44 protein-coding genes and 3 pseudogenes (1 of these 47 running past the window's edge) are annotated in these 57,671 nt (G+C 58.8%); 20 read left to right on the top strand and 27 right to left on the bottom strand.

Annotated elements, in window-relative coordinates; genetic code table 11:
* Positions 1–152 precede the first annotated feature (152 nt).
* Positions 153–506 (top strand): annotated as a pseudogene (locus ACV1FX_RS30515) (transposase); the annotation flags it as partial.
* 203 nt (positions 507–709) lie between these two features.
* Here ACV1FX_RS30515 and ACV1FX_RS30520 read toward each other — a convergent pair.
* Together ACV1FX_RS30520 and ACV1FX_RS30525 are read right to left on the bottom strand one after the other, a co-directional pair.
* A complete protein-coding gene (locus ACV1FX_RS30520; RefSeq protein ID WP_473121258.1) occupies positions 710–1,696 on the bottom strand; it encodes a PDR/VanB family oxidoreductase in 987 nt (328 codons plus the stop codon).
* A 31-nt stretch (positions 1,697–1,727) separates the two neighbouring features.
* Positions 1,728–2,801, bottom strand: coding sequence for an aromatic ring-hydroxylating dioxygenase subunit alpha (locus ACV1FX_RS30525; protein WP_473121259.1), 1,074 nt, complete (start codon positions 2,799–2,801; stop codon positions 1,728–1,730).
* Between the two features lie 168 nt (positions 2,802–2,969).
* Here ACV1FX_RS30525 and ACV1FX_RS30530 point away from each other — a divergent pair, with 168 nt between their 5' ends.
* Together ACV1FX_RS30530 and ACV1FX_RS30535 are read left to right on the top strand one after the other, a co-directional pair.
* Positions 2,970–3,935: a LysR family transcriptional regulator gene (locus ACV1FX_RS30530; RefSeq protein WP_473121260.1), complete on the top strand. Its 966-nt coding sequence runs from the start codon at positions 2,970–2,972 to the stop codon at positions 3,933–3,935.
* 577 nt (positions 3,936–4,512) lie between these two features.
* Positions 4,513–4,989, top strand: coding sequence for an Mpo1-like protein (locus ACV1FX_RS30535; protein ID WP_473121261.1), 477 nt, complete (start codon positions 4,513–4,515; stop codon positions 4,987–4,989).
* A gap of 401 nt (positions 4,990–5,390) precedes the next feature.
* On the opposite strand, the gene ACV1FX_RS30540 is transcribed toward ACV1FX_RS30535, so the two are convergent.
* The 4 genes from ACV1FX_RS30540 to ACV1FX_RS30555 form a co-directional block, all read right to left on the bottom strand.
* Complete coding sequence (locus ACV1FX_RS30540) at positions 5,391–6,209, bottom strand: calcium-binding protein (protein ID WP_473121262.1); 819 nt, start codon at positions 6,207–6,209, stop codon at positions 5,391–5,393.
* Between the two features lie 703 nt (positions 6,210–6,912).
* The gene (locus ACV1FX_RS30545; protein WP_254103129.1) at positions 6,913–7,233 is read right to left on the bottom strand and encodes a DUF736 domain-containing protein; all 321 of its coding nucleotides are present in this window, start codon (positions 7,231–7,233) and stop codon (positions 6,913–6,915) included.
* A 557-nt stretch (positions 7,234–7,790) separates the two neighbouring features.
* Positions 7,791–8,216 (bottom strand): hypothetical protein, encoded by a 426-nt coding sequence (locus ACV1FX_RS30550; protein ID WP_473121263.1) that lies wholly within the window; start codon positions 8,214–8,216, stop codon positions 7,791–7,793.
* An 816-nt stretch (positions 8,217–9,032) separates the two neighbouring features.
* Positions 9,033–9,278 carry a hypothetical protein gene (locus ACV1FX_RS30555; RefSeq protein WP_473121264.1) on the bottom strand — a complete coding sequence of 82 codons (246 nt, stop codon included), beginning with the start codon at positions 9,276–9,278 and terminating at the stop codon, positions 9,033–9,035.
* Positions 9,279–10,613: 1,335 nt separating this feature from the next.
* Here ACV1FX_RS30555 and ACV1FX_RS30560 point away from each other — a divergent pair.
* Positions 10,614–10,946, top strand: a complete 333-nt coding sequence (locus ACV1FX_RS30560) for a hypothetical protein (protein WP_473121265.1) — start codon at positions 10,614–10,616, stop codon at positions 10,944–10,946.
* Positions 10,947–11,222: 276 nt separating this feature from the next.
* On the opposite strand, the gene ACV1FX_RS30565 is transcribed toward ACV1FX_RS30560, so the two are convergent.
* Positions 11,223–12,161 carry a DUF2493 domain-containing protein gene (locus tag ACV1FX_RS30565; RefSeq protein WP_473121266.1) on the bottom strand — a complete coding sequence of 313 codons (939 nt, stop codon included), beginning with the start codon at positions 12,159–12,161 and terminating at the stop codon, positions 11,223–11,225.
* Positions 12,162–12,723: 562 nt separating this feature from the next.
* Between ACV1FX_RS30565 and ACV1FX_RS30570 the strand changes: the two genes are divergently transcribed.
* Positions 12,724–14,586, top strand: a complete 1,863-nt coding sequence (locus ACV1FX_RS30570) for an alpha,alpha-trehalose-phosphate synthase (UDP-forming) (protein WP_473121267.1) — start codon at positions 12,724–12,726, stop codon at positions 14,584–14,586.
* 807 nt (positions 14,587–15,393) lie between these two features.
* Here ACV1FX_RS30570 and ACV1FX_RS30575 read toward each other — a convergent pair.
* Positions 15,394–15,987, bottom strand: a complete 594-nt coding sequence (locus ACV1FX_RS30575; RefSeq protein ID WP_473121268.1) for a nucleotidyl transferase AbiEii/AbiGii toxin family protein — start codon at positions 15,985–15,987, stop codon at positions 15,394–15,396.
* Between the two features lie 214 nt (positions 15,988–16,201).
* Here ACV1FX_RS30575 and ACV1FX_RS30580 point away from each other — a divergent pair, with 214 nt between their 5' ends.
* The 3 genes from ACV1FX_RS30580 to ACV1FX_RS30590 all read left to right on the top strand — a co-directional run bounded on the left by ACV1FX_RS30580 (position 16,202) and on the right by ACV1FX_RS30590 (position 19,653).
* Entirely contained in the window at positions 16,202–16,843 is a 642-nt protein-coding gene (locus ACV1FX_RS30580) for an inner membrane-spanning protein YciB (RefSeq protein WP_473121269.1), read from the top strand.
* 323 nt (positions 16,844–17,166) lie between these two features.
* Positions 17,167–17,640: a hypothetical protein gene (locus tag ACV1FX_RS30585; protein WP_473121270.1), complete on the top strand. Its 474-nt coding sequence runs from the start codon at positions 17,167–17,169 to the stop codon at positions 17,638–17,640.
* Positions 17,641–17,925: 285 nt separating this feature from the next.
* The gene (locus ACV1FX_RS30590) at positions 17,926–19,653 is read left to right on the top strand and encodes an NEL-type E3 ubiquitin ligase domain-containing protein (RefSeq protein ID WP_473121271.1); all 1,728 of its coding nucleotides are present in this window, start codon (positions 17,926–17,928) and stop codon (positions 19,651–19,653) included.
* An 800-nt stretch (positions 19,654–20,453) separates the two neighbouring features.
* Here ACV1FX_RS30590 and ACV1FX_RS30595 read toward each other — a convergent pair.
* The gene (locus ACV1FX_RS30595; protein ID WP_473121272.1) at positions 20,454–21,101 is read right to left on the bottom strand and encodes a Ulp1 family isopeptidase; all 648 of its coding nucleotides are present in this window, start codon (positions 21,099–21,101) and stop codon (positions 20,454–20,456) included.
* Positions 21,102–23,633: 2,532 nt separating this feature from the next.
* Between ACV1FX_RS30595 and ACV1FX_RS30600 the strand changes: the two genes are divergently transcribed.
* The gene (locus ACV1FX_RS30600) at positions 23,634–25,592 is read left to right on the top strand and encodes a glycoside hydrolase family 127 protein (protein WP_473121273.1); all 1,959 of its coding nucleotides are present in this window, start codon (positions 23,634–23,636) and stop codon (positions 25,590–25,592) included.
* Positions 25,593–26,052: 460 nt separating this feature from the next.
* Here ACV1FX_RS30600 and ACV1FX_RS30605 read toward each other — a convergent pair whose 3' ends face one another.
* Positions 26,053–27,294: an O-antigen ligase family protein gene (locus tag ACV1FX_RS30605; RefSeq protein WP_473121274.1), complete on the bottom strand. Its 1,242-nt coding sequence runs from the start codon at positions 27,292–27,294 to the stop codon at positions 26,053–26,055.
* A 1,385-nt stretch (positions 27,295–28,679) separates the two neighbouring features.
* Here ACV1FX_RS30605 and rfbB point away from each other — a divergent pair.
* From rfbB to ACV1FX_RS30635, 6 genes are all read left to right on the top strand, one after another.
* A complete protein-coding gene (rfbB, locus tag ACV1FX_RS30610; RefSeq protein WP_473121275.1) occupies positions 28,680–29,723 on the top strand; it encodes a dTDP-glucose 4,6-dehydratase in 1,044 nt (347 codons plus the stop codon).
* Between the two features lie 7 nt (positions 29,724–29,730).
* Positions 29,731–30,624: a dTDP-4-dehydrorhamnose reductase gene (rfbD, locus tag ACV1FX_RS30615; RefSeq protein ID WP_473121276.1), complete on the top strand. Its 894-nt coding sequence runs from the start codon at positions 29,731–29,733 to the stop codon at positions 30,622–30,624.
* Complete coding sequence (gene rfbA / locus ACV1FX_RS30620; RefSeq protein ID WP_473121277.1) at positions 30,621–31,493, top strand: glucose-1-phosphate thymidylyltransferase RfbA; 873 nt, start codon at positions 30,621–30,623, stop codon at positions 31,491–31,493. Before rfbD ends, rfbA begins: the two co-directional genes overlap by 4 nt.
* A gap of 39 nt (positions 31,494–31,532) precedes the next feature.
* Positions 31,533–33,491 carry a glycosyltransferase family 2 protein gene (locus ACV1FX_RS30625; protein ID WP_473121278.1) on the top strand — a complete coding sequence of 653 codons (1,959 nt, stop codon included), beginning with the start codon at positions 31,533–31,535 and terminating at the stop codon, positions 33,489–33,491.
* 160 nt (positions 33,492–33,651) lie between these two features.
* Positions 33,652–34,416: an ABC transporter permease gene (locus ACV1FX_RS30630; RefSeq protein ID WP_473121279.1), complete on the top strand. Its 765-nt coding sequence runs from the start codon at positions 33,652–33,654 to the stop codon at positions 34,414–34,416.
* A gap of 2 nt (positions 34,417–34,418) precedes the next feature.
* Entirely contained in the window at positions 34,419–35,201 is a 783-nt protein-coding gene (locus ACV1FX_RS30635) for an ABC transporter ATP-binding protein (RefSeq protein ID WP_473121280.1), read from the top strand.
* A gap of 31 nt (positions 35,202–35,232) precedes the next feature.
* Here the strand turns inward: ACV1FX_RS30635 and ACV1FX_RS30640 are convergent, their stop codons facing one another.
* The gene (locus ACV1FX_RS30640; RefSeq protein ID WP_473121281.1) at positions 35,233–35,412 is read right to left on the bottom strand and encodes a hypothetical protein; all 180 of its coding nucleotides are present in this window, start codon (positions 35,410–35,412) and stop codon (positions 35,233–35,235) included.
* A 189-nt stretch (positions 35,413–35,601) separates the two neighbouring features.
* Between ACV1FX_RS30640 and ACV1FX_RS30645 the strand changes: the two genes are divergently transcribed.
* Positions 35,602–36,609, top strand: coding sequence for a glycosyltransferase family 2 protein (locus tag ACV1FX_RS30645; RefSeq protein ID WP_473121282.1), 1,008 nt, complete (start codon positions 35,602–35,604; stop codon positions 36,607–36,609).
* Positions 36,610–37,266: 657 nt separating this feature from the next.
* On the opposite strand, the gene rfbC is transcribed toward ACV1FX_RS30645, so the two are convergent.
* From rfbC to ACV1FX_RS30680, 7 genes and pseudogenes are all read right to left on the bottom strand, one after another.
* Positions 37,267–37,839: a dTDP-4-dehydrorhamnose 3,5-epimerase gene (gene rfbC, locus ACV1FX_RS30650; RefSeq protein ID WP_254103109.1), complete on the bottom strand. Its 573-nt coding sequence runs from the start codon at positions 37,837–37,839 to the stop codon at positions 37,267–37,269.
* A 177-nt stretch (positions 37,840–38,016) separates the two neighbouring features.
* On the bottom strand, positions 38,017–38,988 hold the full coding sequence (locus ACV1FX_RS30655) for a glycosyltransferase family 2 protein (RefSeq protein ID WP_473121283.1): 972 nt from the start codon (positions 38,986–38,988) through the stop codon (positions 38,017–38,019).
* A gap of 45 nt (positions 38,989–39,033) precedes the next feature.
* Positions 39,034–39,621, bottom strand: a complete 588-nt coding sequence (locus ACV1FX_RS30660; RefSeq protein ID WP_473121284.1) for a helix-turn-helix transcriptional regulator — start codon at positions 39,619–39,621, stop codon at positions 39,034–39,036.
* A 472-nt stretch (positions 39,622–40,093) separates the two neighbouring features.
* Positions 40,094–41,149: a DUF7146 domain-containing protein gene (locus ACV1FX_RS30665; protein WP_473121285.1), complete on the bottom strand. Its 1,056-nt coding sequence runs from the start codon at positions 41,147–41,149 to the stop codon at positions 40,094–40,096.
* The gene (locus tag ACV1FX_RS30670) at positions 41,149–42,372 is read right to left on the bottom strand and encodes a strawberry notch-like NTP hydrolase domain-containing protein (protein ID WP_473121286.1); all 1,224 of its coding nucleotides are present in this window, start codon (positions 42,370–42,372) and stop codon (positions 41,149–41,151) included. Before ACV1FX_RS30670 ends, ACV1FX_RS30665 begins: the two co-directional genes overlap by 1 nt.
* 311 nt (positions 42,373–42,683) lie before the next feature.
* Complete coding sequence (locus ACV1FX_RS30675) at positions 42,684–42,908, bottom strand: hypothetical protein (RefSeq protein WP_473121287.1); 225 nt, start codon at positions 42,906–42,908, stop codon at positions 42,684–42,686.
* A gap of 236 nt (positions 42,909–43,144) precedes the next feature.
* Positions 43,145–44,339: pseudogene (locus ACV1FX_RS30680) on the bottom strand (DUF932 domain-containing protein).
* Between the two features lie 697 nt (positions 44,340–45,036).
* Here ACV1FX_RS30680 and ltrA point away from each other — a divergent pair.
* Complete coding sequence (gene ltrA / locus ACV1FX_RS30685) at positions 45,037–46,560, top strand: group II intron reverse transcriptase/maturase (protein WP_473121288.1); 1,524 nt, start codon at positions 45,037–45,039, stop codon at positions 46,558–46,560.
* A 470-nt stretch (positions 46,561–47,030) separates the two neighbouring features.
* Here the strand turns inward: ltrA and ACV1FX_RS30690 are convergent, their stop codons facing one another.
* The 5 genes from ACV1FX_RS30690 to ACV1FX_RS30710 all read right to left on the bottom strand — a co-directional run bounded on the left by ACV1FX_RS30690 (position 47,031) and on the right by ACV1FX_RS30710 (position 51,424).
* A complete protein-coding gene (locus ACV1FX_RS30690) occupies positions 47,031–47,369 on the bottom strand; it encodes a hypothetical protein (RefSeq protein ID WP_473121289.1) in 339 nt (112 codons plus the stop codon).
* Between the two features lie 420 nt (positions 47,370–47,789).
* Positions 47,790–48,116 (bottom strand): HU family DNA-binding protein, encoded by a 327-nt coding sequence (locus tag ACV1FX_RS30695; protein WP_473121290.1) that lies wholly within the window; start codon positions 48,114–48,116, stop codon positions 47,790–47,792.
* Positions 48,117–48,546: 430 nt separating this feature from the next.
* Positions 48,547–48,945: a ribbon-helix-helix domain-containing protein gene (locus ACV1FX_RS30700; RefSeq protein ID WP_473121291.1), complete on the bottom strand. Its 399-nt coding sequence runs from the start codon at positions 48,943–48,945 to the stop codon at positions 48,547–48,549.
* A gap of 106 nt (positions 48,946–49,051) precedes the next feature.
* A complete protein-coding gene (locus ACV1FX_RS30705; RefSeq protein WP_473121292.1) occupies positions 49,052–49,654 on the bottom strand; it encodes a DJ-1/PfpI family protein in 603 nt (200 codons plus the stop codon).
* A gap of 336 nt (positions 49,655–49,990) precedes the next feature.
* On the bottom strand, positions 49,991–51,424 hold the full coding sequence (locus ACV1FX_RS30710) for an MATE family efflux transporter (RefSeq protein WP_473121293.1): 1,434 nt from the start codon (positions 51,422–51,424) through the stop codon (positions 49,991–49,993).
* Positions 51,425–51,648: 224 nt separating this feature from the next.
* On the opposite strand from ACV1FX_RS30710, the gene ACV1FX_RS30715 reads away from it, so the two are divergent.
* Positions 51,649–51,777, top strand: coding sequence for a hypothetical protein (locus ACV1FX_RS30715; RefSeq protein WP_473121294.1), 129 nt, complete (start codon positions 51,649–51,651; stop codon positions 51,775–51,777).
* 288 nt (positions 51,778–52,065) lie between these two features.
* On the opposite strand, the gene ACV1FX_RS30720 is transcribed toward ACV1FX_RS30715, so the two are convergent.
* Positions 52,066–52,248 carry a hypothetical protein gene (locus ACV1FX_RS30720; RefSeq protein ID WP_084801912.1) on the bottom strand — a complete coding sequence of 61 codons (183 nt, stop codon included), beginning with the start codon at positions 52,246–52,248 and terminating at the stop codon, positions 52,066–52,068.
* A 435-nt stretch (positions 52,249–52,683) separates the two neighbouring features.
* Between ACV1FX_RS30720 and ACV1FX_RS30725 the strand changes: the two genes are divergently transcribed.
* Together ACV1FX_RS30725 and ACV1FX_RS30730 are read left to right on the top strand one after the other, a co-directional pair.
* Positions 52,684–53,355: a response regulator transcription factor gene (locus ACV1FX_RS30725; protein WP_473121295.1), complete on the top strand. Its 672-nt coding sequence runs from the start codon at positions 52,684–52,686 to the stop codon at positions 53,353–53,355.
* Between the two features lie 84 nt (positions 53,356–53,439).
* On the top strand, positions 53,440–53,826 hold the full coding sequence (locus ACV1FX_RS30730) for a response regulator transcription factor (RefSeq protein ID WP_473121296.1): 387 nt from the start codon (positions 53,440–53,442) through the stop codon (positions 53,824–53,826).
* A 500-nt stretch (positions 53,827–54,326) separates the two neighbouring features.
* Here the strand turns inward: ACV1FX_RS30730 and ACV1FX_RS30735 are convergent, their stop codons facing one another.
* The 3 genes and pseudogenes from ACV1FX_RS30735 to ACV1FX_RS30745 all read right to left on the bottom strand — a co-directional run.
* Positions 54,327–54,515 (bottom strand): hypothetical protein, encoded by a 189-nt coding sequence (locus ACV1FX_RS30735; RefSeq protein WP_473121297.1) that lies wholly within the window; start codon positions 54,513–54,515, stop codon positions 54,327–54,329.
* A 1,082-nt stretch (positions 54,516–55,597) separates the two neighbouring features.
* Positions 55,598–56,651 (bottom strand): annotated as a pseudogene (locus ACV1FX_RS30740) (LacI family DNA-binding transcriptional regulator).
* A 525-nt stretch (positions 56,652–57,176) separates the two neighbouring features.
* Positions 57,177–57,671, bottom strand: partial view of a hypothetical protein gene (locus ACV1FX_RS30745; RefSeq protein ID WP_473121298.1) — the 3' portion only. It continues 303 nt past the right edge of the window; only the last 495 of its 798 coding nucleotides appear in the window; its start codon lies off the right edge, out of view; the stop codon is at positions 57,177–57,179.

A 57,671-nucleotide genomic window follows, 5' to 3' on the forward strand; every position in this document is an offset into this window, starting at 1 on the left:
CAACTTCGGCCTGCTCCTGCGATGGCTCGCAGAGCTCTTGCGTGCCATCATCCGAGCCTTCCTCGAGACCATCCCGGCGCCAAATATCGCATGAGCCCGGCGCTGCGCCGGTTCTTCACGAACGACTGCCGAGACCAAGCCCCTGATGACGGCCAGGAATTGGGCCGATCACGGCTCCCCGCACTTGTTGCACTGGCGCCGGCAGCTCAGACCTTGAAAGGCAGGAACTTTGCAGCGTGGCTCGGACTCACACCGCTGCTGCGCACCACGGGCGGAAAGCAGAAAGCTCAGCGAGACGTCTTACATGGATGAGCGGACCCTGCGCAGGCTGCTGACCATCGCAGCGAGCTGGGCAGTGCGTCGAGCAATGGGCAAAGGCTCGCCAAATGTGCGGCTCATGCGCATGCTGAAGCGCAGACAGCCGATTTCTCGTGATCGTTGCCCTCGCCAACAAGATGGCCACGCAAGGGCATCGATGGCCGGAGGCGGAATTTATTGAGTTCTAAAGCGCAACGAGGGGATGAATCATCATCGCGCTTTAGGTTATTGTTTGAGCATGATCTCCGCGCAAACGCTTCCGCGTTTGTCGCGAGGGAAAACCGCTTCACAGTCTTCCGGATCATGCTCCAGCTACCGCGGATAGTTCAGCCGCCACGCCTTGAAGTGTGAGAAGTTCAAACAGAGCATGGCGGTCTTGCGGCGCCACGTCCTAGACCACGCTGGCGTCAGAGCCATGACGCCGGATCTGCGTTCGATCGGGCGTATCGACGGTTAGGCTACCGCCGGCCGCGCGCGAGACGCAGGTGCAGAGCTTGCTGTTCATCGCCCGCTCTTCACTGTTGAAGAAGACGTCACGATGATCGACTTGGGCAGACGGCTCCGAGATCGGCAGGACGCAGAGGCCGCATTCTCCGCGCCGGCACCCGAAGATCATCTCGACGCCAGCATCTTCAAGCGCCTCCAGCATGGAGCGATTGGCGGGGACGTCGATTTCCAGACCCAACCTGGGAATCCTGATCTTGAACGGCGCATCCGCAATGTTGCCGGCATTGCCAAACGTCTCATAGCGGAGGTGCGGCGCGGGCCTGCCCGCTTCGCGCCACAAGCGCTTTGCCGCCTCCAACATCCCGAATGGGCCACACACATAGAGCTCGCCGCGCGGATCCAGTTTGGCGATCTCGCCGGCGATATCGATGCGCTGTCCCTCTTCACTGACAAAGATCTGGAGCCGTTCGCCGATGTAGCGGGCAAGTTCTTCCGCGAACGCCAGGTCGAGACGGCTGCGCGCTGCATAAAGCAGGCGAAACTTCGCACCCGCTTGCTTCAGCGCGAGCGCCATCGTGTAGATCGGCGTAATGCCGATGCCGCCGGCCAGCAGCAAATAGTCGGGCCGGCCATAGCTCAACTCAAAGCTGTTCCTCGGCTCGGAGATCGTGAGCTGTTCGCCCGTCTTGAGGTGCCACATGCCAACCGACCCGCCCCGGCTGGAAGCGACCCGCTTGACGGCGATGCGATAGAGCCCGTCTCCGCAAGGTCCTACCAGCGAATAGCTACGCAGCTGCGGCCGCCCGTCGATCGGCACGACGACGTCGATGTGACTGCCAGGTGTTATCCTGATCGACGGCCGATCCGGCTCGATCTCGAAAAGACGGACGTCGGGCGTGAGATCGCGGGTGGCGCGAAGACGTGCACTCATCCGTTCCATCGGCTTGGCCATGACTTTTCGCTTATTCAGCTGCAACGTCTTCGATCACGCCGTCCTGTTCGCCGGCCATCATCTGGTCGATCAGCCGCCGTGCCCAGAGCGCGCCCGCATCGATGTTGAGATCGTAGAAAGGCGAACGCGGGTTCTTGTCGATGGCGGCCTGCTGCGCCTCCAAGATCCTGTGATCCTGATCGTAGACGCCTGCCCCGCCATTGACGTGGGCGAGCTGGAGCGCTCTCGTCAGTTCCACATCATCCTTCCGATAATTTCGGACGAAGTTCCAGAAATAGTGGCAGGTCGTCTCCGTTTCGGGCGTGATCGCCGCCAAGAACGCGCCGCTGACACCGTGCGAGCGATCGCCTTGCGGCGCGCCCGTATTTGTCAGGGCGACGCCGACGTCGCCGACCACGACCGACGGTGCCTGAAACGTCACGATCTGCCAGCGATCGACGCGGCCCGGTCGTCCGAGCTGACGCCCCCAGAACGGGGGCGGCTCGATGTCGATCATCCAGCGCGTCATCGTCGCCGTGTTGTCCGTGTGGGTCACATCGAAGGGCGCAGCCGTGATCGCCTCGTCGCCGATGCTGCCGGCGTGCACATAGGTCTCGTGCGTAAGGTCCATGAGGTTGTCGACCACCAGGCGATAGTCGCATTTCAACTGATAGAACGTGCCACCCTCGCCAACCCATTGTGTGCCACCGTTCCAGTGAAAATCCGGAATTTTGTCGGGGTCCGCAAGCGCTGGATCGCCGGGCCAGAGCCAGACCAGGCGATGTCGCTCAGCGACCGGATAGGCACGTACGCAGGCTGACGGATTGATCGTCTTCTGTGCAGGCATGTAGGAACAGCGGCCGGCTGAATTGAAGACCAGCCCGTGATAGCCGCACATGACGTCATCGCCCTTGAGATGTCCGAGCGACAACGGCAGCAGCCGGTGCCAGCAGGCATCCTCCAACGCTGTGATGGCGCCATCCGTGCGGCGGTAGAGCACGACGTTCTTGCCGCAGATGGTGCGGGCGGAAAGCTCGCGGGCGATCTCGTGACACCATGCAGCCGCGTACCAGGCATTGAGCGGAAAGGGTTTGGGTGCGTTCATCGGGCAGCTATCTCCATGGTTCGGTCGATGGTCGCGGGCTTGCCGTCTTAACTCCCACTTTCGAGCAGATTGCGTTGGCAATGGTTGCCGGACAATCGGACAGAGTTGATATCCCTTATCTACTCTTTCGATATCGCATCGTTTTTTCGCCGGGAGAGTCTTGAGGAGATGGCAAAGGATTGGGATCCATTCGCGATTGATTTTGCCGCGATCCGTACCTTGCGCCTGGTGTCGGAACTGGGTTCGTTTTCGAAGGCCGCCGAAGCACTTGGCACCAATCAATCGACGATCAGCTACACCATGGATCGGCTACGCGCGGCGTTCCGCGACAGGCTGTTCGTGCGCCAGCGTGGCGGCATCGCACCAACGCCCCGCTGCGTCGAGATCGTCGAATGTGCCAGCCGCCTGCTCGAAGGTTTTGAGGGCTTGATGCAGCCGACGGATTTCGATCCCGCAAGCGCGTCCGGGCGGGTGACAATCGCCTGCAACTATTACGAACGCTCGATCATTCTGCCGCGCACCATCGCCGAGATCAGGCGCCGGGCGCCGCGCCTGGTGCTGGAGATCAAGACGGCGCGCGCCAAAGGTATCGCGTATCTCAAACGCGGCGAAGCCGATCTTCTCCTCGGCCCCTACGACGTGCATGAGGATAGCCTCTATCATCGCCATCTGCTGGATGACCACTATATGTGTGTTATGCACCGCAGCCATCTTCTCGCCGGCAGAAGGCTGCGTGTCGACGACTATGTCAGGGCGAGCCACGCCGTCGTCACTTATGGCGGCACCTGGCGATCAGGCTATCTCAGAGGATTGGATGAACGCGGCCTCTCGCTCAACCAGGTGGTCACGGTTCCGAGCATTTCCGATCTCACCCACATTCTCCCCAGCACGGATCTGATTTCGACGGTGCCAAGTCGCATCGCTTCGAACATCGCCAAATCCGTCGTGGCCACGTCGTGTCCTTTCCCCGAGCCGTTTCAGATCGGGATGACCTGGACGTCCCGGACGCACCATTCCGCCGCCCACCGGTGGCTGAGGCAACTCATGGCTCGAATTGCCGGCGCTCTGCCATACAAGGCCGCTCTTGCCGCGCCGTCCGAGCGCAACCGCGGCAGCGCCAATGCGAGAACTTGAATTGCCTGCCCGCCGGCACGTCGGTCTCTCCGCTGCTTTCGAATTTTTGTTCCCCCCTCCTCTATTCTTACGAAGCCGCCGACGTGCCGACGGCCCTTGCGCGGCGAACAGTTCCCGGCAGCGCGATCGGCCTCGTGAGTTCCAATCGGACGAGTTCTGGTCGTTACGCCGCGCGGATCGAAACGGGAAAACCCGACATTCCCGGTGCCATGCTGTGCGCTTCAAAAAGCGTTGCTTCCGTGCTGATCGAAGGGGCGCACCACACATACTCCTCGGTCTTGCTCCTCGGTCTTGCCCCTCGGTCTTGCCCGGCCACCACGAGACGCACGTTGGGCTTTCGCCGTCTTCGTCATCGAACAGGTTCAAACAATCGAGAGAGCAGGTTATACGAATCTACCAAGTATGATGTTTTTGGGAGATTTGACGTGAGGCTTTCCTGCGCTTACGCAGGAGATGTTTTCGACAGTGGGCCCGCATATGCGTTTGGCAGACGATGAATTGCGCCGTGGCCGCGGACACAACGAGCAAGGCGGGCGCAAAATGAACTCCTCTTTCCGTCGGCTGCTCGCAGATTTACGTGGAGTATCATCGCGATCCCTACAATTGCGCGATGCACGTCGTCGGCATCCTGCTCTTGTTCCTGGCTGCCAGTCTTCCGCTCAGTCTTTGGGTCATCACACTATTCGAGATCCAGATCAGCGTGGCGACCATCACGCTCACGCCTGTACTGATCTTTTGGCTCGTGCTCGATTTCGAGCTTGGCGCCGCGATCCTTGCCGCTGTGATCGCATTGCGTGCAGCCGCCGCCGTGATCCTCAACCATGTGACGACCGTCGGGATGTGGTCGCTTACTGCCGCCATAATTGTGCTCGGTGTTGCATTGCTGATCATTGGGCACTTGGTGTTCGAGCGCCGGCGGCCGGCAACGGTCGACAATCCTACCCATCTGCTGGTCGGACCCATGTTTGTCATGGCGAAGTTGGTTGTCGCGCTCGGCTTTCGCCGCGATCTCGGCATCATCGTCGGGAAGCGTCGCCCGACCTCTTCCCGGTGAACCATGCTTTCTTGCCACCGTCGCTTCGCAAGGGCCCGTTTGCAAGGGCCCGTTTGAACGGCTACGGCTTTGTGGCTGCAGGTCGGTGAAGGTACGGATATAGACCTCTAGCCGCCCGACCGCGAAGTGTGAACATCTCGTTGGATTTGCTTTGTGGTGGGTTCAGCCAGCCCGGGCTCGATGATTGATCCATGACGCAGACGTCGGCGGAGATTCGGTATGATGCCGTGGCTGTTGAGCGAGCTACGCTCCGAAATTAGGTATCTGGTGCTTTCCAGACAGATCGTGGCGCGCAGCATTGAACCTTGAAATCATCTTCGTCGGGGTGCGGCAGCATCCTTATCGCGCCAGTGGGTTGATGGCACAAAGCGTCCCGCCGAGATGGCGGGACGTGGCTCTATTCAGACGAAAGTAAAGTCTGACGCGGTCAGGTGCAGGTGAGCCAGATCGGCCACACCTTGAAAACTGCCCAGATGGGCGAATTCGTCCACGTGGTTCGCGGACGTGACAAAGGCCAAATTCGCGGTTTGGGTCTGGTAGTCGTGGTAGACGATGATGTCGCCGGCGTTCTCGCCGGAGATCGCACTCGCCGCCTGAGTACCGGAGGCGAAAGACCGATCAGTGATTACCACCACGTGTTCGCCATGGGCACCGGAGGCCGCGCCGCTGTAAAACGTGTCAACCGGATAGCCCGGCTGCTCACTGGCGTGGTTGACGAAGTTCGCTCTGGATCCGTCGTTATAGAGACCCACGGCATCGAAGGCGAGAGTGTCCTGCGCCGGATCGAAATCCCAGATGCTGGTATTGTCCGGTTCCGGCCCGTACTTCGGGTCGAGCCCGGGGATCGGATCGTGGAACTGGAAGACAAAGGTGTCGTGGCCGGAGCCACCGCTCAGAAAATCCATGCCGTCACCGGCAAAGAGCACATCATCGCCGGGGCCGCCGTAGAGCTTGTCATTGTCTACACCGATGATGCGCGGTTGGTCGCGGTTATTGCCGCCGTAATCGCCGCCGTAGAGATAGTCGTTGCCCTCTTCGCCGAAGACCTGGTCATTACCGGCACCACCGAAGACGCGGTCATTGCCCTCGCCGGCCGAGATGGAGTCGTTGCCAGCCCCCCCGTCGATCCAGTCATTGCCGCGGGGATCCATCATCAGATCGTCGTCGCTGCCGCCGAAGAGGCTATTGTCACCCGAGCTCCCCCAGATAAACCTTCCCATCGCAAATGCTCCTTAGGATTTCACCCCCACGTCGCTGCCCGATGCCTTCGTATTCCTCGTTAGGACGACTAAAGAAATCGATTGTGTTGATGGATATCATTCACATTACGAATGCATTCATATGCGCTTCACGGACTTAGACTTGCACGTGTTCTCCGTCATCTAGGGTCCGTCACCATTCATCAATGAGAGTCGAATGCTCGTGATTGACAACTGCTGCAACCACAGGCGTGCGCGAGGGCGAAACCTGCCCCCATCATGCTGACGGTGACGTTCTCGGTAGGCAAGTTGCCACATTCCTTGATGCATCAATCGAATTCTCGCGCGATAAGGCTCGCAGAATTTGCGAGCGGAGAACTGATGTCGTCTCCTTGGGTCTCCAAGAACCGGAAACCAAGTTTAGAGAGCGGAGCGGGCGACCTGATGCCTTACGCCATGGCCGTACATCTCAGTCGCCGTTAGATTGTTCCGGTTCTTGAGAGACGAAACGTGCCTTTGGCCTCGTTGATCGTCTTCGGCCGCGCTTTCGTGGTCCGCTTGCCCCGTTCGCCTTCGGGCGCAAGACGTCGTACCGGCGAGCCGATGCTCGCCGATGGCAACCTTATTCTTGGCCATAAGCCCTCCTCGCACGCGACTTGGGTGCGCTCTACCCAAAAGAGCGCCCCGCCCGATCAGATCGGGCGGGGCGTAGGTGTTGCGAGGCTTACTCGCCGGTCTTGCGCGGCCGCGACCAGAGCAGCGTACAGCCTTCGCCGTCTTCATCGTCGAAGAGGTTGGCGTAGATCGGCGCGTTGAACGAGGGGTCATCGAGCTTGAGCGAGAGGTAGTCGCGGCCTTCCTCGGAGCGCTTGGACCAGGCCGCGCCGATTTCTGCCCGGCCAACATAGACGCGGTGGCTGGGAGCGTTCTCGTTCGAGCGGTTGGCCTCGGCGACGATGCGGACGCCCCTGGCCTGCAGGCTCAGCGTGACGATCTCGCCCTGGAAATCGGAGCCGACCTTCTTGAAAGAACCGATGGTAGCCATGTCACTTCTCCTTGGTTTGTTTCGAGCCCCGCGACCACCGCGGCCTCGATGGCGATCTGACGGCCGAAGACGATCGGCGACGCACCCGCGTCTTCCCGCGGGCCGGAGCGTTAAGCGGAGGATGCCGGCGGGGAGACTTTCTTGCCTCGCGAGGAATGGGCGTTAGCCCAGGGGAAGAAAGTCTCCCCGGCGGCATTGCGTCTCAGACGATCGAGGCGCAGCCGGTCTTCGGCCAGATCAAGCCAACGAGGCGAGGTGCGTCCGAGCGCTGAACACAGACTTAAGCGGGAAAAGACGTGGCAGACCTCGCTTTGCAACACAAGAAGGCGGCAGGTTTCGGCGCAGAGAAAGAAAGAGCGTGCGGGAAAAGGCGACATTGCCGCCAGGTAAAAAGCCGCAACCAAGCCCCTCCCACTGGCCCGTGTCAGGGCCGAATGAGGCCGGCAGAGTCCGATTGGGCGCGACGAAGTCCGCCCTTTCCCGAAGAGCTCCTGCAATGAGGTCTTGGCACCCACAGAGCAAAAGCAACCCAGATGTAGCGGCCAGGGACGATTTCCTCAGGTGTCGCGGACGAGAGAGCCGGTTGATGCAGCATTGGTCAACCTGCCCGGTGCGGCATCTGGCCCGCTCAAGACAGTGATCTGCGTCCAGGCCTTCCTGGCGATGAAGATTGCGCCGACGCATGCGAAGGCCTCACGCCAGAACGGCGAGGATACGCCGATCTGCGATAAGGCGAGCATGACATGGTATCCAGAAATTCCTGCCGGAATGGCAAATATTCCGCCAATCATGCCGCGCAAGATGATCGGCCGCGCCATAGAATGGGCGAATTGACCAATGGCGAGCATCGAGGCGGCACTGATGATGGCAACAATGAGCGCGCCAGTCATCCCGGCGCCGCGCTCCAATGCCATTGCAGCGGCGCTGACCGCAACAAAGAATGGGAGGGCATAGACTGCGAGAGCAAAGATCAGCCAGAACAAGAGGCCGAGCCCAACGAGATTGAGGGCAAGTCCAAGGGCAAGCACGGTGGTGGTTCCCGCTCAAGAGAGTACGGACTGCGCCTTCCACCACCACCACGGCGCGACTTATTGGATAGAACCAAAACGTGATCAAATCGCGGCGCAAACTCCGCATCATATGGAGATGCAGGTTTTTTAGCGATTGAGGTCTCGAGGACAATTCGACCGCTGCGTCCGATTCTGGTTGGAATCGACCAAAGCGGGCTTGCGAGCGGTCCTTGGCAAACTTCCAAATCGGATCGCGTTCTAGCCCGATAGCTTTTGCGGAGTTAGAAACCCCTTTTCCACTCCGCAAGTGCCGCTACTGGTACAATGCGTCCGGCACCACATCAGCGTTTTGGCGAGCTTGAGCGCTGGACAGAAATGAAGCGTCTCGTCCGAACGGATCTTCGACCCATCGATGACTGACATGAGAGCGACGAAAGCTCTGCATTCACCCGCTTGGCTGGTGCGTCAAACACGACAAGGTGATGAAAAGGGCCGATCGACGATGGTGAGGCGCTGCTCGCCACTTGTGATCCTGCGCGCCGAACACGAAAAAGCATCCGATCGAAATCGCGCTGTGATCGTGCCCGCCCTTGCGGCCGAGGGATGCCGGTTTCGCGACAGCTCCCTTAGGCTCCCTCGCAACGGTATCAAAGGCACTAGGATTGGCATCGCTGCACAGATCAAAGACAGGATGGGCTAGTCAGACCGCGAGCTGGATCCGACATCCTGCTTCCTTCCGTCACTCAGATTGTGTGATGGGCGAGGCGTGAGGGAACCTCGTGCGTCAACTCAGTGTGGGTGCCCCTCGCCTCGGCTGACGAACTCCAACACCGTCTCGGCCTTGTTGATCTCACGTGAGATACGCTCCAGTACCCGGATCGTAGATGCCTGCGTCGGGATCAGACCCGCTCTTTCATACGCAAGCTCCAAATGATGCATCACCTGTTCGTGGGTGGGAGCGGCCCGGCTCTGCAGCGCGCTGATTGTCAATGATGCGAGCATGTGCTCGACAACGCTTTTTTCGGCCTGAATCAATACTGCGCGCCTCTCTGATCGTTCTCGACTTTTTGAGATCGATTATCGGCAAAAGTGTGTGCATTTTCGAACCATCGGCGCGCCGATTGGCGCGTACGTTGTGGATTGGCAACGCGCATGATGCGGCGGATTTCGCCGAAGGCCCCGACATCCGCGGGCGAAGACGTGCAGGCAGGGGAAAGCAACTGGCAAAGATCAGGCCAAGGCATCTGTCCAAGGCATCTGTCCAAGGCATCTGTCCAAGGTATCTGTCCAAGGTATCTGTCTAAGGCATCCGTCTTGGCTCGAAGCGAGCCGCGCGAGGATTCAGTCAAGACAGCGAAAGAACGATCAGAAATCTTGACACGAATCCGAATCTTGGTCGGTTCTGTGCGCGTCGCACCGTTCTGCGTACCGGGCTAGCTTGTCGTATTCTTCGGCGACTTTCAGGAGCCTGTCTCTGGGTTTGCCGGGGCTGAGCAAATCCGCTTTGAGGCGCGTTGCGAGCGCACGACTGCGCCAGAGGTGTGGATCGTAGATTGGTCTGTATGGCATGTCGGCGACGATGCATTTCGCAGATCAAGAAAGTACGACGGCCGACCTCCGTATCATTACGTAGGCTGCGATTGGTAAGACCAGAGCTCACTCATCTTGAAGGCTGGCCGCAACGCACGAGCCAGCGCTCTTGGGATGAGTTGGCGCTCGTCATCCGCAACGTCGGTGCTGGCGGGCGCGAGGTCGTGATGATGCGGGAGGTGATTTGCCGTGAGCACAAACCGGAACCGGCGCGCCGGTAACAAACGTCGGCGATGCCGCTTCGATCGCAATTGGCGCGCCTGGCGGAATCCGAAGCAACCGCCTTCGCGGTACCGGCCAACAGCTTTGCCGAATACGCGCCAGAGCCGGATCCGACGATCGGGTTGGCCTGGCTTGCTACTGGCAAGCTCGCCGCCGCTGTTCGCCTTCGCCGGATGGTGGCACTACCTATTCGTTTCCCCATTCGGCGCCGTAGAGCCTACGCATCTCGGCATGGGCACGGCGAATCATTGCGCACTTGATCAGACGGTCCACGATTACGCAGGCTGCCAGCGCAAATAGGTCGGCCATAAAATCGTTCGTCCAACTCCAGTAGACATTCGAAACCATCAGGGGGAAAAACGCGGCCAGCATCGCACCTTTGGGGATTCATTGCATTTTTTAGAAATCGCCCAGCCTGAGCGCGCACCAAAAGCTGCCCATCCGACCAAAATAATAACAAGACGTCGCAGAACTTCTTCGCTCGCCTCCATCGGCAGGTGCAGGAACTCAACGTAAAAGCCGGAGCGCGCGAGGAAAACATGCGCCGAGTTCGACATCATGTCCGAGGAAACATCGGGCGGTGGCCGGCCAAAGATTCACATTTGTCATGGCGGCGCCTTCTGGGTATGTGTTGCTTGGTGTGTGTTTCTTGGCCTGTGTTACCTTCCTGCAATGAGCGTTGAGATGGAAAACTGTGTGATTGTGCGTGCTTACGGAAGAGTACTGGATCAGTTGCGCGAGGAGGCATCCCGCGTTTCGAAAGGACACAAGGCGGACTGGTGGATCGAGCGTGGTGACAAAGGGGTACGCTTTTGCTTCGAGGACGCCGAAGCGAAAAAGGCGTTTGCGTCGATCTGCGAAAATCTCGCTATTTCGTACACGGAGGCTTAGACAGGCGATCCAAATCAAAGGCCGGCTGGAAAACAATTGATAGATACCGCCGGGATGACTTGGCGCCCGCTATGCGCGCGCTTTTCGGCACGGCAACGACCGGAGCAGCACTCTTTCTGGATCACTGTCCGCATGAATAGTGGAACTCCAAGGAAGCGAACAAGGAACGAAGAGGACCGGCCCACAGGCTCGGTGTCTCGATGCACCATCGAACCCTGCGCCGTCGATCCTTTCGACGTGCCGCACGATGGCTTTCAGCGTCAACCAGGACGGCGCTCACGCGCCGTCCTTGCCAAACTTCCAGACCGGGATACCGAGCTTCTTCGCCTTGTCGGCGAGGTTGTCCTGGATGCCTGTGCCCGGAAAGTGCATGACTCCGATCGGCATGATGTCGAGCATCGCGTCGTTACGCTTGAATGGTGCGGCCTTTGCATGTTTCGTCCAGTCCGGCTTGAAGGCGATCTGCGGCACCTTGCGATGGCTGGCCCATTTGGCAGCGATCAATTCGGCGCCTTTCGGTGAGCCGCCGTGCAGGAGAACCATATCGGGATGTTTTGCGTGGACCTTGTCGAGGCGATCCCAGACGAGCGAAACGTCGTTGAATTCGAGCCCACCGGTGAGTGCGACCTTTGGCCCAGGTGGGAACAACACCTCGGTTTCGGCCCTGCGCCTGGCAGCGAGAAAATCGCGGCTGTCGATCATCGCGGCGGTGAGGGTACGATGGCTGACGATTGACCCGGAGCGCGGCCGCCAAGGCGAACCGGTGTGGACCTCGAAGCGTTCGGCAGCCTGGTCGCGAAAGAGCTCCATGGCGTTGCGGCGTTCGATGAGCGTAATGCCCTGGGCGATGAGTCGTTCGAGCTCGACGGATCGCACCTCCGAGCCGTTCTGCTCGCGTTGGCTCTTCTGCTGCGCCTGCTCGTTGGCGTCGAGCTCGTGTTCAATGCGGCCTGAAGCGCGATGGAAGAGATTGACGGTCGACCAGAGCAAGTCCTCGAGGTCAGGTTCCAGGCGCGTGTCATTCAACGTCGAGACGAGCGCATCGAAGATATCGGCGACGGCGCCGGTGATCGCCATGCTTTCGGGAAGCAGCCGTGGATCGGGCTCGTCATGCAAGGGACGATATCCGAAGAGTTGAAGTTCGGCGAGAACGTGATCGGTCGGGGACGAAGCAAAGAGCGGCTCGAATTGAGGGTCGTCGTTGTCGGTCGTCATGGGTGAGGTCCTTTGCCGGATCGGCCGCGCCCATCGCGGCCTTCGTGGCGATCACATGACGGCGAGCGGAACGGAACAGCACCCGTAGCAAAGCGCAGGGCCGAAGCAGAGCGGAGGATGGCAGAGGCACAGCTATTTTGATTCGCGATGCAAAGGCGCGGAACGCGCCGGCGGAAAATAGCTGTGCCGCTGCCATTGCCGGCCCGTACCGCTTGCCGTTCGATCGCCTTCTAGAAGGCAAGGGGGGCGGCTCTATCGGCGGCGACCCCACAGGGAGCGATCATGACGAGCATCGCAGGACCATCCGCATTGAACCGACATCGAAACGCGACCGGACGCATGAATTGCGCGGCGGCTTTCATTTCGGAGCTGATCAACGAGATCAGCTCTCGTAGCAGGCGCTTTAGCGCGATACCGGCATCAACATGTGGAGCAAGAAGCGTGAAGATGGCGAAAGGACACGATGGGGGGCACTGGCTCCAACACTCGTCAGCTTCCAGAAAGCTATGCCTGCTAGCTGACAAGGAGAATCTGCGAGCCTGTATCAAAACGGAGATACGGAATGGATCGAATTTCTGACACACTCAATGCAGCAGCGTCGGTTCCCGACAGTACATTATACGCCACTGAGCAACATGAACGGATGGATCAGGCGGTCTTCGACCAGCAGCTGAGCGCGCCACCACCGGGACAAGAGCCACAAGCCGATACAGGTCCTGCCGGTCCTGGTGTCTCGGTGCAGTCCGAGGTCAACCGCAATGCGACAGCCCAGCAATCAGACATGAAGCTTGTCGTCATTTCGAACCGCGTTTCGCCCTTCGACCCCACTAAACCCCAGACCGGGGGGCTTGCCGCGGCCCTCGAGCCCGTCGTGGAACGTTCCGGCGCGATCTGGATAGGCTCGTCGGACGAGCAAAAAGATGAGATTGACCGGTCCCTGTCACTCGAGAAGATTGGCGAAGGTCACGTGGCCAGGCTCGAGCTGCCGAAAGGGCCCCATCGTGGCTATTACCGAGGTTTTTCGAATTCGATGCTGTGGCCGGTGCTCCACTCCCTCGCCGACCGCATCTCGGGCGAGGAAGGTGACTATGAAAGCTATCGCGCAATCAACGACCATATAGCGCAGGTGGCGTTCAACTTGCGGGATCGGGACGCATTCTGGGTGCATGATTATCATTTGATTCCGCTCGCGGCTGATCTGCATAAAATCGGCGTCGACCGGCCGACCGGCTTCTTCCTCCATACGCCATGGCCGACGCCTGACATGATCGAACGAGTGCCCAATCATCGTAAACTGATGAAATCGATGCTGGAGTACGATCTGATCGGCTTTCAGACAAAACGGGACGTGAGCAATTTCCTTGCCTGTCTGAAGTCACATCTCGGGCTGGAGAGCAAGGATGGCGTAGTGCTCACGGAGCGTGGCCAGTCGCGATGTCACAATTTTCCAATCAGTATCGATCCGAAGCAGTTCACAGAACATCTTCCTGCAGAGCTTCCTGCCGAGGAGGAAGCAAAAATCTCGTCTTTGCTGGAGCAGCTCAGGGGCCCCAAGCTTGCGATCGGCGTCGACCGGCTCGAGTATACCAAGGGTATCGACAAGCGGGTCGAAGCCTTCAACCACGTGTTGGCGGCCAATCCGGGCAGCATCTCGCTCCTGCAGATCGCGCCCCCCTCACGCGCCGACATCGAAGCGTATCAGGAGTATGGGAAAGATGTCGAGAAAGCGATCAACCAAGTCAATGCTGAGCATAGCACGGACAATTTCAAACCGGTCCACTACAAGAACGAACCCTTCAGCCAGGCTGCACTCGCCCGTCTTTACCGCGCCGCGGACGTTGGTGTTGTGACGCCATTGGCCGACGGCATGAATCTGGTGGCAAAAGAATATGTTGCCGCACAAGATCCGGACGATCCCGGCGTTCTTGTTTTGTCGAAGTTTGCCGGTGCGGCTGAAGGTTTCAATGAGGATGAAGCACTGCTCATAGATCCGAACCGCCCGGAAGACATCGCAGCCGCGATATCCAAGGCGGCAGAGATGCCGCGCGATGAGCGTATCAAGCGCTGGCGGTCGATGATGGACAAACTTGAAGCCTATACAATCCACGATTGGGCAGCGGACTACCTTGCGAAGCTGGACGACAGCCGGGTCACCCTGCCGGCCGATCACTTCCCATATCTCGGTCTAGGCTGGACCAACGAGATTCAAATGCCCAAGCACCCGGACTATTTAACGGAGGCGGCCGCCTACGTGGGGGTGCATCCGGCCGATGTCGAGTTGAAGGAGGCTGCCTATGCCGATATGAAGACGGCCTTTGACGAGTTAGCGGGCTCGCTGACGCACACACAGGATCGACTTTGGGTGCTGCCGAACAATCATGTAGACCAAATGGGAGGCGCGACCGAAGGATCGATCGAGCAATAGGATCGTCCTTGGTCAAAACTGAAAGATGCCCTCAGCACCACAGCTGCATTTTTACCTGAGTCGGCTTTGCCATCGATGCGTGGAATTGCGCTAACCTCCGCCTCGAAAACGAAAGGAGTTGCAAGCGCGAGCAAGAGAGTCACAAAAGCGCGATGTGTCATTCTGTGGCCGATGACGAGACTGTCGCCTGGGGCCAGGCGTGCGCCAGGGGCGCATCGCCTCATCGAAAATGGCACCCGCAAGAGCGTGAGCATAGCGACGCCGAAGGCGGCACGCGGGACCGAGTGCCGCGAGGAGACCGGTTAAAAGGGCACCCGGGACAGGGGCAGTGATAGCGACGCCGGCATCCTTCGTCATACCGGCGGGCCCCTTTCCCGAGTGTCCCCGGCGAGGAGCTCAGGATGTCTTACGCGAGGGATTGCTACCCGAAGGGGCCGAGACCCGAGTGCTACCCGAAGACGCCAAGACCCAAGGATCGGTGCAAGGCTCGGCGAGCGCAGCGAGTAAAGCCCGGGCCGCCATCGGCGGACGCGCCCACAAAGCCAGTCCGCAGCCCCGCTTCCCGCGATCATGCCGTTGGGAGGATCGGCAGGCTCGCGCCGATTGAGAGCATCCGCAGGGCCGTGCTTACCTTGCGCCCCCGCAATGGCGGTCAGCGCGATCGGCATGCCTAAAGCGCAGTGAGATTGGGAGGCGTGGTCTTCGCACTTCGGACTCTTATGATTTCCGCACGAACGCGCCGCGCGCGTCGCCAGGGAACGCCGCTTCACACTGGTCCAAATCAGCTCTGGCTAAAGCGCGATGAGATTAGGATGAACTGTCATCGCGCTTTAGGTTATTGTTTGCGCATGATCTTGTTCGGAAAACCGCTTCGCACTTTTCCGGATCATGCTCTAGGAGAGCGCGGCTTGCCGGTGCTGATCGTTGGCGGCGGCGGCCTATTCGGGTGTTCGATCTCACAGGATGGCCGAGTCCGACGTTCTCGTTTCCAGGTTTCGGTCGCGTGATCAAGGTCGCTTCTGCGATTCGTTCGATGATGTCTTGAAACGGTGGGATTTCTCCGAAGATCATGCCGGACATCTTGTCGTAATCTTCCTTCAGGGGGCCGAACATGCCATCCGATGGCGCGATGCCGAACGTCCCGGGAGTCGCCAGATCGAGGTCGAGAGGCTTTCGATCGAAATAAAGACGAGGGTGATCAGCGCAGCTCTTCGCGAACTCGAGGTCGGCCATCGCACTCATGCCATGTTCTGAAGCGAGGAGCAGATAGACGTCGTAAGAGTGACGCGAGAGCCGCTGCCCGTCCTTGTAGAGTTCGTCTCTGTTTTGAAGCCAGTGCCGCTGTCCGTGAAGAATGATGATCTTGTCCCAAAATGTCCGTTGCGACTTGATCGTGAGCACGTTTTGGATTGCAAGATTTAGCCCCTCCGCTTCCGTTGCGAGGCAAGCAGCGTGCCGAACCGAGGCTGCGGTTCATGCAAGCATGCCATGCGAAGAGCGGGACCTGCCGACGCAACATTAAATTGCATATCCTTCATCTTAGCGTTATGCGGGTACGAAAGATGGATTTGAAATGGTGACAAACGCAGTTAATGGACAAGACTCACGGCGTAAGATGTTCTTCTTAACCGAGCTCGGTCCGCTGATCGTCTTCTATGGTGTGAACGCGAAATTTCAGCTGTTCGCGGCTACCGCCGCATTCATGGGGGTGACTGTCCTGGCAGAGATCGTCTCCCTCGTGGTGAAGGGTTACATGCCGATCACAGCGCTGATCACCTGCGTCAGCGTGCTGGTATTCGGTACGCTGACGCTGGTGTTGCATGACGAGACGTTCATCAAGCTCGATGCAACAGTCGTCAGCGCACTGCTTTCGACGGTTCTCGGCGGTGGACTTCTGTTTGGCCGCTCCTTCATTGTGGTGCTATTGGATCACATTTTCAATCTGACACCGAAGGGCTGGCGTATCCTCACCCTCCTCTGGGCGATGTTTTTCGCAGGCATGGCGATCTTGAACGAGGTCATCTGGCGAACCCAGAGTACGGATGCCTGGGTGACCTTCAGGGTGTTCGGCGTAACGATCTTGAGTCTGCTCTTCGCGACCGGTCTGATGCCGCTGACCAAACGCTACCATGCTGCGCCTGTGTCGCGTTCCGCTCAATCATCTCCTGTCCAAGTTCACCAGCAATTGCCCGAATCGAAAGATGTCGAGGGTGTGCCAGGCGAACACGATTCGATTGGACCGACCGGCGAACATTGAATCAAGCGGCATAGCTTTCGGCATGATCCAAAGACTGATTGGATCAGAATCGAAACAAAGCGATGCACAAAGCCGCAAGCATCCGGCGTCACCGTCCCGGCGAAGTTCCTGCCTTGCGTGTCCGTTCGGCGTTGCCCGTTATGAACCTCGATTCGCAGATATAGATGCGTCAATGCTGCAATTCGCTGCAGCATTGCTGATTCGGCAGCGGCGAGCTGATATCTTGCGCCTCGTGAAACGGCGCCGATAGAGTGAGCGTCCGCTGGAAGTCGTGTACTGGAACTTGGGGGGAGCGGGTCACCTCTAGCAATCGGCGCAATATTGTGGAGGAGGTCGCCAACGATGGCCGTGCAACAACGGAAGTCACGCCGCTCTTTCGCATGATGAGCTTCTGCTTATTGATGAACGACAAGCGGGCGACCGTCACTGCCGCATCGCATGTCCGGCGCGCCCGTGCTGCGGAGTGGACTCGATCAAGTCGAGCAATTGTCGTTCAGACGTGCAGCTTCTTCTTTTCGCCCGCACCGTCTGAGCTGGCGCGGGCCGAACAGCACGAGGCCGGCCGCGTCCCCCAAAGCGCACCAAGCTCGCTGACCGTGAGCGCGAGCTGCCGGCGCGCCGCCATCGGCACCTGTCAACTCGAAGCTCTGATTGACCGTTGCCGGCTTTTCTTCAGCGGACTGCTGGCTTCGAAATCTTCGAGAGTTCCATCCGTGCAATTTGGGATCGCTATGGGGTTTGTCAGCTTATCGACAGCAAAACCGGTCAGAGCAGGAGAACGTCTCGATCTGGACTGACAGGCCCGGCCTGATCTGCTCAGATCTGGCAGAGGGGAATGATGGATCCCTTTAACAATCTGAAGCGATTGAAAACTGAGATTTGGTGCGGACGCGCTATCTCTGGCAGCACTGCTCGGTGGGTAAAATGGAGAAACGTGTTGGGCGGTGTTTGACGAGAGCCGATCTTTTATTCGCCTGCTTCATCAGGCGTGGTGATCATCACCAGCGGTGACGGCCGCGAGCTTCGAACAGCGCCACCCCGGCGCATTCCCTTATGATTTGGCTACCGAAGAGACGGCCTCGATGAATACAGAACAGGTGCAGCTTGGCGCTGGCGCCGCCTCGGAATCTTCCGAGATCGAAACGTCCGATTCCGAAACCTCCGAACCTGGGTCTCCTGCCGCGGCGCGATGGGCCGAAGCCTTGACGAATACGCGGGTATCTGCCGCCGACCCCGGCTCGTCCCAGGATCAGATCTTGGCGGGTTGGGCTGCCGAAGAGAGGCAGGCAGAAGGCGAGAACCGGCAAGAGGCGGTTAGTCGAACGAGTGATTGGCGGGAGCAGGGCGATGTCCATGAGAGTCTGGATCTATCTTCCTTGTCCCTGACCGCCTTGCCCGCCCCCCTTCCGACCGATCTCCGGCGGCTCTACGCCATCAGCAACAGGCTGACCAGCCTGCCTGCAGGCCTGCCACCCCGGCTCCGGCGCCTGATGGTCGACAATAACCAGCTAACGCATCTGCCCGCCCTTCCGCCAACGCTTCGCGAGTTGGATGCCAGCGGCAACCGGCTGACCAGTCTGCCCGACTTGCCAGCCAGGCTCCAGCGCCTGAACGTCGACTACAATCACCTTACCAATCTGCCCGAGCCCCTCCCCGCAGGGCTCGAATGGCTGAGCGCAGGCCACAACGAGCTGACCGGCCTGCCCGAGACGTTCCCCGCCGAGCTCCTCTGGCTCGGCGCCCGCAACAATCAGCTGACCAGCGTTCCCGGCACCCTGCTGACGGACCTAGGCCGTGAGTCCAGCGTTGATCTGGAAAATAATCCGCTGCCTGAGCCGGTGGTAACCCACCTGTCGGCAGCCATGCACGCCGGGGACTATGCTGGCCCGCAGATCTTTCTCTCGATGGACGAAGGCGCGGAGCAAGTTGAGCCGCGGCCCCTGCACGAGGTTGTCGCGGACTGGCTGGAGGACGAGCCGGCGGCAGTAGCCGCCTGGCAACGCTTCGCCCTGGAGCCGGGTGCCCAGGACTATGCACGTTTCCTCGACAGGCTCCGGGGCACTGTGAACTATAGCAATGACGCGTTCCGGCAGGCGGTGATCGAGGATCTGCGGCAGGGGATGGCAAGGCCGCCATTGCGCGAGCAGCTCTTCGAGCTGGCTTCCGAAGCGAGCACGAGCTGTGAGGATCGCATCACCTTGACCTGGAACCGCATGCAGACCGCACGCGTGAACGCTGACGTCGAAGAAGGCGCCTATGACGGTCGGCTCGACGAATTGCTCCAGCATGGCCGTGTCATGTTCCGCTTGGAAGCGCTGGACAGGATCGCGCGCCAGAGGGTCGATTCGCTCCGCCTTGCCGACCCGGACGCCGAGGTCGACGAGATCGAGGTCTATCTTGCCTACCAGACGCAGCTGCGCGAGCCGCTGGAGCTCCGGCACATCGCCCCGGACATGCGCTTCTTGAATGTCTCTCACGTCAACGAGGAAGACATTGCCAGCGCCGAGACCTCTGTGCGGAGCCAGGAGACGACGGGCTTTGCGGACTATCTGGCAACGAGCTGGCAACCGTGGGAGACGGTTATGAGGCGCATCGCCCCCGAAGACCATGCCGAGATGCAGGCGCGGCTCGCCGAGGCGTCGGGCGAGGAGTTTCAAACCCGCCTGAACCAGGGGCTCGCCGAGCGTGGTCTGATAGGCGATCTCGATGCCGAGCGGGGGCTCGGAGCCGAGATCATTAAAGAAATCGCCCGCGAGATCAAAAGTGAGGTCATGCACCAGGTGCTCAGCGATCGCGGCATCGAACTGTGAAGCGTTCTTTGATTGCAAACGGGTGACGATGTCCGCTTCCACGTGACTCCGTCGCAATCGTGATCTTTGGGAGGACGGGGCGGCGCCGGATGAGTCGTCGGTGAAGAATGCGGATTGACCTGAGAAATAAGCAGGGTTGGTCTTGATATAGTATTCGATCTTGCAGGAAAGCGGGGTGTTGGACCTCGCTTTCTTGCGTTTTAGGATTTTTCTTGTGGGCGATTCGTGATTCCCTGACGGCGTCGTCGACATTGGGGAATGCGATGAGCAAGCCGCGGGATGATCGCCAGAAAGATCTGCTGCTTCCGGCGCTCGATCAGATCATCGACATGGGTCATCCGCTGGTGCGGTTGGCATCGCTGATCGACTAGAACATCCTGAATGAGCGCTTCAGTTCGGTTTGCAAAGCAGGGTTTCGCAGCTCGGTTTCCATGACTGGTCGCGCCGCTTAAGCGCGATCAACCTTCCAAAATAGCCTACCCAGGGGCCGTCGTCGGATGCGTACCATTCGATGCAGCAATCATCGGGAGGTTTGCCAATAATCACGGTACGCCCGCACGGACCCGCACGCGATCAAAGCGCGAGCTCAGTTTTTCGTTCGCTCCTTGCGCCACGTGATGGTGCGCCAAGCTTTGGCCGGCATGCCCAATCGCGAGCGCTTTGACCGTGACCGGCTAGTCTGACGGTTGTGACGCATCAGTTTCGGTGGATGGCTGCGGCCCAACCATGGCTTCAGCGCCAAGGGACCGGTGCCGTAAGCCCGGGTCTCGGCGAGAGCCGCTCCAAGCCCAGCTCTATCACTAGATGCTGACGTCAACCGCCAGTCGGTTTCGCAGTGCCAGCCGATCGACGATGAGGTTGTCAAGGTGCAGCTCGGCCGGTCGCCATCTTTCCGATAATCGGCTAACCAGCGTCCGCGTGCCATCCACCACGAAGACGCCGCAATCATAGTCGTTCCGCTGCTGGGTCATGCGGACGGGCTCAAGACGCGCACGCAGCCGTAGTGCGAGTCTTGCTGCAAGCTCATCGTTTTGTCCCCGGTGAGAGTCGTAGTGATGGGCAACTGGACTTGCCCGCTCGCGACGGTCAACGAGCAGCAGCGACCAGTGGGTGCCGCGGCGAACCGGATCCGAAGCACTGGCGTCGCTCACGGGCATGAACAGGAAGTCGGCTGTATCGTTACCACCGACATTTACAATGCGCTGGAAGGCGGCGAGCATCACGTTCGCAGACCCCAGGCGCAGTTGATAGTGGGCGATGAGGGGATCGACGAGCCGCGTCCGGGCGGCAAGGTCCGGATCGTTCTGCTGCAAGTCCTGCATCAGCAGTTCGTAATCCCGTAGGATATGCTGGTCGCCCAGCCATTCCCTAGCGCCGAGCACCCGCCCGCTGCGATCGGGGGACGGCGCTTCCAACGCATCGGAGGTTGTGCTCGGAAACGCCGACACAGAATGAGCATCATCTCGCAGTTCCTGCCAGATGGACGGCGACCAAGCGGGCGTCCCGTCGGGAAATAGACTCCAATCAAAGCTGGGCGGTATCTGTGGCGACCAACTTGCCTCGGAGCGCGCAGATTGATCCGATTGCGACGATAGCCCCGACCAGGGAGGGGCGCCCAACCCGGCAGGTGGCCGCCCTCCGGCTTGGTCTACCTCGCACCAAAGCTGGTCCTGGTCATAACTGACCGTTTGCGACCCGGCAGGTTGATCCGACTGCGACGATAGCCCCGACCAGGGAGGGGCGCCCAACCCGGCAGGTGACCGCACTCCGGCTTGGTCCACCTCGCACCAAAGCTGTTCCTGGTCGCAACTGGCCGTTTGCGACCCGGCAGTTTGATCCGATTGCAACGACGGTCCCGACCAAGAACCGTCCCACCCGGCCGTGGCCCGCGATCCGGCTTGCTCCACATCCCGCCAAAGCTGCTCCTGATCGTAATCGGCAAATTGCGCTCCCGCGGGGACCTGCCCTTGTTCCGCCGGGGATGCCCCGAGCGCCGCGTGAGGGTCCTCCCATTGTCCCCGGAACTCCAGGATATCGTCGGCTGATGACCGTGGAGCGGTTAGAAGCCGAGAATCGATCGAGTCCCTGTTCTCTGTTGGGCGCCCGCTGGAACGGGCCACATCATCGGTAACATGCCCGCCTTCCCCGGAGGGGCGACGACCTCGGGGCCCGAGATCAGGTAAAATTTGGGGCTCACGATACTCACGAAGGGCTACCAACCCCGTCTTCATCGTCCAGCTATTCGGGAATGACTTATTGACGTGAGCAACTAGAGAGTTGTGATCGATTGCAGTTATCGTTTGCTGAGGCCCGAGAGAGTCCGCGAGCTTGCGCAAGCTCCTAACATACACTTCGACGGTGCTCGGTTTCCATCCCCGGCGCAGAGTAGCGGCCAGGATCGCGCTGTCGATGAGACGCGCGTCTTCCTCAGAGACTTCAATAACTGGGCGCTGGTTAACTGGAGCACCGGGGTCGCGATACTTCCGAAGCGCGTGCAACGCGGTACTCATTTCCGCGTCACGCGGGAAATACTTTTTAACGTGGGCGACCAGGAAGTCGACATCGGCTCCAGCGATCGTATGCCCCCGCTCCTTGAGATGCATTCCCAAGCGCGAAAGAGCCATAGCGTAACCCTCGCTTGTTCTTGGTTTCAGATTCCGGCAATCAGCCTCAGCCTGGACCGCCTCGTCGATGAGCCTCGCATCTTCCACGGAGATTTCGTTACGTGGACGTTTCTTATTTCGAGCACCGGGATCGTGATACGCTCGAAGGGCGTTTAGCGCGTGAACCATTTGCGGGTCACGCGGGAAAGCCCTTTCGGCGTGAGCGACCAAAAAATCGTGATCGACTCCAAGAAGCGCTTGGCCCTGTTCCCCGAGATGATTCCCCAATCTACGAAGTGCTCGAGCATAATTAGTAACGGTCCCCAGTCGCAGCCCCCGGCGCGCAAACTCCTGTGTCGCGCCCTCGATGAAGCGACGATCTTTGTCACATAGATGCGGCCAATATCGGTCTTGAGGAGGGGCCCCTCCAGAAACGAGAGCGTCGGCTCGGCGCATCCCGTGCAAGTGCTGCTCGAAGCTTTCGGGCTGGTCCCGTTCCACCTCTTGCTCTTGAAACATGGCATCGCACCCTTGCCAAGAATCCGGATGGACGAAATTAACTGGGGGCACACTAACATTCCTGTCCGAAGTCATACCGAATCACGGTGCCTACATGGGCTAGCTGTCGAGAGGCTGACGAGCCTTTCGGCCGGTGAGCGACGCGGTCGCCACACCTCTCATGCGCACCCCGTCGTCGACTCCGCGAAGCGGCTGCAATGCGCCCGGAGTATGAGCCGAAGTGGGCTACAAGGAAGATTGGGTCAGTGGACGCACGTACACTGGCACACCACAGGGCGGCGTCCTGGCTCCCTGAACGCAAAAGACAACTCTTTGATCGCGTCGTCACCGGCTGGTAGGCGCCCAACGGCTGAGGGCGGCGCGACGCTTGCTCGCGAAAAAATCGGCATGGTGGAGGCGGCTTTGGCGCTGTCACGCGAAGGAGATCGCAAGGCGCCACGGTCTGTTACCGCAGCCTCTGGGCCGAGCGTGGGGCGCAGAATCCGCGTTGAACCCGCACCAGGTCGAGGGCATGTTAGTTTCGGACGAACGATCTGCGCCCGTTCCCGGCACAGAAATTGCTGTCTTGATAGCGTGCTGGTCAGCGTGATGTAGGAAGATCGACAATGTCGTTCGCGTCGAGCGTCATAGAACGTCCCATTCTATTTGAAGAGGGTACGTTCACTCAGATGACATGCCCGACGGGATGCTTCAATTTCTCGTCACGCCGGAATTTGGACGACGCGGAAGGCGCATGAGCTGACCACAGCGTGCAGAACGTGCTGGGTCCGCCATTCGCACCCGGCAATCATGGCGATGAGATATGGCGTGGGCTTTCGTGAACTATGCGCCCGTGCACCCGACACGAAGGAGAGCGAGATGGATGGTCCGATGGTTACGGAAGTAAATCTCCATGACTTACGGATCACGGATCCGCTCATTGGAAAATACCAGCAATTGGTGAGGGAGGTGACGATTCCTCATCTGTGGGAGGCGCTGAACGATCGTATTGCCGAAGTCCCACCGAGCCATGCGATTGAAAACTTCCGGATCGCCGCCAACCGAGCAAAGGGCGAGTTCTACGGCACGGTTTTTCGGGACAGTGACGTGGCGAAATGGCTGGAAGCGGCCGCCTGGTCCCTGTGCCAAACTCCCAATCCAGAACTGGAGAAAACCGCCGATGACCTGATTGACCTGATTGCGGCGGCCCAGTGCGGCGATGGTTATCTCAATACTTATTTCACGGTAAAGGCGCCTGGGGAGCGCTGGAGCAATCTCAGTGAATGCCACGAGCTTTACTGCGCCGGCCACTTGATCGAAGCGGGTGTCGCTTTCTTTCGTGCGACTGGCAAACGGCGCCTGCTGGACGTCGCTTGCAGGCTAGCTGACCACATCGCTGTGGTTTTTGGCCCGGAGCGCTATCAGTTACAGGGCTATGATGCCCATCCGGAAATCGAACTTGCATTGACGCGCCTCTACGAAGTGACGCAGGAGCGCCGATATCTCACACTCGCGAATTATTTCGTCGCGCAACGCGGCACCGAGCCGCACTTCTATGACATAGAATATGAGAAGCGTTCCGGTCACCGGAAATCACATGCAACGCCTTGGGTGGTCAAAGATAAAGCCTATAGCCAGGCGCACCTGCCGGTCTCGGAGCAGCGGACTGCAACAGGTCACGCGGTTCGGTTTGTGTACCTCATGACTGGGGTTGCCCATCTGGCACGTTTGCTCCAGAACGAGCAGCTACGCCAAGCTTGCCGTCGGCTATGGCAAAACATGGTGCAGCGGCAGATCTATATTACCGGCGGTATCGGCTCGCAAAGCACAGGCGAAGCATTCAGCAGCGACTACGATCTGCCGAACGATACCATGTACTCGGAAAGCTGCGCCTCGATTGGTCTGATGATGTTCGCCCGCCGGATGCTGGAGATGGAGGCGGACGGTCGCTATGCCGATGTGATGGAGCGTGCCCTCTATAACACCGTTCTGGGCAGCATCGCGTTGGATGGACGCCATTTCTTCTATGTCAATCCGCTTGAAGTTCACCCCAAATCGCTGCGGTCGAATCACATCTACAGTCATGTCACACCGGTACGCCAGCCCTGGTTCGGGTGCGCCTGCTGTCCGCCGAACATCGCGCGCCTTTTCACATCAATTGGTCACTACATCTATACGCCACGCTCCGACGCGCTCTATGTCAATCTTTACATTGGCAATAGCGTGGCGCTACCGGTCGGAGAGCATACGCTGCGCCTGCGCATGAGCGGGAACTATCCCTGGGAAGACCAGGTGGAGATCGCCGTGGAATCCGAGCAGCCCATCACCCATACCCTCGCCCTGCGCCTGCCGGACTGGTGCGGCGCGCCAGAGGCCAGGCTGAACGGCGAACCGGTCAATTGCGAGTCGCGCAAAGGGTATTTGCACATTCAGCGCACGTGGCGGCCAGGCGATCGCGTCGAATTGCTGCTGCCCATGAAGGCACGCCGCGTGTACGGTCATCCGCAACTTCGCCATTTGGCCGGCAAAGTGGCTATGCAGCGTGGTCCTCTGGTTTACTGTCTGGAAGAAGCCGACAATGGGCCGGAGCTACACAATATTTGGCTGGATGCAGACAGCCGGTTTTCGCTTGTTGAAGGCAAGGGCCTCTTTGCCCGCAAGATTTTGCTGCAGGCCGAGGGGTTCCGTTTGCAGCATATGCTCTCTGAGGAAGCACCGCTTTATCACTACGACGAGGTGCCTGGACAGCGGCAACCGCAGCGGTTGACATTCATTCCGTGGTTCAGCTGGGCCAACCGTGGCGAAGGCGAAATGCGAATCTGGATCAATGAGTGGTAACCGGGGCCAAGAGCGTAGCGGCAAGAGCGGTAGCTGTCTGAAGCAAACCTGGCCGAAGAGGAGAGGAGTGGTTGAGAGCCGGCATGGGCTGGTCCGTCGCATGCAGGGCAGCAGACCTTCAAGAGCGACGGCTAGGCCGATATCTCAACTCGACTTTTGGCCTTTTGGCGATTCCAATTCCGTCGACCTTCAAGACGGCGTTGGAAGCGGTCAGCCCTTGAGAAGCTGACGGGCGTAGCATGGCCAACCGGAGGATCACATTCAGCTGATTGCAGCTGGGCGTACGGAGCGCGCGACATCCTGCAGAGTAAACTGGAGCTGCAGGGCTGAGCACACTTGACCGATCGCCATCTTGAAGAGCGTTCCGCCAAAGCATTCTTGAAATGAACAGGTAGCACGCCGGAGCGTCCCAGAAATCGTAAAGATACTTGGACGTGATGCGGATGCGGATAGATTTTGCCTACTCGACATTGCGCGAACCAGGCCGGATGGCGGAATCCAAAGGGGCCGGGTTACGACTCTCAATCCGTAACAATTCTCCGCCTGCAATCCCGACCACCAATACGTAAAGCCAGCCTTCGTACGCGTCCATCAGGTGCGAATTGAAAATCGAGCTTGCGATATTCTGCACTGTCGCAAGCATTCCGATCCAGGCGACCAGGGCCCTGCTGCAGAAAAGCCGTAGGTGCGCTATCCACATGGCCCAGACGAGGAGGATTCCAACGTTGCCCCATTGCACCGCGGCAGCGAGCGTCTGATTGTGAGGATTGCTCACAACCAGGGCCGATATTCCAGTTCGCCCAATCGATTCTTGCTCGAAAAGGCGTCGGATCGAACCAGTCCCATGACCCAGGACCGGTGCTCTTTCAATGAACTGAAACGACTTGCGCCAAAATTCGAGCCTTTCAGCTGCCGAAGGCTCTTTCTCTCCGATCTCGGCATCAGGCTGGAATGCAGCCACTTCTATGAAAATGGCTGAGACTTTTCGCTGGAGATTGGGAGATGTCTGCCACAATGCCCCGCATAAGATGCAGACTCCGATGAACCCCACCGACGCAGTTCTTCGGCTTGAGTAACGTATTGTCAGGAGGACCAGCATTATCGGCAAATAGACGAACGCCGTCCGGGCAACGTTGATGAAGGCAAGGTTAGCAAAGAATAGGAGACTGACCGCACCCAGCGCCGCAACCCAACAATGCTTCTGCTGAGACGCAGCCTCGAATGCCAGGCCTGCCAACGCCACGGCAACAAGCGAAAACCCTTGGCTTTGGTCAATGTAATTTCTCACGGGAACGCCGAGGCCACCTACTCTTTGAACAATCGCCAATTCCGGCACTGCCGATGCAACGAAGGAGTAGACCAGCAGAACCATGTTCGAGCCTACGAAGGTTGCGAACATCCATTTGGCGCGCGGACTGGATTGGAAATGGAACAACAGGAGCGGGAGCAACAGTAGCTTGGTCATTTTTCCCAAAGCACTGAGCCGCTCCGGCCAAGGGACTCCGCTTGCCCAGGTTACCCCTATCGCCGCTAGCAGTACGAGCGCGAGCGGCAGCGCGCCGGCGGGATGACTGATAGTTGCGAGCATCCGCTCAGTGCGGACCGTTGTCAAAATGCCAAAGAAGAGTACGATTCCAAGTATGCTGGTTAGGCTCGTCGACCAGGGCAGTCCGGCCACAAGCGCAAGCACGACGATGTCCACATTCCGCAGCCTCAGACTGTCAGCACGGCCGACCTCTGGGCCGCTCCACGTTGTGCAGGCGAGCGATGCCTCGGTCACAAATCGCCGAGAACAAAGTAGAACAGCTGACATTATCTGCATATTGAGTACCCGTGTCCCATTGCGGCCGACTGCGGTCGCGCTGAGACTTATGAAGCGGATCGATCGCCATGTCGCGATGGGCTCGACCGTTTGTCCATGGAAGGAGGCGCGAAACCGGCGGTTACAATTTCTGTCACCGCCAAATTCCGGCTAGCTGTTGCACAATTTCCCAAGCAGGAAACTCAGAAAAGCAGGAAACTCAGAAAGGAACGGCTCTTTCTGTGTCGATGATGCGCGGAAGATGATCCAGTAAGATTTCGTGAAGGCAAATCCACGGGCTGACGGCCTTCGTTGTCTTTGCCAGCCCTGTTGTCGAGCCCGCGATGTCAACCAAACGTGAGGCCCTTTTCCAAGTGCGCGCAGGTGGTGTCATTCTCGGGTCATGGACGTCGACGCTTCCAGCTGCCCGCTCCTGCCAATCGCTCAACGGGATGCCCCTCGATCGGCGCAGCGAGGCCACACGCAGGATTAGGAATCGTGACGAGGCACATAGCAGTGGAATAAACGCCCCGCGCGTCCCATTTGGGATGCGATCCACCTGCCGCGGTTCCTCTCGCGAGGGGCGTAAGCTCAACCAGTTCACAAATATAATCCGTTGAACATCAGTCACCGTGTGGGGCCCAGGACACGTCATGTCCTCGGCCGCACTCGCGCAACAATCAGGGACCTTCAATGAGCAGGCGCCTTTTGCATCGAGTGGTCTTATTTCGAGTCCATTTCAGGCGAACGCGCGCTGCAGCGATCTTGGTTCGCCCACCATTGCTAGCGTACCGGCAAGAACCGTTGTTCCACATGATACACGGCAGAGGAGCAACCGAGATAATAGCCAAGAGCACGAAAGGCCTACTCGGCTCGCCTTACGTCGTTCATGATCGTGGCGCGTTTGAGACACGCCTACCTAGCGTAGACCTTGGGCCGCGCAGACTTCACGCTTCACCTCGGCTGGCGAACTGTTTCCGATAGGCCGAGTAGCCGATCCTGGGCGAACGCTGTGTCGTGACAATAACAAACCCGCCTATCTCAAATGGGACTGGCGCTCCCTCAAAGCTTCCCGCATGGGTACGGAAATCGATACCGACGGCCGGGATATGCAAGCTAACCGACGAACTCATCACTTCGGTGCGATCGCGCCATCGCGCAAGATGATCCCGCTTTCGAGGTCGATTGCAGGATGCCGTGGAGCGGTTCCCGGTGTCAAAGGACAAGGGCAGCCAAGACGGGCTGGCGTAATCCCGCCTTTCAGCTGCCGAAGCTTGAGCAATTGAATGCGCATTCTCGTATCGGGTGGCGCCGGCTTTATCGGGTCGGCGGTTTGCCGTCATTTCGTTCTAGAGCTCGGCTACGAAGTGGTCGTGGTGGACAAGCTCACCTATGCGGGGAACTTGGCGTCATTGGCACCCATTGCCAACAATCCGCGCTATCATTTTGAGCAGCGGGACATCTGTGACGAGGATGCCGTCGACGCTCTGTTTGCGAAATATCGCCCCGACGGCGTGGTTCACTTGGCCGCTGAGAGCCACGTTGATCGATCGATTTCAGGGTCTGATGTCTTCGTGCAAACCAATGTGATGGGGACCTTCGCCTTGCTCGAAGCTGCCCGGCGACACGTCTCATCTCAAGACGTGCCAGACTTTCGCTTTGTCCACGTCTCGACTGATGAAGTCTATGGTTCGCTCGGAGAGCGCGGACTATTCACTGAAGCTACGCCATACGATCCAAGCTCTCCTTACTCTGCGACCAAGGCCGCATCAGATCATCTCGCGAAGGCCTGGTATCGAACGTATGGCTTGCCGGTGATCGTTTCCAATTGCTCGAACAACTACGGCCCTTATCACTTCCCGGAAAAGCTCATCCCGTTGGTGATCCTCAATGCCCTGGATCGCCAGCCGCTTCCCGTATACGGGACTGGCTCGAATGTTCGCGATTGGCTCCACGTTGAAGACCATGCGCGCGCGCTTGGCCTCATTTTGAAGGGCGGACGACCGGGCGAGACGTACAATATCGGCGGAAGAAATGAACGCCAGAACATCGATGTGGTGCGCCAGGTTTGCTCGTGGATGGACCTCCTGCGTCCAACTGATCGGTCGCATCACGAGCTCATCCAATTCGTGCCGGACCGGCCGGGTCACGACCGCCGCTATGCTATCGACGCCTCGAAACTCGAAAATGAGTTGGGTTGGCGAGCCCAAGAAACGTTTGAGAGCGGACTTGCGAAGACGGTCCGTTGGTACCTGTCAAACCAACATTGGTGGCAGCCTCTAAGAGAGAAGATATATGCCGGCGAACGCCTCGGTCTTGTAAGAGGATGAGAACATCGTGCGCCTCTACGTGATCGGGACGAAGGGACAAGTATCGAGGTCCCTCAGAGAGTTGGCTGCGTTCGTGAGCGACTTGGTCATTGGTTTTGCGAGCCGGCCCGAGCTCGATCTCGCGCGGCCCCAATCCGTGGCCAGTGCAATTACGTCGTTCAGGCCGGATATCGTGATCAATCCAGCTGCCTACACAGCTGTTGATCGAGCGGAGACGGAACCCGATCAAGCCTATGCCATAAACCGCGACGCGGCCGGCGAAGTCGCGAAAGCGGCAAACGCGATTGGTGCGACTATCATTCATCTCTCCACTGATTACGTTTTCGACGGCAAAAAGCTGGGCCCTTACGTCGAGACGGACCAACCCAATCCGCAAGGCGTTTATGGACGCTCCAAACTGGAGGGCGAACTTGCTGTCGCCGCCGCCAATCCTCGCCACGTGATCTTGCGGACGTCTTGGATTTATGCGCCGTTCGGGCACAATTTCCTTCGCACGATGCTGAAGTTAGGCGCGGAACGAGAGTGCGTTCGCGTGGTGGACGATCAACGCGGCTGCCCGACCTATGCGCCCGACATCGCCGCTTCGATCGTCTCAATCGCCAGAAGATTGAGACATTGGCAGCAGCACTATAGCGGGATTACCCACCTCGCCGGGTTGGAAGCTATGACGTGGCATCAATTTGCCGGTCTGATTTTTAACGAAAGCGCGAAACGAGCGGGTCCCTCGGCCGCAGTCGAACCCATTTCGTCCGCTGACTATCCGACTGCGGCCTTACGGCCAGCCAATTCGCAGCTGTCCACTGAACGATTGCGCTCACTTTTCGAGATCAGCTTGCCACCGACACCATCATCCATCTCGGCCTGCTTGGATCGCATTTCGCACGAGGAGAAAGGACTATGAAGGGAATCATCCTTGCCGGAGGGAACGGTACTCGCCTTCATCCAATGACGGCAGTGACATCGAAGCAGCTTCTGCCGGTCTACGACAAGCCAATGATCTACTACCCCCTTACAACCCTGATGCTCGCAGGTATTCGAGACATTTTGATTATAGCGACGCCCCACGATCTTCCGTTGTTCCAGTCCCTTCTTGGAGACGGCACTCAATGGGGGATGTCACTGTCATACAAGGCACAGCCAAAGCCTGAGGGGTTGGCGCAAGCCTTTATTATTGGTGCGACGTTTGTGGAAGGGCACAATTCAGCGCTTATCTTGGGCGACAATATCTTCTTTGGGCACGGTCTTCCTGCGCTGCTTGCGAACGCACGTGCACGCACAATCGGCGCCACCGTGTTCGCCTATCAGGTCTCGGATCCGGAGCGTTACGGCGTCATCACTTTTGATGAGAGCGGCAAGGCCAATTCCCTTGAGGAGAAGCCAAGACAACCAAAGTCCAACTTTGCCGTGACAGGACTTTATTTTTACGACCCGCAGGTTGTCCATCTGGCAGCCGGAATACGGCCGTCGGCTCGGGGCGAGCTGGAGATCACCGATCTGAATAGGGCTTACCTCGATCGGGAGCAGCTTACTGTCGAGCGCATGAGCCGCGGCTTCACCTGGCTTGACGCCGGAACGCCCGACAGCCTGCTCACCGCGGCGGAGTTTGTTTCCGTGCTCGAGCGACGTCAGGGATTCAGAATTGGGTGCCCAGAGGAGATCGCCTTCGGACAGGGATTCATTGATCGCGACCAACTGATCCGGCTTGCCGGAACGTTGGGAAAAGGCGACTACGCGCGATACATCGTTGGCGTTGCCGATAGCCACAGCTGACATTGGAACATTGGGTCAGCATCGAGAGAGTGCAAGAAAGTGTTCCACAAACTCGCTTCAAATGAGCACCTCGACTATTTGAGGTCGCACGCGCATCGCTTGCCGAACTGGATGCGCTCGCCGCTCAAACGTCTATTCAAGGCTACGAACCAACTGCAAACGCGACAATACCAGAAGTGGGTTCAACAATATGACACGCTAACCCCGTCAGATGTTGACGCAATCCGTCGCCATGTAGAGCTCTTACGACACAAGCCGCTATTGTCCGTCGTCATGCCGGTTTATAACCCGCCGACCTGGGCTCTCCGTGCGGCAATTGAAAGCGTTCGCGAGCAATTGTACCCTAACTGGGAGCTGTGCATTGCCGACGATGCATCGCCGGATTGGCATGTACAAGCCTTGCTGGAAGAGTCGACGAGAGATCCTCGAATCAAGCTGGTCAGGCGAGCCGTTAACGGCAACATTTCGGCCGCCTCCAATTCTGCGCTATCGCTCGTTCAAGGCGAGTTTGTCGCCTTGATGGATCACGACGACGTCCTGGCTTCCCACGCCCTTTACGAAGTCGTCGTGGCGCTCAATGACCGCTCCGATCTCGACATTATATACAGTGATGAAGATCAGATCGATCGGCGAGGTCGCCGTCAGACCCCCTATTTCAAGACGGACTGGAACAAAGAGCTGTTCTTGGGCCACAACCTCATTAGTCATTTGGGAGTCTATCGGCGCTCTCTCCTGGAGAGCGTTGGCGGATTTCGATTGGGCTTTGAAGGTAGTCAGGACTACGATCTCGCACTGCGATGTGTTGAATCCAGCTCACCCGATCGAATTCACCACATTCCAACTGTCCTTTATCACTGGCGTCGCGATTTTGGAGCGAGGTCATTCTCCGAAGCAACACCCGCGCGGTGTGCTCAAGCGGCTCGACGGGCCATCGACGAGCACCTGCAGAGAGGTCGTGAGAACGCCGTCGCGGAATCACACCCCGTTTTGCCGCGTTGGGTGCGTGTTCGCCGAACGCCTCCAACAACTGCTCCGACCGTCACGCTCATCGTCCCAACACGCGTCGGAACAGGCTTGCCTGGCGCTTGCGCAAGCGATGTCCTTGAGCAGACCGACTATCCCAACGTCGAGCTTCTTGTGGTCGAACACGAAAGCCGATCCGCGGAACGCCAATCGCTGCTTCAAAAGCTCAGCGGCGATCCCCGCGTTCATACCCTCACCTACCGGGGGGCGTTCAACTATTCTGCAATGGTCAATATGGCAGCCCGTCAGGCAAACGGAGCAATACTCGGTTTGTTGAGTGATGAAATCGAGGTCATCAATCCGGGTTGGCTTTCCGAAATGGTCTCATGGGCCGTTCGAGACGATGTGGGTGCAGTTGGGGCCAAGCTGGTCCATTCGGATGGTCGCGTTCGACATGGCGGGTTGGCGCTCGCCTTGCCCGGTATTGCCAATCCGTTCAATTATCGATTGCGCCGAAATGCGGCCGGGTATTTCGGTCGGAACGCGCTGGTTTCCGAAGTCTCCGCCGTAGCTGGAGCCTGTCTTCTTGTACGAAGATCGGTGTACGAACAGGTCGGCGGACTGGATGACATCAACCTGCCCGTTACGTTCAATGACGTTGACCTCTGTCTGAAGGTCAGACGCTGCGGGTACCGGAACATCTGGACCCCGCATGCGGAGCTCTATCATCATCAATCGAGGGGCGAAAACTCCGACGCACTCGTAGATAATTCGAAAGATGTGCGAGCCGAAGCCGCCCACATGCTCAAAACATGGAGCCTGGAGCTGTCGCGTGATCCCTTTCACAACGACAATCTCGTCAACGACGCGACAACCTCCTTTGAACTCGCGTTTCCACCGCGACGCCGCAAGCCGTGGCAAGATCAACTAGCGGCGCGTGATCATTCGGTGATTGGGAAGCCCTTCAGCAAAGAGACCCAAGTTCAGGCGCGCATCGCATCCAGATCCACCGCCGCGGGCCGACTGCATGATTGATGCAACCGACTTCAGACCTCAAGTCTTTGCAATCTTGAGACAAACTCAGCACGCCGCGAAGTAACCGAGCAAGCCGATGCATCCATTGTCTGTCGATCGAAGTCAGCTCGACGTCCGCCTCCCGGCAACGACTACCGCTCGAGGCTTCAAGAGTGCCCGCTTGGATTTCCTGGGTGGTCTGACCCATTGGAGGCTCTGGGGGTCCTTGGGCTGGAACGAGATCGTCCAGCGGTATCGGCGCTCCGTTCTGGGCCCGTTTTGGTTGACCGCCAGCATGGGCGTCATGGTCATCGCTTTAGGCGTGGTATATGCGGAGCTCTTTCAGCAGGAGGTCGACCGATTTATTCCGTTCTTCTGTTCCGGCATGTTGGTCTGGACGTTGATGGCGAGCTATTTGACCGAGAGCGGGACGCTGTTCACCGGCTCTGAGTGCTACATCAAGCAAATTAGCCTGCCTTTCTCGGTCTATGTTTTTCGTTTCAACTGGACCAAGCTGATCATTTTTGCACACAATTTCATCGTATATTTCGGCGTTGTTATCTATTTCAGAATTTGGCCCGGATCGGTTGCCCTTTTAGCGATCGTTGGCCTCTTGGCCATTGTCGTGAATGGGATCTTTGCAAGCCTGACAATTGGAATGGTCTCCGCGAGATTTCGCGACATTCCGCAAGTCGTCAATTCGCTCGTCCAAATTCTGTTCTTTCTCACACCGATCTTTTGGCGGCCGGACTCACTGAGAGGACACGCCTTTATCACCCGGTTCAATCCGTTCTTTCATCTGCTGCAGGTGGCGCGGGCGCCGCTCCTGGGAGAGATGCCATCAACAGAGAACTACTGTGCAGTCGTATTGATCACGGTCCTCAACATCAGCGTATCAGTCTATCTGCTTTCGCGCTTCCGCGGCCGAATCGCGTATTGGATTTAAGGATGGTTACATCAGCCTTTGACCGGACGCCTCTGCTTGCGTTTGACGATGTAAGCGTTTCCTTTCCGATCTACCAAACAGGTTCGCGCTCACTCAAGAAGCATCTGTTGTTTCGTGGCACAGGCGGCCAGCTTGCAACAGATGCCAGCCATCGGATCGTCGTTGAGGCGCTCAGAAACGTCTCTTTCCAGTTGACCGCCGGTGACCGCATAGCTCTCATCGGAAGTAACGGGGCCGGTAAGACAACCTTGCTTCGAGCAATGGCCGGAGTCTACCAACCGACAAGCGGGAACGTGACGTCCCGTGGCCGAATTTCACCTCTGTTTGATATCGCCTTGGGAATCGATGCTGACTTGAGCGGATACGACAATATCCGGCTGCGGGGCATGCTGCTTGGGCTAAGCTCGAGCCAGATAGAATCGCACATGGCGGACATTGGCGATTTTACCGGGCTCGGTGACTATCTGAGCATCCCGGTACGCACCTATTCATCGGGTATGATGACGCGATTGACGTTCGCCGTGGCAACCTGTTTCTCGCCGGAAATCCTATTGATGGATGAGTGGATCATGGCTGGCGATGCAGCTTTTCTTGCCAAAGCGCAGCACCGTGTAGCTTCCTTCGTCGAACGAGCCAGCATCCTGGTGCTTGCTTCTCACAGCTTCGAAATTTGTCGGCAGTGGTGCACGAAAGCCATTTGGATGGAGCGCGGTCAAATCCAGATGTTTGGTGAAATTGAGGCTGTCCTACAAGCATACGCGGAGATCTGCGCCGGTGGTACTTGATACTTGCTAGCGTCTGTTCGGGACGCGCTCTTCACTCGCCGCACGCGGGCCGGATTGTCGACGCAGATGCGTTGGGGATGGGGCGCCAGCTGCACGGCTGCGCGAGCGCGACGACATCCGACACCCGATCGTTTTGATGCACGTCAGCGATCAGCACATCGCCGTAGGAGAGATCGACAATGCGCGGCGCAGGATGGACCGGTGCCCACATGGCGCGCTCGGGGTGGCCTGCTTGCTTATGTCGGACGACCACGTGTCTTGGTCGTTTAGGGAGCGCTGATCTGTATCGGTGATACGACTTCCGCGCAGCGCTGTCGCCAACTTGTTCGGCACCCGGATTGCGATAGATTCAACGTTAGATTAGATCCCCTTCACTGCAGGTTGACAACTAGGAGTTCCCATGGGCGCGTCCGATGATCTCTCGATCGTGGCTATTATTCCGATGTACAATGGCGCCACGTTCATCAAAGAATCTGTCGCGAGCGTGCTGGCTCAGACCCTTCCCCCGAGCGAGGTTCTGGTTGTGGACGACGGCTCTACCGATAATGGAGCGGCCATCGTCGCGAGCCTGGCGATGGTACATCCGGAGATCAGGCTGCTTCGCAAGCCGAACGGCGGTCAATCGTCTGCTCGAAATTTCGGCGTCTCCCACTCCAAAAGTCGTCTGATCGCCCTGCTTGATCAGGATGATATCTGGCATCCTCATCACCTCGAGAGGCTGTCCAAGCCATTCCAAAAGAAGCGCGGAATTCCGCTTGGCTGGGTCTACAGCAACCTTGATGAAATCGATGAAAGCGGCGGAATGGTCACAAAGCGCTATTTGGATGGGGTGCCCGCTCAACACCCGAAACAAAGCATTATCGACTGTCTGGCCAGGGACATGTTCATCCTGCCATCAGCCTCACTCATCTCGCGCCGAGCATTTCAGGCCGTCGGTGGTTTCGACGAAAGGCTATCCGGTTATGAGGACGATGACCTGTTTATACGGCTGTTTCGCGCCGGATACGATCACGTCTATCTTGACGAACCTCTTTCGAAATGGCGCATCTATCCAGGCTCGACATCGTATAGCCCGCGCATGGCGAAGTCCCGTATGATCTACGCATACAAGCTTGCGACGACCTTTCCCGACAATCCTCGTCAGAATCGGTATTTCGTCCGTGACCTGATCGCGCCGCGGTTCTACGCAAACCTGCACGGCGAATACGTAACGGCTGTTCGCCGCGGTGACCGCGAGGCAATCAACCGTGTCCTTACCGACATCGGAGCGATCCTGCCGCACTTGAGGAAGCGACATGCTTTGATGTTTCGTTCGATGGGCACTTTGCTGCGCGATCCGATAATCGGCTACGTAGGTGTCGGTATCAGACACTGTCTGACAGGACTGATCCGGGCTCGTGCGTCGTGAAGGCAGGCGCGGTGATCCACGAAGCAGCGAAGACAGTCTCTGAGCAGATCGCAACGGTTGAGGATCTCATGAAACGGGGGGCCATCTATTGCGTGGGTCCCACACATCTGAACGAGCAGGGCAAATAACCGTGTCACTCCATCCAAGAGATGAGCAATTTTCGGTCGCTCTCGGGGATAGGCCTTCTGCTGCAAGGTTCAGCAATCATCTTTGGCTGGACTATAAGGAATGGCCTGAGCCGTAACGCCGAAAGTCGCTGCCCTGACGGTCGACAGCCTGTCGCCCGCTCGGCGCTGCCAACCCGGCAAACTGTATGCATCCTGGTCGGTTAGAACTATATCCCAACATGTATCGGCGGTTGCCCCGCGCAAGACGCTGGTTCCTGGAAGATGCCGCGAGGGGGCTCAATTGGTCGCGTCGATGTACCGATAGAACGCAGCGGCTACATGCTCGGGGACCGGTCACAGTAAGCTCGGAGGTCATGCGGTCAGGCTGAGAGGTGCTCTCTTCGCTAGGATTTGAGATGACGCTCACGCCACGAGCATACATGCGCCATGCTAGGGGGTGATCGACGGCCAATCAACACCAGACCAGGCACTGTGCTGTCGCTGCAGATACCTGGCTGGTTGTTCCAAAGCGAAGGGCTGGAGGCTGATGTCAAACCCGCGCTTCGGAGCTTACATTTGTCAAGTCCCTAAGGCGCGGATACCGGCTGTCCTTGTCCGAAAGAACTGCACGCGCACGGCGTAGCGGCCACTCGATCCCGAGGTCGGGATCGCTCCAAAGAATGCCCCTATCGCAGTCTGGAGCGTAATAATCGGTGACCTTGTAAAGGACCTCCGTATTCTCTTCGAGCGTCATGAAGCCATGCGCGAAGCCTGCAGGTACCAGAAGTTGGCTCCCTGTCTCGGCCGAAATCATAGCATTCACGTGCTGACCATAGGTCGGTGAGTTGTCGCGTATATCGACGGCAACATCAAAGATGGCGCCGCGTACCACACGCACAAGCTTTGCTTGCGCACGCGGTGGGATCTGAAAATGTAGCCCTCGCACGGTGCCTGTCGCAGCCGAGAACGAGTGGTTATCCTGCACGAAATCAAGATCAAGACCACCCTCCCGCAAGGCGCGCTTATTCCAGGTCTCGGAAAAAAAGCCCCGATGATCGCCGAATTTCGGTGACCGGATGAGCTTCACCTCCGCGATGGCAAGAGACTGGATCTCGACCGTCATGTGACTTCCTTTCGATGATATTGAATACGACCGCAGGTCTTCACCATGGAGCGTGTGAGCGCTGCGATTAGCAAACGAAGGCGAGTAGGCAGGGCGATCAGATATGAGGGAGGCTTCGAGGTGGTAGTCGAACAAAATTAGGCCCCAAGCACCTAAGCTCACGTCGGAAGAAGATCATCAAATCTTGTTCGCGATCACAGCCGCCAGCATTGCGAGATTTGCGAGCGGCGTCTGCCGGTAAACTCCGGACCGCCACAAGTTCCACAAACGTCGCGGGAGGCTTTCCGCTAGGCGCATCTCAACGAATCTCTCGAGAACACCCATGTTCTCCTCTGTCATGCGGTGTGATAGGTGGTGCGTCAGTGCCCTGACATTGAGGGAATTCCAGCCTCGCCACTGACCAGCAAGGATCTTCTTCGCGCGATGAACGGCGGCTTGAAAGCCCAGATTTGACCCAACCAAGTTGTCCCGGTGCTGACGATATCTCACCGAAGGGGTCTGATCATAGAAGATCATACCGCCTGCCGCAGAGACCGTAAGATAGGTCATCCAGTCATGGGCGACAACGATCTCATCGGGCACATGCCGGAGCAGATCGCCGGCAAGCGGATTGAACACCATAGTGTTTCCTCCGCCGACACTTTGGACAAGCGCGTTTCGAAAGCTCGGAGGACGTTTAAATGCGGTCGAGTATCCAAGATGGCGCCCTGCTTCATCAATCAGTTCAGTTCGCGAACAGTAGAGTGCGGGCTGGTCGCGCGGCACAGTGCGCAGCATGTTGATCGCCCGGCCGAGCTTTTCGGCATACCAAATGTCATCCTGATCGCTGAAGGCGAAATAATCCGCCTCAATTTTGCCATCGCGCAACAAACTTAAGAAGTTGGCCGCAGCTCCTGTGCGAGGGCCACAGCGCAGGGTCACCTCCTGCGGCACGCCGCCCGCGAAGTCCTGAATTATATCGCGGGTTCTATCGCTGGATCCGTCATCCGAGACATGGACGGACCAGTTGGGGTGGGTCTGCTCCGCATATGATTGGAGTTGTTCACACAGGAAACGTGCGCCATTCCTAACAGCGAGCAGGATAGCTACGTGTGGGCTGTACGTGTTGCGATCGCTTGCAACAACGAAATCCGGTCGGCTATTTCTCATAGAGGCGGCCCGAGATACAAGCTGCTCACACCAATATTCGCAGCACTATCGAAGGCGGGACAACAGCGAGATCAACTCGCCCTGTCGCTTGGTTGCGGTCCGCACAAAAACGGCTTTGAGGTGATTGCGAGCTGTTCCCGCGGAAATGTTCATTTCGCGCGCGATTTCCTTTAGCGATTTTCCCATGACGAGGAGTCGTGCAAGATGCGCTTGAACGCGAGTCAAGCCGAAGATCTCCATAAGAGACATTTGAGAAATGACAGGCGTCTCATTCAGGTCCGTCAGGAGAAGAAGAGCGCCGGTGTCACAAGTCGAGCTTTTGCAGGTCCAGTCTTGCCAGACGGCTTCGATAATGATCGGTCGACGATCCGAACGATGGATTACGACCTGCGAAGCGAAAATCTCTTGCGAGCAGGACGCCAAACGGACCCGATTCAGCAACTCCTCCAATTTCATGCGCGATTGGTAATCGGTGACGTAAAGACGTCGCCCCCGCACGAAGAGCTCGCCGTCAAACAGCTTTGAAGCCTTGGCGCTCACAGCCAGCACCGAGCCGTTGCGATCCATCCAAATGGCCGGACAGTTGATAACGTCGAGCACGCTGATGATGCTCGAATACTCCTCCGCGTTCATGGAGGACTGATGGAACGCGACTCTTCCTGCGCACAAATCAAGCATTTCAACTCTACGCGTCGTTGGTCATGAGCAAGTCTCCAAGCGTGCCTACAACCTGACGTAAGGTGCGGTTCAAGTGATTTCCGACAATTGGCGGATCCCTGTCCGATCTGCCGCTCAGCGAGAATAAAGCTTCCCATTCCGGAACAACGACGCGAGTTCCACTATTCCCTACCCGTTCCGATTTACGCCTCGCCAACTCCGAAAGAATTTGAGCAGCTGAGGCAAGGTAACTTCAAGAATGAGTGCTGGATCTTGGTTGTGTGACAGAACCGACTTACTCCCGCGCGTGCCGCTCTATCAGCCTTGGACTAATCCACGATGCGAACGGGCTTTGGGCTGCGGCGCAGAGATCACCTTTTTGAAGCCGGCGCGGCTCTGTCGGGCATGGGCCTTACCAGATCGGTCAGGACGGCAGAACAAACATCTGTTACCTGGCCGTTCCCCGGCGCATGAAGCGAACGACATCCTGCGGCGCGAGTTGGATGCGCAGTGACGCTCGCAGCGCGCCGAGGCCGAACGTTCGCAGGTCCTCGTTGAAGTCTGCAAGTCGCGGCGATAAGGCAATCGCCTCAACACCGGCATGCATGGCGCGCTCCGTCAGGGCCGCTACCGCGAGATCGCCTGCCGCATCGGCATCGCGTGCAATGTAGAGGCGACGTAGCGCCAGCGGAAGCTGCAGGGCGGCAAGATGGTTTGCGGAAAGCGCAGCAGCCATTGGCATCGTCGGAGCCGCGCAGCGGAGCGAGAGCATCGTCTCGATCCCCTCTCCCGCCGTAAGCACCTCATCGGCGGTACCGAATCGGACCGCGTTACCGAGCAGATCGCCCATGGCACGTCGCGGCGTGTCGAGTGGCGCCTTTCCGAGGCGCACGCGATCAAAGCCGTGAGGATCAAGCCAGGTGCGATGCACGCCAGTCATCCGACCATTTAGATCCGTAACGCGCGCGATCAATGCCGGCCAGATCTCTGTTTCGGTATCCTCATCGGATCGGTAGTAACAGTGCGGGTGGAAGCGCAGCTCACCATCGATGCAGAAAGGGGCAATGCCCCGGCCCCGCAAATAGGTCTCGGCGAGAGTTCCGGCGACCAGCTGCGACATGGCGAAGAGGCGCACGGCCGCCTCGGGCGAACCCGCAAGTGCTTTATTGTGCGCAACCTTCGAGGATGGCGCGGGGGCCGAACGAGGCAAGTTGAGAAAACGCCGCGCCTCCCCGGCAACCTCACGGAAATCAACAAGCCCGCAGCTTTCGCGGATGATATCGAGCAGGTCGCCATGCTCACCCGTTGCAGCGTCGGTCCATTTTCCGGCTGGCCCCTTGGGGGAGGCTATCAGTCGCACGAACATCGAGCGTCCCGGCGTGTTGCGGGCATCACCAACCATCCAGTAGCGGCCTTGGCGCCGGCCGTTGGAGAGATAATGGCGGCACACCGCCTCGGCCTCACGCGCGAGACGATGTGCCAGTTCGGAAGGTGGGCGTCCCATCACGCGGCCTCGCGTTCAGCGACCCGCCGAAGCGGATAGCGCTCCCGCATCTGGGCGCGGATCCCAGGTCGGATCGCATCTGCCAGGACGAACCTGCGCAGCTTCCAGGAGATGATCTCGCGGAAAAGGCCGTAAGACTTGGGATGGTCCCCCATCGTGCCGTTGAACCCGGAGACTTCAGTGCGGTTTACACCCATCAGTCGTACGCGGCGGAGCTGAAGATCTTCGGCGAGCTCGAAAACGGTCTTGGCGTGGCTCTCCTCGAAGACGATCATTCGGTCGATATCGGAGCCCAACCATTCAACGATCTGGGTTACACGCGAAAGCTTTTCGCCGCGTTCGTCGGTGGGCAGCGTAGCGTAGGTGGCAAATCGGACGCCTTCCGAAAGCCGGATCGGGGTGTCCGGACGGAAACGCGACAGCGGTCTCACAAGCAGCCGCGCCATGCCGGGCGCGGACCAGTCGCGCTGCGCATCTTCGATCAGCTCGGCAGGCTTGCTGATCCAGACCGCCCGGCGGCGGCCCTTGAGCCAATTGTCGAGCAGGATACCGGCGACCTGCGGCCCCTTGCCTGCGCCGAGCCGGGCGTCCGAGAGAACACCATCGGCCATCAGACTTGAAGGCCGGTGCGGAGGGTCGTTCGGCTTCGGTGACGCGGCGGACGCCACCTGGGCGGATTGCACGGTCTTGATCAGATGTGCGCACGATCCGGGAATGCGGATCGACTGCAATTCTTCGGCAAAGGTGGCGAGCAAACCGGTCCGCGCGGAGGGCTTCAAAATGCGGTCGGCCGGCGCAATGCCGGCTGCGGTGCATGCCGCAAGCCCGAGCGGGATCGGGGTCGAGAATTGCTGAAGCGCCTGACAGTCCTCGGAACGGCGCGTAAGGGTCTGCAGACAATTTGCGATTCTCGCGAGCAGGGGCAGCATCGCGACCGTCGAACCAGGCTTGGACCGCATGACTGGACCAAACTTGCGAACAAAAAGAACGGTCGCCGCCTCGCAAGTGTCATAGGCGGTCTTCCAGTTCCAGGCGCCGTCCGCGTCCGAGGCACCAAGGGCAGCCTTCATAGCGCTGCGCAGGACACCGACATCGATACGACGGTCGCGTTCGAGGTCCGTCAAGAGCTGCCGCGCAGCCCTGACGACGGCGGAGGTGATATTTGCAGCGGCACGCATCGATAGCGGCGCGGCGACAGCGCCGCCGGCGAGAGATTCGGTCATGGCAGGATTTCTTTCGGAGAGCAGGAGCGGGTCGAGCCGGCTGGCGCTCTCTCTGGACCAGGCCGGCTCAAACCCGTCACGGCGGCCCTCTCAGCTCTTGTCACGCGGCCGCCCTCACGCCGGGCCACCAAGCGATACGGGCCTCGCGCATCGCGTTCGTAAGCTGCAACAACGGATCGCCCTGGCAGGGCCGCGGCGCGCGGAAGCACACGAGATCGTGCCCCAGCAGCTCATCGAGCACTGGAAACGCCGCGCTCGCGCGCGAACACGGCGAAGCGCGCTGCCGGACAGACTGCCGCGAGCCGGAGCTGCTATTTGACCATGTCGGCGGAAACGAAGAAGCTAGCCGCGATGTCTCGCTCGGAACAGCCTTGTTCGCGCAACGTCTGGGATGCACGAAACTGGCCCGCGCGGATGAGGCGCGACGCGATGAACGATGTCGGCGAGCTACAGTCCTCTTCCGCGCTGATCTCTGTGATCGCATCACCGACGATGCAGGGGACCAGCGCGGTCTTCAGAAGGCGCTCCTGCTTCACCAGGAGTCCAAGCGCGCGATAACGGCGGCCCCGACACTCTGCAGCAATATCTTTTCTGTGCTGCACGCAACTGCGAGTTTGCCGACGGGCCCCCGCCGAAAGTCGTCGCGGGATTGTCCGCCCGCGACGGCGTCGCATTCCGGTCTTTTCGAGAGGAAGCACAACTAAAATCCGCGCATCGGAAAAGCGCAGACTCACCGAGCTTTAAGATCCGAAAATGCCCGGCGTCGCGAAAATCACACCACCCGGTCGAGTAACTTCTTGGCTCTGGCCTCCATGTCCAGGCGGGCATCCTGATGCGGCTTGTCGCGCGCGACGGCGGTGATGCCCTGCACAAAATCGAAGATGCTTTCAGGCGGACGGCCTTCCTCCGCCAGCACGGCGTCGATCACCTTGCCTGTCTCGGCCCTGGAGAAGCCGCGGCGGCGCAGAAACTCGGTGCGATCCTCGTCGCTGCGTGCCACGATCCGCTCGCGGGCGGTCTTAATGCCATTGACGAATGGCATGGGTGAGGAGTTGGCGAAGTTCAGCAGCGCCGGAGCGGCCTCGTGAGCAAAGCGGGAGGCTGCGTATTTGGAATGGCGGATGGTGATCCTCCTCGAAATCCTCCACGCCCCACAAATTACGATTTTGACAAACTGCACGGAGATAGAAGCTCGCCATGCCGAGCGTCTTCGCCCCGACTTCCGAGTTCCAGCAGTAGAAGCCGCGGAAATAGAGGTCAGGCGAGCCGTCCCGGAGACGACCAGCTTCGATCGGGTTGAGGTCATCGACGAGGAAAAGGAAGACGTCCCTGTCCGATGCATAGAGGGTGGTCGTGTCCTTGGAAATGTCGACACGGGGATTGTAGATCCCGGTTGACCAGTCGAGCACACCCGGCACCTTCCACCGCGTATCGCCCGTGCCATTGCCGGCGATGCGCTGCACGGCCTCGACCAACTCGTGGTCATAGATCCGCCCGTAGTCGGGGCCGGTGACGGCGCGCAGCTCAACGCGACTATCCTCGGTCTCGAGCGTCTTGATCTGTTCGACGCGATTGGCGGTCAGACCATATTGCAGGTTGATGCCCGCGAGTGCCGCGGGGAGCTGTCGTAGGTAAGCGGCTGGAGCGCCGACCTGGCTTGCAAGCTGGCCGAAGCTCCAGTGGGTCGGCGCAACTGGCTTGTCCGAGCCGGGCAGCATCAGCGCCAAGCGCTCGGGGTCGGTACGGCTTGCTTCCACATGGATGAGCGCGCTTTCGACCACGCGCGTCCTGCTGCGATCCGTGCGCTCGCGCACCGCGCGAGCCAGTTCGTTGAGCGAGAGATAACGCTCATCAGCGGGACGAGAAAACCACTCCGAGGACACCCGAGCGACGCGCTCGCCGCGACTTACATCCACTCTGTAACCGCCGCTTGTATCGCGGTGGGCATCAAGAACCTGCGTATTCATGGGGGCAATCTCCATGACGGGCGCCGGAAGACTCTCCTCCGGCCCTCAACCCGTCAGTGCGCCAAGCGCATCCCTCTAACTCTTTGATTGGAAAGGAGGAAACTGAGTTAGAGGTCTAACTACCGATTAGCTCCGGAGGGTGCGAAGCCCTCCCCGCCACACGGTGCAGCGTGGGGCGCGAAGTGAGCGGGTGAGGCCGAACGGGTGCTTCCGGGAGGCCGTAAATCAGCAGAACCCGCTAAAGCCGGACGTGAGGGGACTTCCGATCCCAACAACGGTCCGGCCAGCGAGTCCGCTACGGAGAGGGAAACCGAACCGATGGCCGAAGCCCCGTTAGAAGGCATCTCACCAACTCGGAAGTGGGTGAGTTAAGTCGAAAGACTTGTGGAGTGCCGATGCGCAATTGATGGGTGTGCATCAGGGACGTCGGGGCAACTCGACGTCAGCAGCCGGGAAAGCCTGCAAGGCCCGGAGGCCAGAGTCCACACGGGGTAGAGTCGGCTCCTAAAGCGGACGAGGAGCAGCGGTGGGACTTGGGAGCCCGCCCGCGTTTCCGCCCCCTCGGGGACGGATGGCCGAAGCGACCGGCGAACGCGCACGGCGGAGTCGGAGCCTGCATAGTAGTCCGAGGGCGGGAAAGCCGTCCACATGGCGAAGGCGGGCAGTGAATGCAACTTGTAAGCAGGAGATGGACAACTTGTCCGACACGGTGAATACCGAGTTCATTCTCAACATGCAGCGCAAGCTGTATCGGTGGAGTGCTGCGGACCCCGACAAGAGGTTCGCAGATCTGTTCAACATCGTATGCGATCGCCGAACGTTGTTTCGTGCGTGGGAACGGCTAGCCCGTAACAAGGGCAGCAATACACCCGGTACGGATCGCGTCACGCGAAAGGCGGTCGAAGAGCGTCCCGATGGTGTCGCGGGCTTTCTGGAAAACATCCGGCAAGAACTGCGACAAGGAATCTACCGGCCTCAAGCTGTCCGGCAAAGGCTCATCCCGAAGCCGGGCAAACCGGGAAAATTTCGTCCATTGGGCATTCCCACGCTCAAAGACCGACTGGTCCAAACGGCGCTCAAACTGGTGCTGGAGCCGATTTTCGAGGCGGATTTCTATTCGACCTCGTACGGCTTCCGGCCCGGTCGGAGCACCCACGACGCACTCGCAAAAGTGCGCCACAGGCTGGACCCGACAAAGGCCGGTCCTTCTCGGACCCGGTTCGTAATTGAAGGGGACATCAAGGGGTGTTTCGACGCCATCGATCATCATGTGCTGATGGAACGGGTGCGGCGACGCATTCGGGACCGGAAGGTCCTGCGGCTCGTCCTCGCGTTCCTGAAAGCTGACATCATGATCGAGGGCAATCGTCGGCATCCGGTAACCGGAACCCCGCAAGGGGGTATCGTCTCGCCGCTTTTGGCCAATGTCTATCTGACGGCCATCGATGAACGATACCGGCGCTGGATTCCCAACCCACGGGATAAAACACCGGTGCGAGCGCGACAGCGCCTACAGACCGACTACCGACGTGGTCGTCCGGGGTTCTACGTGGTGCGATACGCGGACGACTTTGTCGTCCTCGTACAGGGAACGCAGCAGGATGCCGAAGATGAGCGTCTGGCGCTGGCGCAATTCCTCAAAGAGGAGTTGCGCATGGAGTTGTCGATGGAGAAGACCAAGATCACCGATGTCCGGGAGGGCTTTGACTTCCTCGGTTATCGGGTCGCACAAGAGAAACTGCGTTCGACTGGACGCCGTGTCGGCATGCTCTTCATTCCGAAGAACAAGTCGCAGCTGTTGCGCGACAAGATCAAGGCCAAAGTGCGGGGAACGCCTACCGGCTTCACCCTCACCGACCTCATTGATGATCTCAATCCAGTCATCATCGGTTGGCGCAATTACTACCGCTATGCCTCACGGTCATGGAGGGAGTTCGCCAAAAACGACTGGTGGATGTATTGGCGCCTCAAGTCCTGGCTCGGCAAGAAACACGGCAAAGCATCTGGAAGGAAGCTGCGTCGTATCTACACCGCGTCGGGAGGGAAAGACAGTGGTTGGCGTCTGGGCGGAAAGAAGCTCGCCCGGTTTGCTGATGCCAAACGGCTGCTCTACCCGGATCGGGGACTACGCATACCGAACGGATGGGACGACCCGGAAGAGCACTTCCTGAAGGGAGCCGATAAATTCTGGGAAGCGACCCGCGCCCTCGAAACACTGTGAGGGCCACCCGTGGCAAACGCCACGCATGGAGAGCCGGATGCGGGGAAACTCGCACGTCCGGTTCGGAGCGGGGGATGAAGAAACCTGCCTCGGTGACGGGGTAAGGCGCTTCATCCCTACTCTACCGGCCAACACCGCTCCACTCTTCCTCTCCTGCATCGTCTGTCGCCGAAGCCGACGAAATTCCGCTGCCGCCGGAGCTTCTGTCAGGGATGAAAGCTTATGGGTGAAAACCCAGCTCAAGCCGGGGTTTTCCGCGCCAGCCGACAGCCCGGTCCCGCAGGGACACGGCAAACCATTGGGGTGCTGACCAGCAAAGCCCGTCGATGAATACATCGCGCGCTTTTGAAGCGATATGATGCTACGCCCCGATGAAGGTCCGCAAGCTGCTCGACCATCGTGTTGAGGGTGTCCTTGAGCAGCAGGATCTCGCCGCGGACGTCCACCGTGATCTTCTTCGAAATGCAGAATCAGCGAAGCGATGACCGCGCGTCGAGCGGATCATTGAACGTGCTCGGATCGGTATAAAAGAGATTGATCATATCCAATGTGCGATTGTCGAACGCGCGGAATTTGAACAGCCGCCTCGGAATGCCTTGCTTCTTGGCCATTGCTCCCCTTTTCAGCGGCGATTCGGGTCCGAAATTCTGAACAGTCGGGAGATCGGTTTTCACGTTGCCATTCGTCAGCACCACACTCTCGGCCCAGTCGACATTGGCGAAAGGGCTTGCCTGTTTCCGGACGAATGGAGTCGCGATCGCAATCATCCTCGAACAGATCGCGGCGAAGTATGTAAAGCTTTCGCGCATCTTCGCTGTTATGCTTCGGGCAGGTCACCAGAAGCCTCAATTCCTCCGGGCCGACTCTGTGGATGACAATGGATGCAGTCTGGGCAACGACTCGATCGCTATCGTTTGGTTTCTTTCTTACCTACGATCGTCATGAGAAACCGACGGGCAACTGCTCGGAAACAGCGTGGCCGGCCGCTACTCGATTTCTACCGGTTGTCGGCCGGGTCGCTTCCGCTTCCGATATTGGCGGCCCCCCAACTGCAATCCATCGCTGCACCCGCTCCTCGACCTGCTTCGCGAGCGTATCCGGACCTCCGAGTAGCTGCATTTCGCTGGCCTTTGAGGCCAAGTACGCACCTCGCTTTGCGAGGCTATCCACCGTGGCCTCCAGTGCCTTCCATCTAGCGGCGATGACCCTCCGTCCAGTCCAACTGCAATTTAGCCCGTGAGAGCGGGAGCCTCTTCATACCGCACTGCGTCTTTAGCGACCTTGAGCGGTGACGCTTTAACCGATTTGCTGGCTGGCTTGGCCGCGAATTGCATCGGCTGCTTCGTGAACGGATTCACTCCGATACGGGCCTCAGTGGCGGGTTTGTTGACGACCGACATCTTTACGAAGCCCGGAATGACGAACTCCCCGGACTGGTTCAACTCTCTGTAGCCTACAGTTGCCATCTGCTCGATGACGGCCTTTATGTCACTCTTGGAAATCTGAGTTCCTTCAGCAATCGCGTCAATGAGCTGGTTCTTGGTCATCTTGGCCATAGTGGATTCCTTTGAAAGCCGCAAATCGATTCAAATGCGTGAGCTACGCCGGCTTGGTTGCTTTTGTTCGAGCACGGCAAAACTGCACGAATCGCTTTTGTTTCACGCTGAGGTCATGAGGTGACGGGCTTAAAACCTATTGGAAGGCAAAATACAAGGATCCGTTCGAGGTGTTCCCGACCCCCCGCCTACTTCTTACGTCGGCTGGGATAGATTCCCGGCCCTTGAAAAGGTCTGAAACTCAAAGGCTTGTGAGAGACCGTTTGTCGCTTCACGCTTGCGAGAACCGCGTGCAAGCATGCGCTCGTAGCTCAACTGGATTGAGCTCCGGAGGTTCATATGTTCGAATCGTTTCGGGCGCTCCCTTTGAAACTAGCTTGTTCTTTCCCAGGCGAGCTGCGGCAACCGCCATCGATTGACGCCATTCTGCCTAACCAGCGACTGAAATCCTCGATTTGTTATTCACGCTCCGGGCGTCCGCAGCATAGCGTCGCGCCTCGCGCTCGAGGATGCTGTTGGCGTCTAGCGATCTGATTGGCGTGGCGAAATCGCGCGGGATGTCGCCAGAGAGCTGCAGCATCAAATACCGGCCGCAGCAGACGCGGAGGAACGAGGAAAAATTTTCCACATTCCCCCGATCCTCCAGCAATTCTTCATGCAGCCGGTCCAGGAGCTGCGAGAGTGTCATGCCGTCGCGCTGCGCGATCTCCTCCAGAATCCGCCAGTAAAGGTTCTCCAATCGGATGCTGGTGGAGAAACCGCGCATTCGCACGGACTTCAGCCGAGTCTGCCAAAGCTCCGCATCCGCGTTGACAAAGAGCCTGCACATGGGCCACCTCCTCGGGCATCCGAACTAGCCAGGTTACAGTCTATCAGCCTGCCCTGCCTGTACCTACGCTCATTCCCCGCCGGCCAGGCGTCGTCAAACCGGACGATCATGCGGCGCGGCGCAGGCCGGAATGGCTGATCGTCGTGCCCAGAACGGCAAGAAATTGTGACAGCCACGCTGGGTGCGCCGGCCAAGCCGGCGCGCTGACCAGATTGCGATCTGTCACGGCGCCATCAATCGGGATATCGGCATAAACACCGCCGGCGAGTTCGACTTCGACGCGGCAGGCCGGATAGGCCGAACAGGTGCGCCCCTTCAACACGCCGGCGCCTGCAAGGAGCTGCGCCGCATGACAGATTGCGGCGACGGGCTTCTCGGCATCGAAGAAGTACCTCACCAGCTCGATCACCCGTTCATCGGTGCGAAGGTATTCGGGAGCCCGGCCCCCCGGGATCACGAGCGCGTCGTAAGTTGAGCAATCGATTTCGGCGAATGTTGTATTGATCGTGAAATTGTGGCCGCGCTTTTCGCTGTAGGTCTGCTGGCCCTCGAAATCATGGATCGACGTCGCGATTGTGTCACCTGCGACCTTGCCGGGGCAGACGGCATGTACCGTGTGGCCGACGGCGAGCAGGGCCTGGAACGGGACCATTGTTTCGTAGTCCTCACCAAAATCCCCGACGATCATCAGAATGCGTTTGCCGCTCATGCATTAGCCTCCCTCATTGCTTCCAGCGCTCGCTCTTTGGGCGCCCAAGGCAAGGATACAGCCGGCGGACGGGACTTGGTGTTAACCGGTTAACGCAGTCGAGCAAGCGGTTCGCGCACGCTGCCGTCGGCAGTGTGCGCGCAAAGATGAGCAAGTTGTGGGATAGAATACCGTGGACTGATCCGGACCCGAAGGGCCGCGTTGGGCTGAAAGTGTGGAGCGGTTTTCCCTCGCGACAAATGCGACGCAGGACATCATAGCGCCACAACAAGTAATAGTGCGAGCTAAGCCAACCTTGTTGATGGTCCCGAGCATTCTGACTGGCAATAACCTGACTTACGAGATTGACGGACACCTCTGAAGGGCAAACCTGCTCGCCAGCAGCAGGAAACGCAAAACGAGAAAGCCCGCGTAGACGGTCGTCCCAATTGACAATCCGATCCAGATGCCAATGGCGCCAAGCCCGATCTTCAAACCAAGCACGTAGCTAAGGGTGAAGCCGATCGCCCAATTGGCTATGCAGGCGAACAGTAGCGGGATGCGGGTGTCCTTCAGTCCGCGCAAACCGCCCGCCGCAATGTGCTGTGCGGCATCACTGATAAAGAAGCTCGCGCCGATCAAAAGGAGGTTTGCCGCCAGTTCTGTCGTCGCGCTGGTGCCGTCAGCCGTCTGGTCCAGAAAAAGACCGGTAATCTGAAAACGCATCGCGACGACCGCGGTCGTCAGCAGTGCAGCGGCCAGAATGCCGAGCAGTAGAGCGATCAGCCCTGCCCTTTTGACGCCGGGACCGTCACCGCGGCCGACTGCATGGCCAACGCGCACGGCCGCCGCCGTGCTGATGCCTAGCGGAACCACGAACAACATCAAGTCGACCTGGAATGCGATCTGATGGGCAGTGAGTGCGCTGACGCTGACCAGTCCGGCCAGCAGCGCCGCGGCGGAAAACAATCCGTATTCCAGCAAAACAATCAGTGAGATCGGAATCCCGGTCACGATCAACCGCTGCATGAAGGGCCAATCGAAACGCCAGAAATGCGCAAGGACGTGATAATCTCGGAAAGGGAGACGCATTGTGGTAAACCACAGAACGGCCAGGAACATCGCAAAGTTCACGAAGGTGCTTGCAAGACCGGCCCCGAACAGGCCAAGCGGCGGCAGGCCCAGCTTCCCATAGATCAAGAGATAAGCCATGAGGGCGTTGAAGGGGATAGCCCCAAGCGTAATCCACAACACCGGCTGCGGCCGGTGGACCGCGGCCATGAAGTTGCGGAAACCCTGAAACCACAGTGCCGGCACCACGCCAAAGGCTAGTCCGAACAGGTATTGCTGTGCGAGCTGCGCCACGTCGGGCGCCTCGCCGCAAGCGAGCAGTATTTGCTCGCCGTGAAACGCGAATGCCATGATCGGGAGCGATAGCAGCAGCGCCGCCCAGAGTCCCATGCGCAGCGTGCGTCTTACCGCGGCAAGATCCTCCGCCCCGAACGCCTGGGCTGCCAGGGGCGCGATCGGCGCCAGCAAACCTACGCCAAGAATGAAGCCAATGAGGAAGATCGTGGCCCCTAGCGCTGCTGCAGCAAGCGCCTCAGGACCGATGCGCCCGATCAAGGCAAGGTCGGTGGTCATCATCGCGACCTGCCCAAGCTGCGTCAACACCATCGGCCACGCGAGCTTCGCAACTTCGGCAAGCTCGACAGCGAAGTGATGGTATTTCCCCCATGTCGTCCGTTTGTCCTGGAAGGTCAGCTGGGGCTTTTCGACGAGTTTGTCCATAGAAATAACGCTGTCCGGTTTGTTTTGCCGGCCCCACAATTTCTGCATCAGAGAGAAGAGGATTCGCTTCCCTGCCCTATAACTCGCGATGACTACTGAGGCGAGCTCACATCAGCGATTGCGCGCGATAGATCCGCATTGAGCTCGAGGCCCGCCCGCTGCTCGCCAACTGATGAGAGCAGCTCCGTCACTTCCGCCAGCGGCACCGCCTTCGTGTGAAGGAGATGCAGCTGCTGGCCGACACACCGAAATGGTCGATCATCAACATCGCACACGGGTATCGGCGCGAATTGGATCCCGGCGCGCTCGATTTAGCCGGAAAATCTCGCAAGAGCGCGCAGCCAAAAGGGTAGCGGCGTTAAATGTCCCGAAGTCACGTTCCTCGCATACGGGCAATTGATATCGTCGGTCACTGTGAATCCTTGAACTTCCGTCCTGAACGAGTTTCTCTCTTCAAAGCTCGTGCCAACGCGAAAGCCTTGAACTAGAAGGCGATCCGCTGAAGCGGACGTGTCGCGGCTCTGACAGCACGTCAGAAATCCGACAGCCGCCATCAGGGATACGTGATCTCGATCTTGCAGTGGTTTGAGGCAAGCCGCACGCGCGGCAAAAACCGAAAGCGGGAAAGTCAGGCGCGAAAGCTAGACTTCCTCTCTGGACTTTGTCTGAGCATCATAAATTCTGACCTGAAGCCTGGGAAAGCGCTGCTTTAACTCCTTCGCTCCGGCCCAGGCCCCGTCTTTGGTCGCAAATTCAGCTTTCAATCGACCATCCACTTCGAGAGCAAAACCGGAAGCGGGAAGTTTTGGAGCGGCAGCGACCATTTCATTCCTTCAGCGCGTTGGACTGATCGATGACGGCTGCTTAACCTGAGTCGGCCGGGCCTCGCCAGCGCCGACGACCGCCATATTGCACAAGCATGATGCAGCGGGGAATTTCCGCGGGCTTCAGAGTACCGGTCGGGGCCCCCGCGGAATTTGCGCCCTCCAAACCGCAGCCGCTTGCGCCAGAGCAGCAAGACCCTTCGACCGCCAACAACAGAGGCCCAGTCGGGCCTGCATCGTCCTTTTGCCGCAAACGAATCGTCCATATAGTCGAAATATGGGAAGTTTTGCGATCAGGCCTGGCTGCCTACGAAATTGGCGAATTCGGCCGCACAGACAGTTGTGGCCGGCATCAAGGCACTTTCTTTCGATTTCTAACCGGAGATACGGCGTGACATTTAGGATCGTCCCGCGCTTGCAGCCAGAGGATGCATCATGAGTGAGCTCTCGCAAGAGATGCGGTCGCGCACACGTCCTGATGACGCCATCGTCTTGGTCGTCGACGACGACGCTTCGATGCGCGAGGCTCTCACAAATCTTTTCGAATCGGTGGGCCTCCAGGTCGAGGCTTTCGGCTCTGCAGCCGAAATTTTGCAAGCCGACCCGCCAGAGCTGCCGAGTTGCCTCGTGCTCGACATCCGTCTGCCGGGATCGAGCGGCCTCGAGCTCCAGTCCGATCTCGCTAAGGCTAACATCCACACTCCCATCATCTTCATCACAGGTCACGGCGATATTCCCATGACCGTCCAGGCCATGAAGAGCGGTGCGGTCGACTTCCTGACCAAGCCGGTACGCGAGCAGGACTTGCTCGACGCGGTCCAGGCCGCGATCGAACGAGATCGCAGGCGGCGCGACCTCGAGAAAACGGTCTCCGACCTGCGATCCCGCTTCGAAAGCCTAACGCCACGCGAGCGCGACATTCTGCCCCTGGTCACATCTGGCCTGTTGAACAAGCAAGTGGCGGGCGAGCTTGGCCTTGCGGAAATTACGGTCAAGATCTATCGCGGGCAGGTCATGCGCAAAATGCGGGCCAAGTCGCTGGCGGACCTGATAAAAATGAGTGAAGCGCTCGGAATTTCCCGTCCGAAGGGGGACGTACAAACCTAAGTATGCTTTTCAATCCTATGCCGTGCCCCCACTTTCGTGCGGCCGCAGCCGCGGCAAGTAGTTCCCCGATCATGAGCAGTCATCTTGTCAACGCCACCTGTCATTTCGGTCATCGACGATGATCCATCCGTTCGCGCCGCAACGACCAACCTTCTGACGTCGTGCGGATATAGCGTCCAGACCTTTGCCTCCGCCTTTGAATTCCTCCAATCGGCGGAATTGCACGAGGCGTCCTGCGTGATTTCAGACATCCAGATGCCGGCAATGAGCGGACTTGACCTGCTCATGCACGTGCGCGGCCTGGGCCATCACATGCCTTTCATCTTGATCACGGCCTTTCCGGACGATGCAGTGCGCGCCCGCGCGATCAAGGCCGGCGCGATCGGGTTTCTTGCCAAACCGCTTGTCACGCAAGCCTTGATCAAATGCGTAAAGATTGCTCTGGAGGGATCGGACGGTCCAAGCGGATGACGCCTCAGCCGCTGTCCACCACTTCACTGGTTTCAGCTTATCTTGAAATCAACGGCGTTGTTGATCGGCCACATTCTGCGATGACCATCCGGTCACGCAGCCATTCATGATGAGCGAGATCGGCAAAGGTGTTGAGCGCGGGGCCGACCAAGGGCCTCTTGAAACGATGATCCATGGCGCGCGCTCTCAAACCCCACCGGACCTCCACCGAAAGGCACGTAGCCTCCGGTGTCTCATGCTGAACGTTCATTAAACCTGTCCGGCAAGAACCCATCAGGGCTATCGCGGTATTCTCCATTGCGGTGCAATGAGAATTGCACAACCCATCACCGCGCTCCCCTGGGGATTGTCTATCTCGCCGAAGAGGTAATCCTTCCCTACCTGACGAATGAGCAACCGCATACGGTTGCCAAGTCTCCCGAGATGCAACGCGGAGGCGCTTCCTCGCCCTGCCGTCAAGGGGCAAGGCGAGGTCAGCGGTACCGCAGTTGCGGCCCTGCTTAGGCCGCAGTGCTGCGCCCGATTTCTTCACACACCCTGGCCGCTCCAGCCGCAACTTTCGCAACCGGCGGCAGGGTCCCAAAACCACCGCTGGTCAAAGAGCCGCGAACTTCTTTTGAAGTGGTCTGTTCTTGGCTCGGCATCGGCGCCTTCTCTCCGTAAGCCCAAGATCCTGTCGTGCTGTTCATGTTCAGCTCCGTCAAATCGGCCTCTATTGGCCTACCGCGAGAAACAGCAAGGGCCGTGCCAACGCGCCTCACGTGCATTGAGCGCGTGATTGCGCTTCGCATGAGCTCGCAAGGACAATCGCCCGGTGTTTTGGATCTTACACTTTGTGAAGCGCTGTCAGACTCAGAACGAGGATCGAGAGCTGTTAGCCGGATCCTATCGAGGATAAAGTCGGATGCACTATCGACTTTGCACAGACACGGCAGGCCGAGGTTGAGCGGGTGGGAGAAGGGGCAGGATCGATCGTGGAACGGCTGACTGATGTTCGATCCCCGGCGATCACTTTCGCTGCGTCGAACCTGCCTACCCGTTTCTCGTTATCGTCATCTTGCGCGGCTTTCATGTCTGCTCAGACAGACACATAAAAGCTCACAACGTACAACTTCACGCCGCGTGCGATTCAAGCCTCGTCGGGGCCATCCTGGCATGAGATAGCTGCAGGTGCTGCAGCGTCGGGTTGTTTGCTACGTTCAAATCCGCATCACCACCTCCCAGGTGATGCTGGGGCGGACTCGGCGCATCTCCCGATCCAGTCGTCGGTGCCGCCCCACTCTTTATTTCACCGACCGAACGGCAGGAAGGGATGCAAAACCGAGCGGCCGCAGCTGCGTCTCGTCGGCTCGCATCTGGTCCTCAGAGCGCACGCGCGCGAAACCTTTCATATATGATGATCAGCATCACCGTCCGGGGACAGAGTGACTGGTAAAGTCAGATGGAGCTTGGCCACGTGCGGCTTCCTTATCCAAACCCCTTGCGCGGGTATCTCGGCCCGAGACATAAGCCTTGGCACAGGACGTGCAGACCCATTGTTTACCGGGATTTTGCACCACCCTCCCGAGTCCTGAGTAACGCCGCCCGCCGTTATTTCAAGCGGGCGGCGTTGCCGTTTCACCGGGCGACAAACCACAGCGCGAACCCTTCACACATGCGTGTGCCGCCCATATCAACCATTCTGAGGCCCTGCGCGCAATCCATCGCGATTTTCCTTGTTCGCCTCCGCTCATGGATTTCCTCAGCAGCAATTGAGGCAATACCTACTTCTTTATGTCCATTTGCTTTGCGGCGTAAGGATCTCGAACGGAACGATTCGTTGCTCGATCGACGGCGTGTCTCGACGTTCGACCAAGCGCAGCATCACATCGATCAGCTCCTGCGGCATCTTGTCGAAGGGACGGCATATAGACGCGGTAATCAGCCCTTCGCTCAGGCCCTTGCGTGTCTCAGGTCCTAGGTCGCGGCAGACGATGCGGATTGTCCGCTGTCGTTCGGGAGACAGCTCGCGCATCGCACCTAAGACGCCGGAAATGCCGCCATCATTGACGAAGATGCCCCTGAGGTCCGGATGTTCGTCGATCAGGTTTCGGAGGATTCCATGGGCCTTCCCGGGGTCTTCATGAATCAGCAATGTGTCGCTGACGTCGAAGTCCGGGGCATGCTCGCGCATGTAGGAGCGAAAACTCGCGCCTGAAACATGCTGGCACTGATAGCGGTGGCTGCCGATCAAGGGAAATACCTTGCCTCGCTCGCGGACCATCTGCCTGATGAACCAGGCCGCTGTTCGACCGGCCTTCCAGTCGTCAGTTCCCACAAAGCCTGCGCGGCTCGCGGCGGAGAGGTCGGTGATATAGGCGCCGACTGGAACGCGTGTGGCCCGCAATTTCGTCGATCGCCTGACCGACCGGGGGATGGTCGGCCGTGATCATGGCGACGGCGTCGCTATCCTTCCCAAGGCTCAAGAGGTTGGTGGCAACGGCTTCCGCGGCCAGGTCGTCTTCGAAGAGAACATTCGCGTTGATAAGGGTATCGCTGCGCCGGGCTGCGGCAGCGACGATTTGTGCGGCCCACAACTGATAAAGCGGCCGATGCGACTGCTGCATCAGAAACCCAAGATTCCGGTGCGACTTCCTGCGCTCGCGCAGCGTCCCCAATCCGTAAAAGCCTATTTTTTCTGCTGTTTCCACGACAAGCTCGACGGTTTCGGAGCGCACCGTGGCACCACCATGCAGGAGCCGGTTTGCCGTCGACATGCTCACGCCGGCTGCCTGCGCCAAGTCGGCGATCGAGGTCGTTTCATCGCTATCTCCCGGAGGTGTCATCCGTGAATTGAGATGCCATGACGAAAACATATAGTTCTTTCTGGCATCTCAAAATTACAGATCAAGCCGCATTCAACGACGTGCACACGTCTACGCCAGCGGCATGCATAGTCCGATAAACGAGCCAAAAGGATGTGAGTTGTCACGCTGCCACTAAAGGTTGCCGCTCGCCATCAGAACGGTGCACGAGCATAGCGTGACTCGTGGCCGACGACAGTCGACGACCTGTCGGTCTGGCGGCTGAAAGATTGGCCATGCGCACTGGGTGGACAATAGCGGAGCAGCCCTTTTAACGGCTGCCGGAACGCCGACCACGCTCAGAGGCGACTTCAAACACTGCGGCTATGTAGGAACATGTTTATTGAATTCGCCATTGTGCCCGTGCTGTTGTCGGTCGCGCACAAATAGAGCGGCCGGCGTATGGACGCCTGACTTTACGCGCTTGAGCGAAACGCGCTCATCGATGAACATGAAGTCGTCGCGCTGACCTCGGAAAGGTCACCACCCCAAAGACTCGTCGACGCCTCACCAGCTCTTCTTGAATCCCGCCGTCAAGCTCATGTTGGTCGTGCCTTGCGCGGTTTCCCCGATTGAGCTCGCGATGGTGACACCCTCGAAAAGCTTCTGCTCTGCGCCAAAGGTGCGCAGCCATTTATCGTCAGTGGTCGACACGCTTTGGCCGACGACAAAGCTGGTGCCGATCCTTCCGATTGTGACTTTGGCCGACTGATGGGTCTCGTAATTGCTTACCTGTCCGCCGATGCCGAAGGGCGACATCTTCCCCTGCTGAAGCACATTGCAGTCGATCTGCAAGGACAGCGAGTGTACGTTGGGCAGCGGCACCGACCTGATGAGCGAGGCGCCGATCTTGCTGCTCTCCGCGCCCGGATCGACGCGCGCCTCCACCACTGTTTTGTCCCAGATGACGCCTGCGCCGGGCGCGGTCGCAACAGCCCAAACGTTGCCGGAGGATTGCGGCACGTTTCCGCCATTAACGGCCTTCTCCGCCAGCAAATCCAA

This window comes from Bradyrhizobium ingae (assembly GCF_055791185.1).

What these genes read in the sequence shown, in the direction of transcription:
- ACV1FX_RS30580 (WP_473121269.1), top strand. Translation starts at nt 16,202, where the DNA reads ATGTTCTTCTTAACCGAGCTCGGTCCGCTGATCGTCTTCTATGGTGTG.
- ACV1FX_RS30645 (WP_473121282.1), top strand. Translation starts at nt 35,602, where the DNA reads ATGGGCGCGTCCGATGATCTCTCGATCGTGGCTATTATTCCGATGTAC.
- ACV1FX_RS30700 (WP_473121291.1), bottom strand. Translation starts at nt 48,945, where the DNA reads ATGTGCAGGCTCTTTGTCAACGCGGATGCGGAGCTTTGGCAGACTCGG.
- ACV1FX_RS30725 (WP_473121295.1), top strand. Translation starts at nt 52,684, where the DNA reads ATGAGTGAGCTCTCGCAAGAGATGCGGTCGCGCACACGTCCTGATGAC.
- ACV1FX_RS30735 (WP_473121297.1), bottom strand. Translation starts at nt 54,515, where the DNA reads ATGAACAGCACGACAGGATCTTGGGCTTACGGAGAGAAGGCGCCGATG.
- ACV1FX_RS30565 (WP_473121266.1), bottom strand. Translation starts at nt 12,161, where the DNA reads ATGACGACCGACAACGACGACCCTCAATTCGAGCCGCTCTTTGCTTCG.
- ACV1FX_RS30520 (WP_473121258.1), bottom strand. Translation starts at nt 1,696, where the DNA reads ATGAGTGCACGTCTTCGCGCCACCCGCGATCTCACGCCCGACGTCCGT.
- ACV1FX_RS30720 (WP_084801912.1), bottom strand. Translation starts at nt 52,248, where the DNA reads ATGGTCGCTGCCGCTCCAAAACTTCCCGCTTCCGGTTTTGCTCTCGAA.
- ACV1FX_RS30705 (WP_473121292.1), bottom strand. Translation starts at nt 49,654, where the DNA reads ATGAGCGGCAAACGCATTCTGATGATCGTCGGGGATTTTGGTGAGGAC.
- rfbA (WP_473121277.1), top strand. Translation starts at nt 30,621, where the DNA reads ATGAAGGGAATCATCCTTGCCGGAGGGAACGGTACTCGCCTTCATCCA.
- ACV1FX_RS30540 (WP_473121262.1), bottom strand. Translation starts at nt 6,209, where the DNA reads ATGGGAAGGTTTATCTGGGGGAGCTCGGGTGACAATAGCCTCTTCGGC.
- ACV1FX_RS30670 (WP_473121286.1), bottom strand. Translation starts at nt 42,372, where the DNA reads ATGACCGAATCTCTCGCCGGCGGCGCTGTCGCCGCGCCGCTATCGATG.
- ACV1FX_RS30655 (WP_473121283.1), bottom strand. Translation starts at nt 38,988, where the DNA reads ATGAGAAATAGCCGACCGGATTTCGTTGTTGCAAGCGATCGCAACACG.
- ACV1FX_RS30570 (WP_473121267.1), top strand. Translation starts at nt 12,724, where the DNA reads ATGGATCGAATTTCTGACACACTCAATGCAGCAGCGTCGGTTCCCGAC.
- ACV1FX_RS30715 (WP_473121294.1), top strand. Translation starts at nt 51,649, where the DNA reads ATGCAGCTGCTGGCCGACACACCGAAATGGTCGATCATCAACATCGCA.
- ACV1FX_RS30640 (WP_473121281.1), bottom strand. Translation starts at nt 35,412, where the DNA reads ATGTGGGCACCGGTCCATCCTGCGCCGCGCATTGTCGATCTCTCCTAC.
- ACV1FX_RS30695 (WP_473121290.1), bottom strand. Translation starts at nt 48,116, where the DNA reads ATGGCCAAGATGACCAAGAACCAGCTCATTGACGCGATTGCTGAAGGA.
- ACV1FX_RS30525 (WP_473121259.1), bottom strand. Translation starts at nt 2,801, where the DNA reads ATGAACGCACCCAAACCCTTTCCGCTCAATGCCTGGTACGCGGCTGCA.
- ACV1FX_RS30600 (WP_473121273.1), top strand. Translation starts at nt 23,634, where the DNA reads ATGGATGGTCCGATGGTTACGGAAGTAAATCTCCATGACTTACGGATC.
- ACV1FX_RS30530 (WP_473121260.1), top strand. Translation starts at nt 2,970, where the DNA reads ATGGCAAAGGATTGGGATCCATTCGCGATTGATTTTGCCGCGATCCGT.
- ACV1FX_RS30665 (WP_473121285.1), bottom strand. Translation starts at nt 41,149, where the DNA reads ATGGGACGCCCACCTTCCGAACTGGCACATCGTCTCGCGCGTGAGGCC.
- ACV1FX_RS30635 (WP_473121280.1), top strand. Translation starts at nt 34,419, where the DNA reads ATGGTTACATCAGCCTTTGACCGGACGCCTCTGCTTGCGTTTGACGAT.
- rfbB (WP_473121275.1), top strand. Translation starts at nt 28,680, where the DNA reads ATGCGCATTCTCGTATCGGGTGGCGCCGGCTTTATCGGGTCGGCGGTT.
- ACV1FX_RS30710 (WP_473121293.1), bottom strand. Translation starts at nt 51,424, where the DNA reads ATGGACAAACTCGTCGAAAAGCCCCAGCTGACCTTCCAGGACAAACGG.
- ACV1FX_RS30690 (WP_473121289.1), bottom strand. Translation starts at nt 47,369, where the DNA reads ATGCGCGAAAGCTTTACATACTTCGCCGCGATCTGTTCGAGGATGATT.
- ACV1FX_RS30660 (WP_473121284.1), bottom strand. Translation starts at nt 39,621, where the DNA reads ATGAACGCGGAGGAGTATTCGAGCATCATCAGCGTGCTCGACGTTATC.
- rfbC (WP_254103109.1), bottom strand. Translation starts at nt 37,839, where the DNA reads ATGACGGTCGAGATCCAGTCTCTTGCCATCGCGGAGGTGAAGCTCATC.
- ACV1FX_RS30590 (WP_473121271.1), top strand. Translation starts at nt 17,926, where the DNA reads ATGAATACAGAACAGGTGCAGCTTGGCGCTGGCGCCGCCTCGGAATCT.
- ACV1FX_RS30560 (WP_473121265.1), top strand. Translation starts at nt 10,614, where the DNA reads ATGTCCGAGGAAACATCGGGCGGTGGCCGGCCAAAGATTCACATTTGT.
- ACV1FX_RS30545 (WP_254103129.1), bottom strand. Translation starts at nt 7,233, where the DNA reads ATGGCTACCATCGGTTCTTTCAAGAAGGTCGGCTCCGATTTCCAGGGC.